Source organism: Aerococcaceae bacterium zg-252 (assembly GCA_016237705.1).
Classification (GTDB): Bacteria; Bacillota; Bacilli; order Lactobacillales; family Aerococcaceae; genus Globicatella; species Globicatella yangjingiae.
In genome coordinates, this window is the sequence record CP066204.1 from 1206713 (window position 1) to 1264383 (window position 57671).

40 protein-coding genes (2 of these 40 running past the window's edge) are annotated in these 57671 nt (G+C 36.6%); 7 read left to right on the forward strand and 33 right to left on the reverse strand.

Annotated features, from left to right (window positions below; translation table 11 throughout):
- The 6 genes from JDW14_05765 to JDW14_05790 form a co-directional block, all read right to left on the reverse strand.
- Positions 1-4004, reverse strand: the 5' portion of a protein-coding gene (locus JDW14_05765; GenBank protein QQD64844.1) for a putative Ig domain-containing protein. 1639 nt of this gene lie to the left of the window's left edge; the window shows 4004 of its 5643 coding nt (coding positions 1-4004); it begins with the start codon at positions 4002-4004; its stop codon lies beyond the left edge, outside the window.
- A gap of 283 nt (positions 4005-4287) precedes the next feature.
- Positions 4288-5415, reverse strand: coding sequence for an RNA polymerase sigma factor RpoD (rpoD, locus tag JDW14_05770; protein ID QQD64845.1), 1128 nt, complete (start codon positions 5413-5415; stop codon positions 4288-4290).
- 280 nt (positions 5416-5695) lie between these two features.
- Positions 5696-7534, reverse strand: coding sequence for a DNA primase (dnaG, locus tag JDW14_05775; GenBank protein QQD64846.1), 1839 nt, complete (start codon positions 7532-7534; stop codon positions 5696-5698).
- 257 nt (positions 7535-7791) lie between these two features.
- Entirely contained in the window at positions 7792-8385 is a 594-nt protein-coding gene (locus tag JDW14_05780; GenBank protein ID QQD64847.1) for a YihA family ribosome biogenesis GTP-binding protein, read from the reverse strand.
- 12 nt (positions 8386-8397) lie between these two features.
- A complete protein-coding gene (gene clpX, locus JDW14_05785) occupies positions 8398-9645 on the reverse strand; it encodes an ATP-dependent Clp protease ATP-binding subunit ClpX (GenBank protein ID QQD64848.1) in 1248 nt (415 codons plus the stop codon).
- A 151-nt stretch (positions 9646-9796) separates the two neighbouring features.
- Positions 9797-11077 carry a trigger factor gene (locus JDW14_05790; GenBank protein QQD64849.1) on the reverse strand — a complete coding sequence of 427 codons (1281 nt, stop codon included), beginning with the start codon at positions 11075-11077 and terminating at the stop codon, positions 9797-9799.
- A 259-nt stretch (positions 11078-11336) separates the two neighbouring features.
- Here JDW14_05790 and recU point away from each other — a divergent pair, with 259 nt between their 5' ends.
- The 4 genes from recU (at position 11337) to JDW14_05810 (ending at position 16737) form a co-directional block, all read left to right on the forward strand.
- The gene (gene recU / locus JDW14_05795) at positions 11337-11939 is read left to right on the forward strand and encodes a Holliday junction resolvase RecU (protein QQD64850.1); all 603 of its coding nucleotides are present in this window, start codon (positions 11337-11339) and stop codon (positions 11937-11939) included.
- Positions 11940-11960: 21 nt separating this feature from the next.
- A complete protein-coding gene (locus tag JDW14_05800; GenBank protein ID QQD64851.1) occupies positions 11961-14450 on the forward strand; it encodes a PBP1A family penicillin-binding protein in 2490 nt (829 codons plus the stop codon).
- A gap of 219 nt (positions 14451-14669) precedes the next feature.
- Positions 14670-14816, forward strand: coding sequence for a putative holin-like toxin (locus tag JDW14_05805; GenBank protein QQD64852.1), 147 nt, complete (start codon positions 14670-14672; stop codon positions 14814-14816).
- A 688-nt stretch (positions 14817-15504) separates the two neighbouring features.
- Positions 15505-16737, forward strand: a complete 1233-nt coding sequence (locus tag JDW14_05810; GenBank protein QQD64853.1) for an IS30 family transposase — start codon at positions 15505-15507, stop codon at positions 16735-16737.
- Between the two features lie 312 nt (positions 16738-17049).
- Here the strand turns inward: JDW14_05810 and lepB are convergent, their stop codons facing one another.
- The 19 genes from lepB to JDW14_05905 form a co-directional block, all read right to left on the reverse strand.
- A complete protein-coding gene (gene lepB, locus JDW14_05815; GenBank protein ID QQD64854.1) occupies positions 17050-17652 on the reverse strand; it encodes a signal peptidase I in 603 nt (200 codons plus the stop codon).
- Positions 17645-19102: a S41 family peptidase gene (locus JDW14_05820; protein QQD64855.1), complete on the reverse strand. Its 1458-nt coding sequence runs from the start codon at positions 19100-19102 to the stop codon at positions 17645-17647. The genes lepB and JDW14_05820 overlap by 8 nt, the downstream gene beginning before the upstream one ends.
- A gap of 12 nt (positions 19103-19114) precedes the next feature.
- A complete protein-coding gene (deoD, locus tag JDW14_05825) occupies positions 19115-19831 on the reverse strand; it encodes a purine-nucleoside phosphorylase (protein QQD64856.1) in 717 nt (238 codons plus the stop codon).
- 256 nt (positions 19832-20087) lie between these two features.
- Positions 20088-21254, reverse strand: coding sequence for a carbamoyl phosphate synthase large subunit (locus JDW14_05830; protein ID QQD64857.1), 1167 nt, complete (start codon positions 21252-21254; stop codon positions 20088-20090).
- Between the two features lie 12 nt (positions 21255-21266).
- Positions 21267-22007, reverse strand: coding sequence for an esterase family protein (locus JDW14_05835; protein ID QQD64858.1), 741 nt, complete (start codon positions 22005-22007; stop codon positions 21267-21269).
- A gap of 23 nt (positions 22008-22030) precedes the next feature.
- A complete protein-coding gene (locus tag JDW14_05840; GenBank protein ID QQD64859.1) occupies positions 22031-22852 on the reverse strand; it encodes an alpha/beta hydrolase in 822 nt (273 codons plus the stop codon).
- 232 nt (positions 22853-23084) lie between these two features.
- Positions 23085-23306, reverse strand: coding sequence for a sterile alpha motif-like domain-containing protein (locus JDW14_05845; protein ID QQD64860.1), 222 nt, complete (start codon positions 23304-23306; stop codon positions 23085-23087).
- A 261-nt stretch (positions 23307-23567) separates the two neighbouring features.
- Entirely contained in the window at positions 23568-26066 is a 2499-nt protein-coding gene (locus JDW14_05850; GenBank protein ID QQD66512.1) for an AAA family ATPase, read from the reverse strand.
- Positions 26067-26584: 518 nt separating this feature from the next.
- Positions 26585-27736 carry a molecular chaperone DnaJ gene (dnaJ, locus tag JDW14_05855; protein QQD64861.1) on the reverse strand — a complete coding sequence of 384 codons (1152 nt, stop codon included), beginning with the start codon at positions 27734-27736 and terminating at the stop codon, positions 26585-26587.
- Positions 27737-27839: 103 nt separating this feature from the next.
- Positions 27840-29666, reverse strand: a complete 1827-nt coding sequence (dnaK, locus tag JDW14_05860) for a molecular chaperone DnaK (protein ID QQD64862.1) — start codon at positions 29664-29666, stop codon at positions 27840-27842.
- 94 nt (positions 29667-29760) lie between these two features.
- Complete coding sequence (gene grpE / locus JDW14_05865) at positions 29761-30339, reverse strand: nucleotide exchange factor GrpE (GenBank protein ID QQD64863.1); 579 nt, start codon at positions 30337-30339, stop codon at positions 29761-29763.
- A gap of 26 nt (positions 30340-30365) precedes the next feature.
- Complete coding sequence (gene hrcA, locus JDW14_05870) at positions 30366-31379, reverse strand: heat-inducible transcription repressor HrcA (protein ID QQD64864.1); 1014 nt, start codon at positions 31377-31379, stop codon at positions 30366-30368.
- Positions 31380-31535: 156 nt separating this feature from the next.
- Complete coding sequence (locus tag JDW14_05875; GenBank protein ID QQD64865.1) at positions 31536-32432, reverse strand: YitT family protein; 897 nt, start codon at positions 32430-32432, stop codon at positions 31536-31538.
- Between the two features lie 101 nt (positions 32433-32533).
- Positions 32534-33685 (reverse strand): oxygen-independent coproporphyrinogen III oxidase, encoded by a 1152-nt coding sequence (locus tag JDW14_05880; GenBank protein ID QQD64866.1) that lies wholly within the window; start codon positions 33683-33685, stop codon positions 32534-32536.
- On the reverse strand, positions 33672-34634 hold the full coding sequence (ribF, locus tag JDW14_05885) for a riboflavin biosynthesis protein RibF (protein ID QQD64867.1): 963 nt from the start codon (positions 34632-34634) through the stop codon (positions 33672-33674). Before ribF ends, JDW14_05880 begins: the two co-directional genes overlap by 14 nt.
- A gap of 19 nt (positions 34635-34653) precedes the next feature.
- Complete coding sequence (truB, locus tag JDW14_05890; GenBank protein QQD64868.1) at positions 34654-35577, reverse strand: tRNA pseudouridine(55) synthase TruB; 924 nt, start codon at positions 35575-35577, stop codon at positions 34654-34656.
- A 290-nt stretch (positions 35578-35867) separates the two neighbouring features.
- Complete coding sequence (gene parC / locus JDW14_05895) at positions 35868-38345, reverse strand: DNA topoisomerase IV subunit A (protein ID QQD64869.1); 2478 nt, start codon at positions 38343-38345, stop codon at positions 35868-35870.
- Positions 38346-38426: 81 nt separating this feature from the next.
- Positions 38427-40472, reverse strand: coding sequence for a DNA topoisomerase IV subunit B (gene parE, locus JDW14_05900; GenBank protein ID QQD64870.1), 2046 nt, complete (start codon positions 40470-40472; stop codon positions 38427-38429).
- 97 nt (positions 40473-40569) lie between these two features.
- Positions 40570-40899, reverse strand: a complete 330-nt coding sequence (locus JDW14_05905) for an antibiotic biosynthesis monooxygenase (protein ID QQD64871.1) — start codon at positions 40897-40899, stop codon at positions 40570-40572.
- Between the two features lie 145 nt (positions 40900-41044).
- Between JDW14_05905 and plsY the strand changes: the two genes are divergently transcribed.
- Both plsY and JDW14_05915 read left to right on the forward strand, forming a co-directional pair.
- Positions 41045-41647, forward strand: coding sequence for a glycerol-3-phosphate 1-O-acyltransferase PlsY (gene plsY / locus JDW14_05910; GenBank protein QQD64872.1), 603 nt, complete (start codon positions 41045-41047; stop codon positions 41645-41647).
- A 111-nt stretch (positions 41648-41758) separates the two neighbouring features.
- The gene (locus JDW14_05915) at positions 41759-42226 is read left to right on the forward strand and encodes a DNA starvation/stationary phase protection protein (protein QQD64873.1); all 468 of its coding nucleotides are present in this window, start codon (positions 41759-41761) and stop codon (positions 42224-42226) included.
- Between the two features lie 121 nt (positions 42227-42347).
- On the opposite strand, the gene rpmG is transcribed toward JDW14_05915, so the two are convergent.
- Positions 42348-42500, reverse strand: coding sequence for a 50S ribosomal protein L33 (gene rpmG / locus JDW14_05920; GenBank protein QQD64874.1), 153 nt, complete (start codon positions 42498-42500; stop codon positions 42348-42350).
- A 255-nt stretch (positions 42501-42755) separates the two neighbouring features.
- Between rpmG and JDW14_05925 the strand changes: the two genes are divergently transcribed.
- Positions 42756-43532, forward strand: coding sequence for a DUF92 domain-containing protein (locus tag JDW14_05925; GenBank protein ID QQD64875.1), 777 nt, complete (start codon positions 42756-42758; stop codon positions 43530-43532).
- Between the two features lie 112 nt (positions 43533-43644).
- Here JDW14_05925 and JDW14_05930 read toward each other — a convergent pair whose 3' ends face one another.
- From JDW14_05930 to JDW14_05960, 7 genes are all read right to left on the reverse strand, one after another.
- Positions 43645-44364, reverse strand: coding sequence for an ABC transporter ATP-binding protein (locus JDW14_05930; GenBank protein ID QQD66513.1), 720 nt, complete (start codon positions 44362-44364; stop codon positions 43645-43647).
- Position 44365: 1 nt separating this feature from the next.
- Positions 44366-45916 (reverse strand): ABC transporter permease subunit, encoded by a 1551-nt coding sequence (locus JDW14_05935; protein QQD64876.1) that lies wholly within the window; start codon positions 45914-45916, stop codon positions 44366-44368.
- 305 nt (positions 45917-46221) lie between these two features.
- A complete protein-coding gene (locus JDW14_05940; GenBank protein QQD64877.1) occupies positions 46222-47571 on the reverse strand; it encodes a glycosyltransferase in 1350 nt (449 codons plus the stop codon).
- A gap of 113 nt (positions 47572-47684) precedes the next feature.
- Positions 47685-53420 carry a MucBP domain-containing protein gene (locus JDW14_05945; GenBank protein ID QQD64878.1) on the reverse strand — a complete coding sequence of 1912 codons (5736 nt, stop codon included), beginning with the start codon at positions 53418-53420 and terminating at the stop codon, positions 47685-47687.
- A 677-nt stretch (positions 53421-54097) separates the two neighbouring features.
- A complete protein-coding gene (locus tag JDW14_05950; GenBank protein ID QQD64879.1) occupies positions 54098-54733 on the reverse strand; it encodes an ABC transporter ATP-binding protein in 636 nt (211 codons plus the stop codon).
- A 13-nt stretch (positions 54734-54746) separates the two neighbouring features.
- Positions 54747-56135 carry an FtsX-like permease family protein gene (locus tag JDW14_05955; GenBank protein ID QQD64880.1) on the reverse strand — a complete coding sequence of 463 codons (1389 nt, stop codon included), beginning with the start codon at positions 56133-56135 and terminating at the stop codon, positions 54747-54749.
- Between the two features lie 172 nt (positions 56136-56307).
- Positions 56308-57671: the final stretch of a MucBP domain-containing protein gene (locus JDW14_05960; GenBank protein ID QQD64881.1), read on the reverse strand. It continues 4102 nt past the right edge of the window; 1364 of the gene's 5466 nt are visible here — the last part of the coding sequence; its start codon lies off the right edge, out of view; the stop codon is at positions 56308-56310.

The following is a 57671-nucleotide window of genomic DNA, read 5'->3' on the forward strand; positions in this document are numbered from 1 at the left end:
TTATCCGTTTCAGTTTGTTTAACTGTTACAGATTGTCCTTTTTCAAAGGCTGGCACATTTTCAATCAACCATGTACCGTCTTCACCTACTGTAACTGATTTAATTTCACCATTTGGTAAACGAACTTCAACCGTTGCATTCGGTTGACCTTTACCACTAACAGACGTTTCGCCCTCAATCACTTTATTGATACTTGGGTCTGCTGATTGAACACTATTCGTATTTTCAGGCAATTCAAGAACAGTCAAATCAAATATCACTGATTTTGTCTTCGTTCCACGAGCATTCGTAAGTGTTACTGGAATTTCAAATGTACCACTTACACCTGGTTTACCTGAAAATGTCTTCGTTGTTTCGTCATAAGTTATACCGTCTGGCAACATAGTTTTATCGACAGTTAACGTCGCACCTTCCGTATGCATGATAACAGCATCACGGATACTTGAACCTTTCCATACTGTTTGAATTGGACGACTTAAACTTAAATCAAGCGAATCATCCACAACACTAAAGCTTACGGTTGTTTTCGCTACTGCACCACCCAAATCTTCAGGATTCGCAGCTTGGAAAACAAGATTAAAGTTTCCTAATTTACTTGGTGTACCAAATAAAGTCTTAGTTTTTGGATCATAGTGAATACCATACTCACTAAAGACTGCCGCATCAATATTTTCTTCTGATACGTCACTATATGGTGTCCAAAGCGAAATATTCGCATGCTCACTTGGACTAATTACAATACTTTCCATTGCTGTACCTAAGTCCACTGTTTGCTCTTTAGGAGTAGCATCTACCGTAACCGGTAATGGTGTAACTTTAATGTTGATGTCCTTTGTTACTCTAGTCCCACTCTCAGCTCCTGGATAGTAAGCAACAATTTGAATTGTAGTACCATTTTCTCCATAAGTAATTCTTTCTGGTGTTCCTGAAATTGTTTGGGTTTCAGGGTCATACTGCAAGCCCTCTGGAAGATATGAACGAAGTTCAATTTTCGCTCCTTCTGTCGCAGTAATTTTAATATCTTGCATTTTATCCAATACTTGTACAGTACGGTCTTCAGCTGTCACTTCGAGTGGTCTTGGAGTAACAGTAATTTTAAATGTACTCGTCGCATCACGATTAATCTCTCGACCTAAGACCGTTTTCGTCTGACGGTAATTAATTTCAAAAGTTGACTCACCCGGTCGTTCCGGTGTTCCTGAAATAGTGTTAGTCTCACGATTGTAGGTCAACCCAGCTGGCAAGCGGTGAAATACCCAATCATTAGTAATCGTAACACCTTTCGGCAAATTGAACGTATAAGTATAATCGTCCAACTGTTGAACTGTTTCTTCAATCGGATCCATTGCAAACACACCTGGCGTAACAGTCAATTCAACAAACTTAACCTTTGTTTTATCGCCTAATTTCGCTACAACTGGAACAGTATATACACCTTCAATCAATCCTCTACCCGAAATAGTATTTGTGGTACTATCATAACGTGTTCCACGTGGTAATTTTGAAGTATCAACTTCCACAGTCGCTCCTTGTGTATAGGTGATAACCATATTTTCAAAGCTATCTCCTTCTTTTACCGTCTGCTTAGCATTGGATACTTCTAAATCCAACTCAATCTCTGGGCTTGGTTGTACTTCATAGGTAAAGGTAGTTGATGTTACCGATGTTGTCCCTTCTGCATTTTTATAAGTCACAATCACTTTAGCCGTTTGATTTTCTGCAGTTCGTAAAATACCCGAACCTTCTAAAGTTGAATTAGCATTATTTCCAGTGATATAGGCATAATCATTTCCTGTCTCAACCTTGATGTCCGTAATAGTACTGCCACCTTCAAGACTAACAGGTATTGGAGCGAATGTTTCTCCTTCTTTCCACACTTGGTGTTTAATAGGATTGATCACATCAGTTACTTCAAAGTTAAAACTACGTGTTGGAGCATTATCTCCAAAGTGCCCATCAATAGCCTTAACTTCAAACGTATAGATACCTGGAGCTAGTTTTTTACCTTCTTCTTTAACTACTTCTCCCGATTCAGTTACCGTAATTCCTTCTGGTAAAGAAACTAAACCAATTCTCGCATTATCCTTATTTTTAGCAACCGTTCCAATCACTTGACGTTCACTAGAAGTCGGTATTGAAACACGTTTTGCCCCTTCTGGAAGTGTATCCGCATTTCCGATAAAGCGAACATCAGCATTAGTTAACGCACCGTCTTGAGAACGCTCAATCGTCTTAAAGTCCAAACGGAAATTCTTTTCCAATCCTAGATTATCCACGACTTTAAAGGTTACAAAATAGTCTCCGGCAACGTCTGGTAACTCTGTAAATTGCACAATATATGGCGTATTATATGTACTCCAATAATGCTCTTGCCTAGTCTCTTCATGTGCTCCATTCTCATCATTAACAGTCTCAGTATAAGTTCTAGTCCCTGAATGCGGAGTATAATAAATATCAGAATTCAATTTAGATAAATCTTTAAGGGCTATTTTAACCTTATCTGACCCACCTGTTTGCTCAAATTTAGCAATTGACAGGTGATTCTTAGGGAATGTTTCTAAAGCATCTAAGGATTCTAATTGAAATAGAGCATCATATTGTCTTGTATTTTCAGTTGCTTCAGCAACTGTTCCGTCTGGAATATAGTAACCAAATGGAGTAACGGTAACTTCAATTCCCCCATAAGTTAAGTTAGTCGACGGCTTATTTTCTGCCTCAGAAAACTCAACAGGAAGACTACCATATCGCTTGTACTCAGCATCAGTTAGACTAGATCCAACATTTTTAACTGGAATTCTGTGAGTTCTATCGTTTGAAAAACCTACTCCTATCACAAGATCTCGTCGTGGTACGAAACCTTTATGAGACTGAATCTTCAAGTCAGCACTAGCTTTGACATTTGAATCTGCTTTTGATACTAATCCGATTTCATACGTCCCTATTTCTACCGACGCATCTAATGTAATCGTTCCTTTAATGTAGTTTGAGACTTTATCATACGTCAAACCAAGTTTCTTAGCGTCCTCAGTCAAATCAAGGTCATCTGGATTAATACGAGTCGTTCCCATTTTGTATAAAAGTTCAACTGTATCTCCATTTTTAGTGACAGTATAATCGGGATTTCCGTAATCGTTAAAACGATTATTTCCCCAATAACGCTCAATTGTAATATAAGGCCCATCATTAGTCGGTGTCATCAAGTGAGCACGGAAATCTGGTCCCTCATTCGGTCTAACTGCCTTTTCCTTATTTGCTACAACATTGAAATTTAAAATATTACGACGATTTTCAGCAACAGTAGCTGTAATTGTAGCTAATTGATCTTCAACCAAACGATAACCGATTACTTCAGCTGCAGTTTCCGTTACTTCGGTTGTTGCTGGTTTCTCAGTTGTACGAATAGCTACTGATTTAATTTCTGTATGAACAATCTTATTCGTTTCAACATCGGTATAAATAACTTTATATACGATACCTGTCGCACGCTCGTCAACACTCACTTCTGGGACAGTTGTTGTTTCAGAAACAATGGATTCTTCAGCGACAACTGGCTGGTTCTTATTCGAACTGTTTGTTTCAGTTTCCACTGACTCAGTTTCACTTGCTAATGTTTCTTCCGTTTTTTCTAACTCAGTTCCATTTGCTGATGTTTCTTCCGTTTTTTCTAACTCAGTTTCATTTACTAGCATTTCTTCCGTTTCCACAGCAGACACATCAGCTACAGTTTCTTCTGATGTTTCTTCATTTGAAATAGGTTCAGCCACTACTTCTGCTGCATCTTCTTCAGCGGCTACTTCGCTTGTTGGTATCTCTTCAACATACGCATTACTCTCTACAACCGTTTCGACATTAGACGGATTAAATTCTTCCGTTTCAGCAGATACAATTTGTGGTAAAATAACTGCCGAACCCACCACCCCAATGGCTGATGCTGCCACTACTGTCTGCAATTTTTTATTATACTTCTTTTGATAAGCATTCTTTCTCTTACGTTTATGTTTCATCTTATTCTCTCTTTCTTGATTCTCATTTCACGCTCTATGTAGTCAAAATGATACATAAAACTCACTACTTCTGCTACTATTTATAGCAAGGTAAATCGCTTTAAGAAATAACAGAATTCTATTTGATTGTATCAAATCTAATTTGATATTTCTACTGTAAAACGCATTTTTATAGACAAATAGCAGATTTTATATCACAATATCATAAAAAAGCCAAACCAAGAACTTTAAATTCTTGATTTGGCTTTTTTTGCTCTAGTGGCTCATCACTCACACTCTTTGATTACTCTAAAAAGTCTTTCAATTGATTTGAACGGCTTGGGTGGCGTAATTTTCTTAGTGCTTTAGCTTCAATTTGTCGAATACGTTCACGAGTCACACCGAATACTTTACCTACTTGTTCTAAGGTACGAATGTTTCCGTCATCTAAACCGAAACGTAAACGCAAAACATTTTCTTCTCGGTCAGTTAAGGTATCTAGGACATCTTCTAACTGCTCACGTAAAAGCGCTGATGAAGTAAACATTTCTGGACTCATTGCCCCCTCATCTTCGATAAAGTCACCTAAGTGAGAATCATCTTCTTCACCAATCGGTGTTTCCAAAGATACAGGTTCCTGAGCGATTTTTAAAATTTCACGAACTTTTTCAGTCGATAAATCCATTTCTGCTCCAATTTCTTCTGGAATTGGTTCACGCCCTAAATCCTGTAATAATTGACGTTGTACACGTACTAACTTATTAATCGTTTCAACCATGTGAACTGGAATACGGATTGTACGTGCTTGGTCAGCAATCGCACGTGTAATCGCTTGACGAATCCACCATGTTGCATACGTTGAAAATTTAAACCCTTTTGTATGGTCAAACTTTTCAACGGCTTTCATAAGTCCCATATTTCCCTCTTGGATTAAATCTAAAAATTGCATTCCACGCCCCACATAGCGTTTAGCAATTGACACTACTAAACGTAAGTTCGCTTCAGCTAGTTCTTGCTTAGCAATTTCATCACCTTGTTGAATACGGACAGCTAACTCAATTTCTTCATCGCCACTTAATAATGGTACACGTCCGATTTCCTTTAAATACATACGAACTGGATCGCTTACTTTCATACGAGCAGCTTCTGCACGTTCTTCAGCTGACTCCACTACTTCAACCACTTGAACTTCTTCAGCACGCATCATCTGTTGCTTAGTTGGGCCACCGTCTTCTCCCACAACGGCAATACCACTGTCTTCAATTTTTTGAATTAATTTGTCCATTTGGTCAGCATTTAATTCATAAGGGCTCGCAATTTTATCGGTCAATTCATCGAATAAAATTTGACCAACAATTTTTTTCTCTGCAATTAATTGTGTCACTGCTTGTTCATATTGAAGACTCAGTGCTTGTTGCTCTTTTTCAGTCATACTATCCACTCCTATTCTGGCTTCAATGGGCTGAAATGACGTCCACTTCAGAAATTCCCTCTGTGTGTTTTCAACACACTCCGGTAATTTCCTCCAGTGATTCATTTCAAAACGCCCATTGTCGCACTATTATTATTCTAGTTCGTTCAAGTTGGCTTGACGTCCACTTTACAAAACACTTAGAGTGCTTTTATAAAGTGGTTCAAGCTAAAACCCACTCACTCAAACTGCGATTGACATCTTTATTGATTTGATACTTGTTTATTTATATATTATCTTATTATTTTTTTAATAAGCGTGCAAGCCTTAAAATGTGATCCATTGCCTCTTTAGCATCGACCATACGTTGTTCTCTAGAATATTGCACAAAACGTTCTTTCCATTCTCGCATTTCTTGTTCTAAAAACTCTGTTTGAATCACATTGAAACAATCTCGCATCACTTGTTCATGGTATTCCAATAACTGAGCATCCCACATAATTGATAAATAGAGTTGTTGAACGGCACTATCTTCAATCAAATGAGCGACATCTAACAAAGGCAATGGCAAACTTTTATCATAATAATCTCTTTCTAACTCAAAAAATAAATTTTGAGCCACTTCATGATAAAAAATCGGTGTTGGATTATACATTGCTAAATAATCCCATGCATCTTGATGAAAAATCAGTAATTGAAAAATCAGTTTCTCTGCCTCATAAGCACGTTTGGATTGAACTTCAAAACCAAACGATTCCACTTCTGACGGCAAAGGAACTTGTGTATCCACATAATAATGTGGTGTATCGTGATGTTCATAATGCTCGTGCTTAACCCCACCACGCTGACGTGCTACTTGTTCCTTAATCAAATGCGGTGATAAACCAAATTCTTGACTTAAATCTTGAATCCTTAATTCTTGTTCAATCGGCGAATCAATCGTAGCAATCAGTTTGACAATTTGCTCAATATACTGTGCCACTTGATGATCGTCATTCAATTGATATTGTTGTTTTAAAAACTGCTTTTGAAATTCAAAACGATTGCTCGCTTGTTGAATGAGTTGTCGAAAGGCAGCTTCACCATGCAATTGCAACCACTCATCTGGATCTTTGCGATTCGGTATCATCACACTTTTAAATGTCTGCTGCTGAAACGCTGTACTCATTTCAAAAGCACGATTTGTCGCTTTCTGACCAGCTTCATCGCCGTCAAACACGAAAACAATTTCTTGTGCCATTTTACTTAATTGTGCCAAATGATTTTCAGTTAAACTCGTTCCCATTGTGGCAACTGCATGATGAAAGCCATATTGGTCAAGGCGAATCACATCCATAAAGCCCTCGCAAACCAATACTTGTTTTAATTGCCGAATCGGTAAGCGAGCTAGGTCAAGATTAAACAACAACTGATTTTTTTGAAACACGGCGGTATCCGGTGAATTTAGATATTTAGCATCACTGAATCCCTCTTGGTATACACGTCCTGAAAATCCAACAACTTTACCTTGTGCATTACGCAAAGGAAAAATCAAACGCTGATGAAATCGGTCGACCAATTCACCATTATCTCTTGCATAAAAGATTCCACTGTTGATTAACTGCTCATCATTAAATCCCTCATTATGCAAATATTGATACAATGTTTGCGAATTTTCCGGCGACAAGCCCACTTGAAATCGCTCTAAAACTTGATTATCTAATTGACGTTGGTGCAAATAATGTAATCCGGCTTCACCATTGGTGGTTTCCATTAAATAATAATGATAAAAATTCGTTGCTTTTTCATGAATAGCGAGTAAATCGTGTTGTGCCTGTTGCTTAGCATTGGATTGACTCGTCCATTTCTCATCAAGGGTAACATTCGCAAATTCAGCAGCTTTTTGAATCGCTTCTGGGAAACTAATCCCTTCAATTTCTTGTAGAAATGAGAAAACATTGCCCCCACGTCCACAACTAAAACATTTATAAATTTGCTTGCCACTATGGATTGAAAAAGACGGATTACGATCTTCGTGAAAAGGACAGGAACAGGTATAATTTTGTCCACGCTTGGTCAATTGAACATATTGACTAATGACATCGACAATATCCGTCTTCTCTCGTACTTCACGAATTACTTCTTCTGGAATATATCCCATGTCCTTTCCCCTCCTATTCTGGTTCCAATGGGCTGAAATGACATCCACTTCAGAAAATCCCTCTGTGTGTTTTCAACACACTGCGGGATTTTCTTCCAGTGATTCATTTCAAAACGCCCATTGTCACACTATTTTATTCTGGTTCGTTCGGGTTGGCTTGACGTCCACTTCAAAAATCTCCTCTGTGCGTTTCTCGCACGTCGTCGATTTTTTCCAGTGATTCAAGCCAGGATACCCTCTCTCTCACTATTTTATAATTACACTTCTTCATCTAAAATTGCTTCAATAACTTCCCAAATATCAGCTGCTCCTTCTCCTGTTTCAGCTGAGAATGGAAATAAGGCGTCCGTTGTCGGTAAATCTAATGCTTTCTTATATATTGATAAGTGCTTATTCCACTGACTTTTCTTAATTTTATCGGTCTTCGTTAAAATAATCGCATATGGAATATCAGCTTCTTCTGCGAAATCTTTCATTGCAATATCTAATGCCGTTGGTTCATGTCGAAAATCCATTAGTAAAAATAAGACTTTAACATTCTCTCGTTGCGTTAAATATTCTTCAATCATCGCACCCCAACGAGCACGATCTTTCTTAGACACTCGTGCATAACCATAACCTGGTACGTCCACAAAGCGAAAACTATCATTAATCGCATAAAAATTTAATGTCTGAGTTTTACCAGGCTGACTAGAAGTACGAGCTAAGCCTTTACGATTAATCATTTTATTGATAAAAGAAGATTTCCCCACATTTGACCGTCCTGCTAGTGCAATTTCAGGCAGATGATCTTGTGGATATTGCTTAGGGCCAACGGCACTCATCACAATTTCTGCTTTTGTTACCTTCATTTTATCACCTCACTACGCTAATTTTTTATTGCGTTTACCAAAATAAGCCGGCTCTTCGATACCTTCGATACTTGCTGCTGTAATCACAACTTTTTTAACATCTTCACGGCTCGCTGCATCGAACATCACGTCTAACATGACATTTTCAATAATTGAACGCAAACCACGTGCTCCTGTTTCACGCTCTATCGCTTTTTTCGCAATTAAACGTAATGCGTCCTCTTCAAACTCAAGTTTCACATCATCTAATTCCAATAATTTTTGATATTGCTTTACAAGTGCATTTTTCGGCTCAGTTAAAATTGACACCAAATCGTCTTCAGTTAATTTTTCTAACGCAGCCATAATTGGTAAACGACCGATAAATTCTGGAATTAAACCGAATTTCAATAAATCTTCCGGTGTAATTTGTTGCATCAAACTAGCGTTCGGATCAACTTTACCATTATTGCTACCGAAACCGATAACTTTACTTCCTAGACGTTCTTTTACCATGGTTTCGATACCGTCAAAAGCACCACCAACGATAAATAAGATTTGACTTGTATCCAATTTTAAAAACTCTTGGCTCGGATGTTTACGACCACCTTTTGGTGGAATATTCGCTTCAGTACCCTCTAAAATTTTAAGTAAAGCTTGTTGTACTCCCTCGCCACTTACATCACGAGTAATTGAAACATTTTCCGATTTGCGAGCAATTTTATCAATCTCGTCTACATATATAATTCCTTTTTCAGCACGTGCTAAATCATAATCGGCTGCTTGAACGAGTTTTAATAAAATATTTTCTACGTCTTCTCCGACATAACCTGCTTCTGTTAAAGTTGTAGCATCAGCAATCGCAAATGGTACATTTAATAATCTCGCTAAACTTTGTGCTAAAAACGTCTTTCCAGAACCTGTTGGTCCAATTAAACAAATATTGCTTTTTTGTAATTCTATTTCATCGTCCTTATCTTGATGATGATTAATTCGCTTGTAATGATTGTATACAGCCACTGCTAACGATTTTTTTGCTTCTTTTTGTCCAATAACATACTGATCCAAAACTTCCATAATTTGAGACGGTTTTAATACTTGAAATGACCCTACTTGTCCACGGTGTCCCATTTCTTCATCTATAATCGTTTGACATAATTCTACACATTCATCACAGATAAACACATCAGGCCCTGCGATAATTTTATTTACCTCATCTTGAGATTTCCCACAAAATGAGCAATAATAATCATTATTTCGACGATTTACTCGACTACTCAATTGATTTCCTCCTTGCTCAATAATCTATATATACTGGCGAAACAGGGTTGCATCATCTACTAGCCATTGACATAGTTGACTGACTGCAAGCCCTGTTTCTATTTTACCTTATTTATTGTATCAAACGCTAATATTTAGCTTATTGATACCCTTATTTTGCTACTGCTGTTGAAACGATTAACTCCATTGCTTTTTTCAATTTAATGTCAGAAGTTAACATTTCAGTTGAAACAAAATGTTTCACTTGTTCTGGTGTCATATTGTATTGTGTTGCTAATTCAGCGACTTCTTTTTCAATTTCTTCTTCTGAAACTTGTAAATCTTCTTTCGCTACAATTGCTTCTAATACTAAGTTAGTTTTCGTACGTAATTCAGCTTCTTCACCAAATTGGTCATGTAAATCAGCATGAGATGAACCTGTAATTTGGAAGTATAATTCTTCGTTAATACCTTGACGTTTCAAGTTATTTAAGAAGTGATCCATTTGACGGTGAATCTCTTCGTGAACCATTTCGTATGGCAATTCAACGATTTCAGCATTTTCAACTGCTTGACGAATCGCTGCATCTTCGATGATTTCTTTTGCTGCGGCTTCTTTAGATTCTGTTAATTGAACACGTACTTTGTTTTCTAACTCAGCTAATGTTTCAACTTCATCATCTACGTCTTTAGCAAATTCATCATCTAATTCAGGTAATTCTAATGCTTTTACTTCATGTACTTTTACTTTAAATGTTGCAGCTTGACCTTTCAAGTTTTCAGCATGGTACTCTTCTGGGAAAGTAACATTTACTTCTTTTTCATCGCCAGCTTTTACACCAATTAATTGATCTTCAAAACCTGGAATGAATGAATTAGAACCTAATTCTAATGAATGATTTTCACCTTTTCCACCTTCGAATGCTTCTTCACCTAAGAAACCTTCGAAGTCGATAACTACTGTGTCCCCTGTTTCAGCAGCCGCTTCTTTTACTACTAATTCAGCTAAACGTTTACGTTTTGCTTCGATGTCTGCTTTCACATCTTCATCAGTAACTGTTGTATCTTGTTTTTCAACTGTTAAGTTTTTGTATTCACCTAACTTAACTTCTGGTTTTAAGGTTACATTTGCTTTTAATACCCATGCTTGACCTTTTTCCATTGAATCAATATCAATTTTTGGTTGAGTTACAACATCTAAACCAGCTTCTTTTACTGCACGCTCATAAGCGACTGGTAATAAAGCATTTAAAGCATCTTCATATAAAGCTGCTTCACCGTAAACATTGTCAAATACTTTACGTGGCACTTTACCTTTACGGAAACCTGGTACTGAAATACGTTTTTGTACCTTTTTAAATGCTTTGTCTAATCCTGCTTTAACTTCTTCAACTGGAATTTCAAACGTTAATACGCCTTCATTCACAGATGTTTTTTCAAAATTTGTTGTCATTGTGTATTTAACCTCCAACACTATGAAATATTTAACATACCTCATCATTTTACTCTAAAACCCTTATAAAGTAAACAAAAAAACAACTTTCTCTCAGTATTCTATAAAAAAATTCATCAAACTAAATAGTAACGTTATCATTTGACACATTTATTGATTTTTATAACAATACGAAAAAGTGAAAATTCTGTGATTATCAAGAGTTTCACTACCCTATACACCATTTTTTTAGTATAATGTGAAATAAGGAGGCTTGTCCATGATTCAATATCCAAGTGGTACTAGACCAAAACGAAACGCTAAGTCGTCAACACAAACCTCCAATAAACAAACCCAATATGGCAGTCGTGGAATGTCACTCGAAGATAGAATCAATCAATCGAATGATTATTATAATACGCACCGTCTAGCTGTGATTCATAAGAAACCTACCCCCATTCAAGTGGTAAAAGTTGATTATCCCAAACGAAGTGCAGCCAGAATAACAGAAGCTTATTATCGCAATGCCTCTACTACCGATTATAATGGGGTTTATCAAGGATTGTATATTGACTTTGAAGCGAAAGAAACAAAAAATAAAACAAGTTTTCCACTGGCAAACTTACCTGAACATCAACGTCATCATATGTTGCAGTGTATTGAACAAGGTGGCATTGCCTTTTTAATTTTATCATTTGCCGTACACCAAGAAGTGTATGTTATTCCATACGAAAAAGTAGATGCTTTTATCAAAACAGAAAAACAGCAAAGTTTACCGTATGACTACGTTAAAGCAGTAGGATTTCAGTGCAAAACTGGAGTCTTTCCTCTCATCGATTATTTAGATGCTTTAGATGATTATTTGCAAAATCGACAAAGCTAAAAAGAAAGGATGATTTCTTCCATGGCAACAGGTAGCCGAGTTGAACGAAAAAAATACGAACAAAAATCAGGTCGAAAAAGCAGACCGAAAAAGAAAATGCGTCCAAAACGTCGGAAAAACTGGATTAAACGTTTCTTTATTCTATTAGTCGCTCTCTTCTTCCTTGCAGTAATCGGTGGTGCTAGTTTATTTGGCTATTATGCTATCAATGCACCTAAAATCACTGCCTCCGATTTACAAGGGCAAGTATCATCAAAAATTTATGACCAAGAGGGAACTTTAATTAAGGAACTCGGTGGTCAAAACAGAGATTTGATGAAAAAAGAAGATGTGCCACAAGTATTAAAAGATGCCGTACTTTCAATTGAAGATTCACGTTTTTACACGCATCATGGGATTGACCCAATCCGAATTGTCGGAGCATTGATTTCTAATCTTCGTTCCGGTGCTATTCGTGAAGGTGGTAGTACCATTACACAACAATTAGTCAAATTATCTGTTTTCTCAACTGATTTTACTGACCAAACATTAGAGCGAAAGGCACAAGAAGCATGGCTTTCCTTACAGATTGAGCAACAATACTCAAAAGACGAAATTTTAACTTTGTATTTAAACAAACTATTTTATTCAAACAATGTTTACGGTGCTAAAACAGCGACACGTGTATTTTTCAATAAAGATTTAGCTGATTTAACTTTAGCTGAAGCTGCCTTATTAGCTGGTATTCCACAAGCACCGTCGCTCTATGACCCATATACTTATCCTGAAGCTGCCAAAGAACGTCGTGATTTAGTATTAGAAGTCATGTTCAAACGTGGTTTAATTACACAATCCGAATATCAAACAGCTGTCAATACCACGATTGAATCGACACTTGTTCCATTAGACGATAAAACACTGGCTGAACAAGATTATATGGTTGACGCCTATATTGATGTTGTTGCTAAAGAAGTACAAGAAAAATCAAATATCAATATTTATACCGACGGAGTTGAAGTCTATACCAACTTAAACTTAGATGTTCAACGTCATCTTTATGAAACGGTCAATCAAAATAAAGCTGTTGTCTTCCCTGACAATTCAATGCAGACAGCGGTTTCCATAATTGATGTCACAACCGGTGCACTTCAAGCTATCAGTGGTGGGCGAAAACAAGATGTCGTCATGGGATTAAACCGAGCGAATACACTCAATCGCAGTATCGGCTCTACCATGAAACCATTAGCTGATTACGGTCCTGTTATCGAATATTTGAATTATTCAACTGGACAGTTAGTAGTCGATGAACCGATGACCTACTCTAACGGCTCTGAACTTTATAACTATGACTTTGAATATAAAGGTAAAATGACTTTGCGTGAAGCCCTAGCCGGTTCTCGTAATATCCCAGCATTAAAAATGCTTAAAGAAGTTGGCTTAGATAATGCTTATGCCTTTTTACAAAAATTAGACATTAACATTTTAAACGATAATAAACGTCAGCTTGTTGAAGCCAATGCGATTGGTGGTGAAGTCACGCCTATTCAATTATCGGGTGCTTACGCAGCGATTGCTAATTATGGAACTTATCATAAACCGTACACTGTTAGAAAGGTTATTACTGCAGCAGGAACAGAAGAAGTTTACGAAACAACGAAAACACAAGCGATGAAAGATTCTACTGCTTATATGTTGACGGATATCTTAAAAGGTGTTCCAGGTGTCTTTGCGACAAGTGCAGCCATTGACGGACTGCACCATGCTGGTAAAACTGGTACAACAAATTATACAAATGAACAATTAGCTCAACTTGGCTTAGATAGTAGCACATACGCTGCACCAGACGCTTGGTTTGTTGGTTTTTCACCTCAATATGCCATTGCTACATGGGTCGGCTATGATAATCCTTATGAATCAGGTAATTACTTGACTTTAGAGGAAACTCGTCTACCACAATTGATTTATAAAGAGATGATGACGTATTTGATGCGGAATGTTCCGATAACCGACTGGCAAAAACCAAATTCTGTGACGCAAATCGAAATCGAAAAATATACAGACCCAATTATGTTACCTGGTCCGTTTACACCAGTTGAAGCACGCTCAAAAGAATTATTTGTAGCAAGTAGTACATTACCGACACTTCAATCTTTAGCTTATGGACAATATGTAGATGCACCAACAAGTTTTAGTGCAACTTATAATCAAGAAAAAGAACAAATTGAAGCTAACTGGTCTGGCAACTTACCACAAAATGCTATCTATGAATTGGTGTTAAATGACAAAGTAGTCTACACAGGTACGGATACTCAATTTAATATCCCGACACCACCGACTGCTGGCAATTATACCTTGAGATTACGCATTATATTAGGTAATAGCACTTCTGATACATTGATTTACTCTATTAATTTGGTTGATGAAACAACGACAACAACCGAAAGTAGTGAAACAACTGAAAGTGGCGAAACAACACTCGATCCTGATACTATTGTAGAACCAGCATTGCCAGAGGAAACAACGGCACAGTAATAAAACAAAAGACAACTGAGAAATAACTCTCAGTTGTCTTTTGTTTTATTCGATGAAATGAATGAATCAGTTAGGAGTGCTTACAGTTTATATTTTTCCACAAAAAATTTTTCGCGCAATTAAAACGATTACATTGAAATTCTATGTATCTTTGATATACTAAAGACGTAGAAAAGTGAAGACGGTGGCTACCCCAATCTCAATAAGGAGGTGGTGCTTATGATTGTAAGTACTGAAATTCTTAAAGAAAGGAGTAGCAGTTTGGCTACATTTGAAACAGTACAAATAATCTTGTTGTTTAGCAGTGTTGTTATCAACTTGATTGCTTTGTGCTATCAAATATTTACAGACAAGCATAAAAAATAAGCCGTCCTTAACTTTGGCAGGTTAAACGGCTTATTGTTTAACATAAGTCGGTAGCCACCGTCTGAAGCGGTTCTACACAAGAGTCGAGTTGCTGCTCGGCTCTTTCTATTTATATTATACAGAACATCTTTTTGGTTAGCAACTAAAAAAATCCACTAATTTAAAACGATTACATTGAAATTCTATATATCTTTGATATACTGGATATGTAGAAAAGTGAAGACGGTGGCTACCCCAATCATAAAGGAGGTGGTGCTTATGATTGTAAGTACTGAAATCCGGAAGAAAGGAGTAGCATAGGTTGGCTCCTTTTGAAGTCGTACAAACAATCTTATTGTTTAGCAATTTCGCTATCAGTTTGATTGCTTTGTGCTATCAAATCTTCAATGACAACCACAAAAAATAAGCCGTTCTTAACTTTGGCGTTAAACGGCTTATAATTCCTTATAAGTAGTAGCCACCGTCTGAAGCGGTTCTACACAAGAGTCGAGTTCCAGCTCGGCTCTTTCTATTTCTATTATACAGAACATTTCTTCTATTATCAACAAAGAAAATCCTATCTCTTAATAATCAGTAAATTCCTAAAGTAAGTTCCACAGTGGAAAGACGATGTGGACGTTACCTTGGGAAGTGTTTTTTAGTAGAATTTAACTTGGGAATAAGATGAGTATTAGCCCAGAAAAATATTATGAAAAACAATGAATTAAATCATCAACCAAAAAAATATAAACATCTTACTGAAGATCAACGTCTCTTAATTCAAAATGGTCTTGACTTAGGAATGACTTTTAAACAAATCGCTAAAAGAATTAAGAAAGATCCCACAACTATTTCTAAAGAAGTTAAAAAGCATCTTCTCGTTAAAGAATCCGATGTTCAACATTTCGATAAACAGGGTGTCCCTACGAAAATAACCTGCCCCTACTTACTAAAAGCGCCATTTGTCTGTAACGCATGCCCTAAAAAGTCGCGTCAGTGTGGCTTTGATAAACATTTCTATTATGCTAAACGAGCTCAAAACGAATACTTAGAATTACTTTCTGAATCGAGAGAAAATGTTGCTCTTAATAAAGAATCCTTTTATGAAATGGATCACATCATTTCAAATGGCATCCATAATGGTCAACATCTCTATCACATTATCCAAACACATGACCTACCCATTTCAAAATCTACCGTCTATCGTCATCTCAAAAAAGGATTACTTACCGTTTCGGCAGTGAAATTTCCACGAGTCGTTAAATTTAAACGCCGTAAAGCCAAACCGATTTTAGATCCTATTAATCCAAAATCAAGAGAAAATCGTACCTATCTTGATTTTAAAAATCATCTCAATGAACATCATTATGATAGCTGGCTTGAAATGGATACTGTTTTAGGAAAAGTCGGTGGAAAGATCATCGTCACATTTTTACATTCAGCCTCCAATTTTATGTTCGCTATTCTTGTTGATAATAAAACTGCCCTATCGGTGACATATGGAGTTGAGGCATTAAAGCGTCGTTTGTTAGACAGTGGTTTTCTGTTTAGTACCTATTTCCCAACCATTTTAACGGATAATGGTGGCGAGTTTGCACTGGTAGACAGACTCGAACAGGATTGTAGTGGTGACACTAAATCCTCTTTATTCTTTTGTGACCCTAGACGTTCTGATCAAAAGGCTAGGATTGAAAAAAATCATACTTTATTTCGAGATATTGCACCAAAATCAACATCATTTGATCACTGGACTCAAGAAAAGTTAAATTGTATCTTCTCTCATATCAATTCCGTTAAACGAGAAAAATTTAATGGTAAATCTGCCTATGATATGTTTACCTTTATTTTTGATGAAACATTAACTAATGCTCTTGGGATTTCACGTGTTCCCTCTGAAGAGGTTGTACAATCCATTGCTTTACTTAAGCAAATAGGGTTATAATCTAAATATAAAAAGAAACCTGTTTCCCTTACAAAACAGGCATATCTATTACTGATAAAAACAAGGAGATATGAGGCTACATACTCAATCTTTTTTCCCAACCTAAGTTCCGTTACAGTGGATGTTACCATGAGAAATTGGCAATTTAGGTTATTTAGCATGCCTAATGATACTTTTTCTCGTTAAAACATTTCCTTGATTTTATCCATTTCTACTTGCATTCTAGCACTTTTTTTAGACTTTTCCCACCTTAAATTCCGTTATTTATAGCCTTTTTTCCTGAAGTAACGTCAGCCTTTCCAACTGTGGAACTTACTTTAGGAATTTACGTCTCTTAATAATCTGCGTAGCATCATGATTCAACTGATAGCGTTCAACGCTACCGAACGCTTTAATCGGAAAATAAGTCCACTCTGCAATCCCTTGAATCGAGTCAATCGGAACTAACCCAAATTGACGGCTATCCCCTGATTGTGGTCGATTATCTCCCATGACAAAATAATACCCTTCCGGAATCGTTATACTGCCGATTGTATCCCATAATGAAAAATCTTCTGTAAAAACTCCGTCAGTTTGCGACTTCAAAGGCTCCAAATACGGCTCTTCTAACGCAATCCCATTTAAAATCAATTGGTCATTTTTCACTTCGATCGTATCACCAGGTAAACCAATTAATCGTTTCACATAGTGATTGGTCGTTAAGCCAGTCGGATCCGGAAAGGTTATAATATCAAAACGCTGTTCTTTTATTACTTTATTTAGCACCATTTGATTTCCGCTAGCTAAAGTCAAATCCATGGAATGTCCTTCAACTTGAAATGGTTGCACAACATATTCTTTTAAACCCATGAAGATGACAATGGCTAGTGTTACTGAAAAAAGTAAATGGATAAACTCTTTAATAATTCTATTCATTTTTTCCTAGTGCTTTCTCGACAGTTTCTACTGCCTTATCGTACTGCACATCATGTGTTTGTAAATATTCACGTGAAGCTGTATTCAAAGCAGTTGCTGTATCGCCTGTAATCAGACCGTCCACTTTTAACTCATGGTCAGCTTGAAAGGCTTCAACAGCTGCTTTTACTGATTCATCATAAATATAATCAGATTCGATTTCATATCCAAATGCACGCAACATGACAATCGCTGATTTAACATAATCATTTGAATCGCCCTCTTTCAGCGTTTCTTTATAATTTAACAAAATCGCTTCAGATAATGGTTCAGCTGCTACTTCAATATCCGGATTAATTCCTGTTTTATGAATCCAAGCACCAGTTGGCGTCAACCATTTCGCAACGGTTAATTTTAACTCCCCTAATTCCGTTTTACTTGTAATATTTTGGGCAGTCCCTTTACCAAATGTTTTCGTTCCGATTAATGGGTAGTCAGTATTTTCACCGATTGCTGCTGCTAAAATTTCACTGGCACTGGCACTACCACCATTAATTAGCACAGCATAAGGCTCTGTAATTTTAAATTTACCATACAAAACAGTATTCGCAATAATTGGAACTGGGTCAGCATGTGGTTCTTGCATTTGCAACACATTTTGTCCGTCTTTTAAGAACATATTTCCCATTTTTATCGCTTGGTCTAATAATCCACCTGGGTTATTACGCAAGTCAATAATAAATGCTTTAGCCCCCTCTTTACGCAATGCTGTTACAGCGTCTTCTAATTCTTTAGCCGTAGTCGTGCCAAATTGCGCAATTTTAATATGTCCAATCTCTTTATTATTCTTATCCATTTCACCGGTAACTGAATTAACTGGAATTTCTGCACGTTCAACCGTTACATCAAAGGTAGTCGAACCACGTTGAATTTTTAAGTCAACTTTTGTTCCGACTTCACCACGAATTAATTTGACGATTTCAGATGTATTTTTATCTAATAATTTCTCGCCACCAGCCTCTAAAATAATATCATTCGGTTGCAAACCGGCTCGTTCAGCCGGTGTATCAGCAATCGCACTAATAATCACCACTTGACCATTCTGCTGCGTAAATTGCACCCCAATACCAGAAAATGACCCCTCAATCGATTCGTCAAAAGCATCTGCTTTTTCAGCGTCTAAATATTCAGAATAAGGGTCGCCTAATGATGACACCATTCCCTCTAATGCACCTTGCAGTAAACGTTCTTTATCAATATCTTCAATGTAATTATCGATAATCGAATTATAGACATCAACAATTTTTTTAATATCCTTATCTTCTAATGGCGATTCAACGACAGGCTCCGTATTTTGTTGAGTCGTCTGTTCTGTTTCCGTAGTCGTTTCTTGTGCAAACAATGACGGTGCATAAGACAATACCACTGCTGAACATAGCAAGGTACCAAAAATACGTTTCATATCTTTCATGTTATCCCCTTCTTATTTCTGTAATTGAACAGCAGTTTCTAATGCAATTTCCATCATTTGTGTAAAGGTTTGTTCACGTTCTTGTGCTGTTGTTTCTTCTCCTGTTAATAAATGGTCACTAATCGTACACATTGCTAAGGCACGACGATTATGTTTAGCTGCAACCGCATAGATACCAGCAGCTTCCATTTCAACGGCTAACACACCGTAGCGAGCTAATTTTGCTTTGTCCATTTCTTCATTGTAAAAACGATCGCTCGATAAAATATTACCTACATGAATCCCTTCAATATTAACTTCTTTAGCAATATGATACGCCGTATCTAATACATCAAATGACGCAATCGCTGAATAATGTACTTGACCGTCAAAAATATGATGTAATGCACTTGAATCAGTTGTAGCACCCATACCAAAGACAATATCACGCACTTTTACTTCTTCTTTCATACCACCAGCTGAACCGATACGAATAATCGTGTCGACATCAAATTCCTGATACAATTCTTCAGCATAAATCATAGCGGACGGCATTCCCATACCTGAACCTTGAACTGAAATACGAACGCCTTTATACGTTCCAGTAAAACCAAACATATTACGAACTGTATTATATTGAACCACATCTTCTAAAAATGTTTCAGCAATAAATTTTGCACGCAATGGGTCTCCTGGAAATAAAACAACTTTCGCAATATCACCTTTATTTGCATTAATATGTACACTCATGTTAAAACTCCTTATTATTATTCATCTATAAATAAGATTTTTAGCCACTTCTTTTCCGCATAAAAAAATCTCATTATGATTATCATACCACAGTAAGTAGCAAAAAGTCATTAAACTAATAACAAGCCTATATGACGATACCGTTACAAATTTTTTCAGCTGCGACTAATTCTTTTTTAACTAAAAAATGCTGACTGAACTCCCCAAAATACCAACAAGTAGCAGCATTCCGTTAACAGTCAACATTTAATTTTATCTAATTCACTCGCTCAGTAAAGTCATGAATAATCGACGTTAATTCATCGTCTGTACATCCTTTGACCATGAATGTCCAATGCCCTTGTAAACTTGAAAAGGCTTCTGGATTATCGTATCGAGCTACAATATATTGCCCAAAACGCTCATATAAAGTAGCTTCATCATAACGATAATGTACACCTGCACGACGTGTAATCGCTGCAGTCGCTACCTTATCTTCTTTTTGAGTCACCGTTTCCCCAGCAACCAATCCAGCATAGTCAGCATATAAATTAGTATCATACGCTAAACTGTATAAATCCATTGAAAATGAACCAGGTGGGCGATTATTATACTCAATGGTAATATATTCTTGCTCACCTGTACAGAAAAATTCAATATGGAAAAATCGTTCTTTCATACCAATCTCTTTAATAATCTTTTGCGAAATTTTTCTTAATACAGGGTCAATCTCTTTCGTTACATAGTAAGAAATATCTACCGTTTGCGATAATAATTCAATTGGTGTGTAGGTATATTCAAAACCTGTTTCAAATACAATATTGCCCTCTTTATCCAATAGACCGTCATATGTCACAATCGGAGCATCATCGACAAATTCTTCAAAGAAATAATCTGTATGTCCGTCCCAGTTTTGTTTAAATATTTCAACATCTTCTGCTGTTTTTAAGGCATAAGTAGCAGCAGCCCCCACTCCAATATCAGGCTTAGCGATTAATGGCAAGCCTAATTGTTTCACCACTCGCTCAACATCTTCGCTATTTGATACTACTTCACCGGATACAACTGGTGCACCAGCTGCGATAAATTTCTTCTTCATTTCTGATTTACGTTTAGTAAAATTCAATTCAGACGGCTTCACGCCTGGTACATTGAACTGCTCACGTAATTCAGCATCCATATTTAACCAATACTCATTTTGTGATTCAATGCGTTCAATCGGCCCATGCTTATAAAAAAGAAAAGCAACTGCACGTTTCACTTCATCAATATCTTCTAAATTATTAACACGGAAATACTCTGTTAATGCTCCTTGCAATTCACTACCCAACTGGTCATAAGGTTCTTGACCAATTCCTAATACATTGATACCTTTGTTTTTTAACTCAATTGAAAATTTTTGAAAATTATACGGATAATAAGGTGAAATCACAATATAGTTCATACAACTTTCCTCCTAACCAAATAAATGTCCCATATAATACGGCATTTGCTCACGCCACCAAACCCAATCATGTGCAACATCATGCCCCCATTCATCGAACCAAGCTGGAATATTTTTTTGTTCAAATGCTTGTTTCAACGAATAAAATGACGGCAATCCGTCCTGCTCCCATGCTCCTAGACCAGTACACACAATAATATCACCATTACGATAATGATTGATAAACCACTCATCATGTTGATTCCAAATGTAGTCGCTCGGTGAGTTTTGATAAACAAGTGGGTCATTACCATAATCACCTGTAAAGAAACTAGCATTATACACACCAGATAATGCTACAACCTTTTGAAACACATCGGGGTGCTGTAAATAAAAATTAAGTGCATGGTATGCTCCCATACTACAACCAGTTGTCATCATCGGGTCAAACCACCCTGTACGATGTTTAATAAAAGGAATTGCCTCTTCGATAACATAACGTTCATAATCAACATGGCGACGTGCCATATCATGTGCCGACTTTCCTTTTGCTTCCCATGTTTCAGCATCAGCACTTGAAAGGGTAAAAAATTGTACTCTCCCTGCTTCAATCCAATATCGACACGCTTCAATCATACCGAAGTCTGCATATTCAAAATGCGATCCACCCGATGACGGGAAAACAACAATCGGCATTCCAGAATGCCCATAACGATTCAATGACATCTCACGACCAAGATGTCCACTATAATGACTTAAAAATTCTACTTGCATCAGTACCTCCTGTTATTTGTTATTTACCATTTTTCACTTAATAAGCGAAAACAATTTAACATTTCATTTGCCCATGCTTCTTCCGTATGAAACGCATCGGCAACAATGCGTAATTGCAGATGCTCTAATGGAATGCCCGCTTTAATTAATTGTTGATAATACAATACCGAAGTATCTATGTATGCCTGCTTAATATTGCCTGCCATTAAGGTCGAATCTGTCTCATCGCCCTCTTGTGTTCCGACATAGATAAACACTCGTTGGTCAGGATTAAGTGGTTTTCGTTCGATTAAACGATTAAACGATTGCTGATTCAAAAAATTAGCCGATGAAAAAACACCTAAACCACCGATACTATCTTGATATTGAATCCCACAAAATTGAGTAATATTCCCCCCAAGAGAACTACCTACCATTGCCGTATGTGCTTTATCCGATTTCGTACGATAGTTAGCGTCAATAAAAGGTTTGACGACATTCATGACAAATTCTGCATATTCGACACCTTTACCACCAATACGGCTTTGTAAAATGCCCATTCCCTCAAACCACCAAGGAGCATATTCATTCATACGATTCTCATCGTCATTATCAATCGCAACGATAATCATCTTAGGTAAATCAGGATTTTTTTTAATTGTATGCACGACTTTCCAAGAATATCCACTAAAGGATTCTCTACTATGAAAGACATTTTGTCCATCATGAAAATAAACGACTGGATATGATACCTCTTCATTATGATAATCTTTCGGTAAAAGAATACGAACTCGCCGTTCTTTGTTCAGATACGGAACTAATAAATGATGTGTTTTCATTTCTAAATAATAATAGTTCTTATTCATTTTTCATCTCCCTCTCATTTTTTGTTATTCTAACATGTTTCGATACTTTTTGGAAAGCCTTTTATTAAAAATATTCTGCATTAGTAAAACATCGTTCGAATTTTTGACAATATAATGTAGATAAACTAACATTGTGCGAACTTAAAATCATTGGATAACCGTACAAACTTAGCTAAGACTGTCAAAACAAAAAGCGAGAACTCACTTATTCTCGCCTTGAACATTATTCAACTTAATCCATATCCCATTGATATTTCGACCAAGCCTCATCAAAAATACTCACTAATTTCGTATAATGACTGCTTGACTCTAAATAATCGGATATTTTGTCAAAATCAGTTGTATGTTTTGGAAACGCATGGTCTTGATGAATCGCATTCGCTAACCGGCTCATCGGATCATTTGCATCATAATCTGTAAATTTCTGTATATATTGATAAAATGTTAACCCCATAGTTCACCTTTCACTTAAACTGTTACCTATTGACTTGAACAGCTTATAACTTTTTACGTCCTAATAAATTTATCAACAAAACCGAACATGTAATCTTGTTTCAGATTATTATAGCATCTCCACTTATATAGGAAAAGCAGAAATCAAACTGAAACTCGGATTATATTACCGAATTCCAGTCTAGTTTTAATACTTTATTTCGTGGAATCACTTTATCATACAAAAACAAAATCACTTAATATATTTTGAAAACCATTTGTATTAATTCTCTGTTGCATTTTTAATATCTTCATTTGTGATGATATCAAAACTATCCTCATTTTGTTGAATTAGACGAGCTGATTGTATTCTTAATAACTTTTCATTAAAGTTGCGAATCCAGCGACCATTGCTACGATCAACTGTAGAATCATATGCAGCTTTTACGCTAGCTGCATAAAATTCTGTATCAATTTGATACTCTGTCAATCCTAGTAAACCGATTTGTACAATTTCTTCATGTGTATAATCTTCAAAATCAAAAGTAGTTGGAATCCGGCTTGTTAGTCCAGAGTTAATTTGTAAAAACTCTGTCATTTCTTTTGTATAACCGGCAAAAATAATTACGATATCTCGGCGGTGATCTTCCATGAATTTCAGAATTTCGTCGATTGCTTCTTTTCCAAAATCATTTCCGCTATTACTATTTAAAGTATAAGCCTCATCAATGAATAACACGCCACCTAAAGCTGATTCTAAGACTTCTCGTGTTTTGATAGCTGTTTGTCCAATATATCCAGCAACAAAATCACTTCGTGATGCTTCAATAAACTTATTCGTTGCAATAATGCCTTTTTGATAAAGAACCTTACCAATTATTCGAGCAACAGTCGTTTTTCCTGTTCCAGGATTCCCTAAGAATAAAGAATGCAGTGTGAAGTCTTCTACTTTCATTCCCAATTCTTCTTTTTTCCGATTAGCTTCTACTTGGTAGATAAATTCTTGCACTTGACGCTTAACTTTTTGAATACCAATCAAGGTATTTAGTTGTTCAAATGCATCTTCTGAATGAGCTATATTTTCGGGGTGATTCTTAGAAATAACTACGTCAATATCTAAATTAAGAATCGTTTCGACATCGTCACTATTTGTCTTCACAATACGATTTAACTGTTCTTTTATTAATGATTCATTAAAGTTTCGAATCCAGCGGCCATTAGAGCGATCTAAAGATTGATTGTAAGCCTTAGTTACTTTTTTAGCATAATATGAATTGTCTTCTAAGATAAATTGATCTTTCTCTAGTAAGAGTTCTCCTAATTGAATAATTTCTTCTGCAGTGTAGTCTTCAAATACAAATCGATTAGGTACGCGAGAAACTAATCCGGGATTTGTCTTTAAGAATTGATCCATTTCTTTTGTGTATCCCGCAAATATAACCATAATTTCATCACGATAATCTTCCATATATTTCATAATGGTATCAATTGCCTCTTGGCCAAAGTTAACAGAACTTTCTTTTTTATTTAGAGTATACGCTTCATCGATAAAAAGAATGCCACCTCGAGCCTGCTCTAAAAATTCTTTAGTTTGAATCGCTGTTTCACCAATGTGATTAGAAATAAGATCTGCTTCCGTAACTTCTATAAACTTAAATTCTTCTCCCGATAGAACACCATATTGAAACAAAACTTTTCCTAATAATCGTGCAACTGTTGTTTTTCCTGTTCCCGGATTACCGACAAAAACAGCATTTAAATTTTGTTGAAGTGATTTTAATCCTTTTTCAATACGTTTACGATTGGCAGCTACTTGATTGACCATGACTTCAATCGATTGTTTTACTTGATGTAAACCAACTAGATTAGATAATTCTTCCATGGCATCTATTTCTTCGGACTTTTCTACTTCAGTAACAGATGTGGCAGCACTAGAGTTTTTATTCACAACTCCTGTATGAAAATGGCTAGTGTCAGATTTTTCAATCACTATGTCTTCCACATTCCCACCAGGGAACTGTAAGGAATGAACATAGGCGATAGACTGTTCTTCTATGCGAATATTAGGATTACACACTCGATTAATTTCCAACTGATTCGCAATTAATGATGTGTCTTCCGATAATAATAAGTCAATTGTTTCATCCCATTTTCCTTTAATAACAATGCCTTCTTGGCTAATGATATGAGAGTTTTCATATGCAAAAATACCATATTCAACAGTTGTCCCGTTTAAATACGCAACTGTATCTTTCAGCTTAAATGAGTAAAATATGTCATTTGAACTTTGTAGAACAGACTTATTGATAACACATACAGCAGCATCATAATTTTCCTGTTTAATAATACAGTTTTCCGTTGTGAAAGTAGAATTATCAATAATAACAGCAGGCCAATTTTTTTCATTCGGAGTGGTACTTATAATTGTAGAATTTCGAATCGCAATCTCAGAATTATTTTCTACATTTATTACATTGTTTTTATGGGTAGAAATATTACAATTATCTATTTCAGCTTTAGAATGTTCGATAAAAATTGCACACCACAGATTTCGAGAATCAGAAACATTAAGTACAGATTCATTAACTACATTGATTACTTCACCTCTTTCTGAATATTTCACTTCAAAATCATTTAAATTCAAAGTAGATTTTTCACTATAGAAAATTACAAACTTCGAATAATCTTTTCTATCATTTTGTATTACCACTGTGCAGAGATTTAAGACAGATTCTTCATAAACTTTGAATATCTCTCGATCCCCACTAGGATAAAACCACATATTTTGAAAAGTCACATTAGCACCATTTTTGATAACAAAATGTCCTCTTAGAGTATTTGTAAATGTTCTGCCACCATTTTCATTCGTAGTATATTCTCCTACAAAAGTCAAACTTTTATCAATGATAAATGTATTTTCTTCAGTGATAGTATAGCTATAACCATTATCAAATTCTAGAATATCACCGTCATTGGCTGCTAAATATGCCTCATTAAAATCCCAAGTTTCGTCGCTTGAGCCAATTTTGTATCTTGCCATATATCTTCTGTCATCTCCTTATTATTAAATCCGTATAACTTTCCTATTATTCCTAAATCTAATTATAGACTAATATCCAATGCTCAAAATCTTAACTCAAATTATCAATGGCAATGTTTTAAGTTTTCTATATTGATTACTGCTTCAATTATATTCAACTATTATTTATTTTACAATAATGTATTAGTTGAAGAATTTAAGGTAAACAAAAAGCCTTAACAAGTAATTCTTGTTAAAGCTCTCTATTCTTGCTCGTACTATTATTTTCCGTCAAACATATCTTTCATTTTATCGAAAAAGCCACCCTCGTGTCCTTTAACAGATTCGCCACTTTCTTTGGCTAATTCTTTAAATAAGGTCCGTTCTTTTTCTGATAATTTAGTCGGTGTCACTACTTTTACCGTCACGTGTTGGTCACCATGTCCAACACCACGCAAACTTGGAGCACCCTTGCCACGTAATCGGAAAGTCGTATCCGTTTGTGTACCAGCAGGTACTTTTAACTTCACATTACCATGTACCGTTGGCACTTTAATTTCATCGCCTAAAGCTGCTTGTGCAAAACTAATCGGCAATTCATAGAAAATCTCTGTTCCTTGACGCTTAAACTTATCGCTCGGTTGCACTCTAAAGATGACATATAAATCACCATAAGGACCACCATTTTTACCAGCTTCACCTTGTCCAGATAAACGCATTTGTTGATCATCTTCGACACCAGCAGGCACATTAATTTTAACAGAATGCTCTTGATTTTCAGTACCATGACCATGACAAGTTGTACATTTTTCTTTAATTTCTTTACCTGTACCTTGACATACATCACATACAGATTGTGTCATGACACGACCAAATGGTGTATTACGCTCTACTTGCACTGCACCTGTTCCGTGACAGCGTGAGCATTTCACTGGCTCAGTGCCTTCTTTTGCACCTGACCCATGACAAGTATGACATTCTTCCTGACGTTTATAAGTAATCGTCGCTTCCTTACCAAAAATTGCCTCTTCAAAGGTTAATGTCACACGATATTGTAAATCATTTCCGCGTTGTGGTGCATTTGGACGGCGACTTGCGCCACCACCGCCACCAAAGAATGATTCAAAAATATCTTCAAAGCCACCGAAACCTCCAGCACCACCAAAGCCGCCACCGAAACCTCCGAAACCACCAGCACCAAAGTTTGGATCATTGGCTGCATGACCATACTGGTCGTAGGCTGCACGTTTTTGGCTATCACTTAGCATCTCGTATGCTTCGCTAATTTCTTTAAATTTATCATCAGCACCTGGTTCTTTATTAATGTCCGGATGATATTTTTTTGAAAGTTGACGGTATGCTTTTTTTATTTCAGCATCAGATGCATCACGAGAGACACCTAATACTTCATAATAATCTCGTTTACTAGCCATTTTCACCCTCCTTGCTTCACAAATTTTGACTATGAACGATTGATAGGAGCCGGAATTTCTTTCAGCTCCCTCATTATCGTATTAATGCTTGTTGAATGCCTGATTAGTCTACCTCTTCAAAATCTGCGTCAACAACACCGTCATTATTTGCTGAAGCATTGTCAGTAGCATCAGCACCTTGTGCTGCTTGTTGAGCTGCAGCTGCTTGTTCGTATAATTTAACGGTTAAGTTTTGAACAACTTCATTTAAAGCATCACGTTTAGATTTCATTGCTTCTAAATCATTCGCTTCTACTGCTGCTTTTAATTCATCACGAGCAGCTTCTGCTTGTTTCACTTCGTCTTCAGAAACTTTTCCTTCTAATTCTTTCAATGTTTTGTCAGTAGCGAAAATTAATTGGTCTACTTCATTGCGTAAATCAGCTTCTTCACGACGTGCTTTATCCGCTTCAGCATTTGCTTCTGCATCTTTTACCATACGTTCAATTTCTTCATCTGTTAAACCAGAAGATGATTTAATTGTAATAGTTTGTTCTTTTTGAGTACCTAAATCTTTGGCACTAACGTTTACGATACCATTTTTGTCAATATCGAATGTTACTTCGATTTGAGGAACACCACGTGGTGCTGGTGGAATATCAGTTAATTGGAAACGTCCTAATGTTTTGTTGTCTGCTGCCATTTGACGCTCACCTTGTAATACATGCACATCTACTGCTGGTTGGTTATCAGCTGCCGTAGAGAATACTTGTGATTTAGATGTAGGTATTGTTGTATTACGGTCGATTAATTTAGTAAATACGCCACCCATTGTTTCGATACCTAATGACAATGGTGTTACGTCTAATAACACGATGTCTTTTACATCACCAGAGATAACTCCACCTTGGATTGCTGCACCCATAGCTACTACTTCGTCAGGGTTTACTGATTTGTTTGGTTCTTTACCAGTTTCTTTACGAACTGCTTCTACTACTGCAGGAATACGTGTAGAACCACCTACTAAGATAACTTCATCAATATCTTTTTGTGTTAAACCAGCATCTTTTAATGCTTGACGAACAGGTTGTTTCGTACGCTCAACTAAATCATGTGTTAATTCATCGAATTTAGCACGAGTTAAAGTTAATTCCATGTGTAATGGGCCTTCAGCTGATGCAGTGATGAATGGTAAGCTAATTTGAGTTGTTGTTACACCTGATAAATCTTTTTTCGCTTTTTCAGCTGCATCTTTCAAACGTTGTAATGCCATTTTATCTTTTGATAAATCAACACCATGTTCTTTTTTGAATTCAGCTACTAAGAAATCAATAATTTTTTGGTCGAAGTCATCCCCACCTAAATGGTTATCACCCGCTGTTGATAATACATCGAATACACCGTCACCTAATTCTAAGATTGAAACGTCAAATGTACCCCCACCTAAGTCGAATACTAATACTTTTTCTTCTGCATCTGTTTTATCTAAACCATACGCTAATGCAGCTGCAGTTGGTTCGTTTACGATACGTTCAACTTCCAAACCAGCGATACGACCAGCATCTTTAGTTGCTTGACGTTGTGCATCGTTGAAGTAAGCTGGTACTGTAATAACTGCTTTTTCTACTTTTTCACCTAAATAATCTTCAGCAAAACCTTTTAAGTATTGTAAAATCATTGCAGAAATCTCTTGTGGTGTATACTCTTTGTCACCCATTTTTTCTTTGTGTGACTCACCCATATAACGTTTAATTGAGCTAATTGTATTTGGGTTTGTTACAGCTTGACGTTTCGCAACTTCCCCTACTTGAATTTCGTCATTTTTGAATGCAACCACTGACGGTGTTGTACGATTACCCTCTGGGTTTGGAATAATTTTTGCTTCGCCACCTTCTAATACGGCAACTGCTGAGTTTGTAGTTCCTAAGTCAATACCAATAATTTTAGCCATAATAATTTATCTCCTTTAGTCTTTTATTCTTATATTTTAATTCGCTCGAGTTAACTTGACGTTCATTTCATACCGCCCATTGTCGCACTATGTTTTACTCTGCGACGATGACCATTGCTGGTCTTAGCACTCGTTCGTGTAATTGATAACCTTTTTGTAATACCGTTAAGACGGTTTCGCTTGCTTGCCCTTCAGCAGCCGGCATTACACTAACTGCTTGGTGGAAATTCGGATTGAATGCCTCTCCAATTGGATCAATGACAACAATTTGTTCACGTTCAAACGTTGATTTCAACTGAGTCATCACCATTTCAACACCTTTTTTCAATGCTGCTGCATCTTCAGATACTGTTTCAGTTTGTAAAGCACGTTCAAGATTATCAACTACGTCTAACAATTCGCTAGCAAGTTTTTGTGAGCGGAACTTTGCTGCATCTTGACGCTCCTTAGCATTAATCCGTTGCATATTCGCAATTTCAGCTTGAAGTCGTAAAACACGTTCTTCTAATGCTTCTTTCTCAGCTTCTAATACTGCGATTGGATCAACTTCTACTTCATCTTGAGTACTATCTTCTGCCTCAATATCTGTCACTTCTTCAGTAGCAGTCGGCTCTGTTTGCACTTCCTCTACTGGTTCTTTTTGAACATTTGTGTCCTTTGTTTCTTCAGTCAACACAACCCCTCCTTCATCATAATTTGCTAATATCTTGATAATTCTACTAATAATTGATTCATATGCTGAATCACTACTGGATACGGCATCGTTGCTGGACCAATCAGTCCAAAACTCACAAGATGACTACCGATTTTTATTTTCGCCGTTATAATACTTAAATTCTTATAATGGTACGGTGCATATTGAAAATCAAAAATCACGTCTAAGCCATTTTTTGTATTGGATAAAAATTTAAACCAATCTTCATTGCCGTCAATTAAATCAAATAAATTTTTCCATGCCTGTATTGGCATTTGCGTATCGATGATGTCAAACAAATGATTTTTACCTACTGCATAATAATCACTGGAATCATAGGTTTCCAATGCTTGTTTAATTAGTGGTGCAAAATTCAACTGCATCGACACTGCTTGTTGCAATTTAAGTGGCAATGTTAACTGCATACGTGGATAAATTTCTGCCAATGTTAAATCACACAACTCATCTTGAATTATTGCTTCAATCTTACGAATGGCTACTTCATCAAGCGACTGTGGTGTCTGAAACAATTGACTTTCTACACGATTGTGATCCGTTATTATCGACGCTACTACTTGCGTATCGCTCACTTTTGATAATTTAAAATCACGCATTCTACGAAATTTTTCATTAGTAACATAAGCAACCGTTGTATAACCTGTTAATTTTGATAAACGCTCAGTCGCATAATTAACCAAATCATGAATATCATAAAATCGTTCTTTCATCATCGGTGCAATTAACGCATGACTCGATTCACGTTCTTCATTAAAGTGTTGAATGAGCTGATTAATATAGAAGCGATACCCTTCAAATGACGGGATTCTACCACTTGAACTATGTGCTTTCATTAAATAGCCCAATTGTTCTAATGCCACCATATCGTTTCGAATCGTTGCAGGACTCACATTTAAAACACTTTTTTGCAATAAGGTTCGTGAGCCAATCGGTTCTTCCGTTTCACCGTATAATTTTACGATTAAATGTAAAATCTGCTCTTGTCTTGGTGTTAAATTCATTTATTTGTTCACCTCACTTATTAGCACTTGAATAACTTGAGTGCTAATATGGTTATATCTTACACCCGATTATCTCACTTGTCAATACTTTAGATAAAAAAATTAGCACTCTTTAAAACAGAGTGCTAACTGAGTGTCTTTCAATTTTATTTCGTATCAAGGTTCACTAATACTCGTAGTAGTCAATGCTGGATTTTCAGCTTCAGTATCAATGAAGTAAGTAAATCCTTCACCTGTCACTTGATGAATATCCGCTACTGTCACGAATGCTTTAGGGTCAATTTCATGGATAACCTTCTGCAATGTCAATAATTGACGTTGATTAATCACAATATAAATAATGTGTTTTTCATGTTTCGTATAAAAACCATATCCATTCATAATCGTAACACCACGATCTAATGTCTTCGTCAAGCGTGTCGCAATTTCTTCGTGCTTATTGGAAATAATCGTCACTGCTTTTCTAGGATTAAACCCTTCAAGAATAAAGGAAAGTGTCTGACTAGCCACTAATAGCGTTCCAATCGTTAAAACACCTTTTTCTAAACCAATAACAAAAGTCAATGGAATCAAAATTAAAATATCTAAAATTAAGAAAGCTCGTGATACGCTAATGCCTAAATATTTATTCATAATTAAGGCAATAATATCCGTTCCAGCTGTCGTTCCATTTCCTAAAATAACAATACCGATACCCAACCCAATTAAAAATCCTGCTACCAATGGAGCAACAAGCGTATTTTCTGGCACAAACGTGCCAATATTGACGTATTGTAAAAACAATGACATCGCCACAATTGATAATAAAGTATAAATAATCGTGCGTTTCTCAAGATACGTCCAGCCAATAATTAATAAAATAACATTGGCAACGAAACTCACAATCGCATTATTCCAACCAAAAACGTAAAGGCAGAAGAGTGAGAACCCTGTTATGCCCCCCTCACCTAAATGATTTGGAATAACCACAGCATTAATGGCAATCGCAAAAATCAAATTACCTAATAAAACTAGTAAAATCGAAAAAATAATATCACGTAATTTTTTATTCATTTATACGCCTCCTTTTATTTACTTGAACGTTCTCGCTCACACTATAGGCATTCTGGTAATTTCTCTAGTAATTCATTACAAAGCACCCAATGTCACTTATGTCATCCCATTGTAATTGTTCCTAATAAATCACGAAATACGGTGTCTGCTAAAAATAGTCCTCGTGTTGTTAATCGAACATTGTCATTCTCGCAAATTAACAAACCAGCTGCCGCTTGTTCAGCAAAAAATGCACCAAACAATTGATTAGCATCTTTCTTGAATCGTTGTTCAAAATCAGATAGATAGAATCCTTTTGTCGTTCGCAATGCTAAAAACAAATATTCTTCCATTTGGTCTTCAAGTGATAGGCTCGTTTCATTGACAAGTGGTTTTTGATTCGCCTCAGTCGCTCGCAAATAATGATGAACTGGGCCACTATTATAATAGCGAACTCCGTCAACAAAACCATGTGCCCCAGCACCAAAACCATAATACGGTACATATTGCCAATACTTGAGATTATGACGAGACTCAAAACCAGGACGAGCAAAATTGCTGACTTCATATTGTTCAATCCCTGCTTCATGCAAACGGCGAATCGCTAACTCAAACATATCAGCGTCCACATCTTCTGACGGTAATGGTAATTTACCTTGCCGCTGCAATTGTTGAAATAATGTTTGATTTTCAATAATAAGCGAATAAAGCGAATAATGTGGCAAATCTAAGGACAGTGCCTTTGTCAAACTTTCATCAAAATCTTCCATAGTTTGCTCCGGTAAACGAAAAATCAAATCAATACTCAAATTAGTAATGCCAGCTTCACGCAACCATTCAATACATTGATAAATATGCTTTTCACGATGATTGCGTCCAATTTTACGCAATAGACGGTCATTGAACGATTGAACCCCCATACTCACTCGGTTCACACCAAATTGGGCTAGCAATTGACACTTTTCAAACGTTAACTCACCTGGATTGATTTCAAACGTATATTCTGTCTGCTCATCATACGGTAAATAACGTTGAATACTCGTCAATAACTGCGTCAATTCTTCTATATTCAAGCAACTCGGTGTCCCACCACCGACATAAATCGTATCAAATCGTTCTTGACGTCCGTTTAAGTACAGCGAAAACTCTTGCTCCAACCCTGTTAAATAACGTCCTACCGGTTGTCCGTCATAAAAATATTTATTGAATGCACAATAATGACAAATTTTCTTGCAAAAGGGAATATGAATATAGGCAGCCTTAACGCTCTCCATTTTGTTCACCTTTTCGTTCAAAAAATTGCTTTGTATGCACTAAATCAGAATCCAATTGTGCAATCAAACCGTCAATGCCAGAAAACTTCATTTCATTACGAATGTACGATAACCATTGTACACTAACATTTTTCCCATAAATATCTTGATTAAAATCTAAAATATAGACTTCACACGTTTTTTTACGATTCGCTTCAAAGGTAATATTATAACCAATCGATGCCATGCCATGATACCACTGTCCGTCAACGAATAGTTTAACAACATACACCCCAACACTTGGGAGCACTTCCTGTGGATTGATTTGAACATTGGCAGTCGGATAACCGATTGTGCGACCACGCTTATCGCCATGGACGACAACACCTGATGTCTGATACGCATATCCCAGTTCAATATTTGCTTGTTCAATTTGATTGGATTCAATCAACTCTTTAATATTACTTGAGCCGACTTTTTGCTCATCAACTGTCAGTTCTGGCACTTCAATTACATCAAAACGATTTTGAGCATGTGCCGGCAAAGTTGCCATATTGGCAATCTCTTTTTTTCCATAAGTGTAATCAAATCCTGCCACAACTGCTACAGCATTCAATCCTACAATATACTGGTCAACAAATTCTTGTGGCGATTGCGTACCGAATGACAAGGTATAATCTACCAAATATAAATAATCAATCGCTAAATCTTCAAGCAATTCAATTTTACGGTCAATTAGCGTTAAATATTGTACTTCTTCTGGCTTTAAGTTTTGATACACAATTTTAGGGTGCTGATTAAAGGTCATCACTGCCAGTGGCACATTGCGTTTTTCAGCTTCTTCTTTTGCTCGTAAAATAACAGCTTGATGCCCACGATGAACACCGTCAAAAAAGCCGAGTGCTAATACGATTTCACGATTTGGAATTTGATTTTTATTATATGGGTGCTGTAATCGAATAATTTCCACTACATAATCCCTACTTTCTTTATTCATTTTCAGATAAGACAAACATTCGTAATGGTTTAATTAAACCGTCCTTACTTGGATGTGGTTGATAGATAGCCTTCGCAATCCCCTTATAAAATAAACCAACAGGTTCTTCTATCGTAGTACCAAAAAAGTCAGCTGCTACAACACTACCATTTTTAATGATGTCAAATTGTTCAGATGTCAACTCAATTTTTGGAAAGGCGGATAAGGCTTGTTCAATCGAATAAATATGTTGATGAATCGTTTGATTTTCCACTGCTAATTCAACTTCACTCAGTGTGATAGCCATGTTACCGTCAAAGCCCCCAGTAGCATTACGAGTTAACTGCGACATATGGCTAGCATATCCTAATGCAGCACCTAAATCAACTGCTAAAGTACGCACATAAGTGCCTTTACCACACACAACACGAAATTGCCATGATTGAAGTTTAGTTTCAGCATTATATTGCGGCTCATTAATTCGTTCAAAAGAATGAATCATTGCTTGTCGCACAGGGCGTTCAACCGTTTCACCACGACGTGCGTATTCGTATAGTTTTCTGCCATTGACTTTTACAGCCGAATAATAAGGGGGGATTTGCTTAATTTCACCGATAAACTGTTGCATTGTTTCATCGATGAATTTTGTACCCAAAGGTGACAATACTGGTGTAGACTGAATTACTGCTCCACTACTATCTTCTGTTTCGGTCGCAAAGCCCAATGTTATTTCACCGACATATGCCTTTTGTCCGTCCATTAATAATTCAACTAATTTCGTTGCTTCACCTAGGCAAATTAATAACACACCTTCAACATCGGGGTCTAATGTGCCAGTATGCCCAATTTTTTTCATTTTTAATATTTTACGAAGACGAAACACGACATCATGACTCGTCATTCCCTTTTCTTTCCAAATCGGCAATAAACCACGCATATTATTCCCCTACCTTTTCATAGCATAGTCTGATAAATACTTCTGTAGATTCACAACAAACTATCTACACTCAAAAATCTTTTACAAATCCATATTATAACAAAAAATAACATAACTAACTAGCATTTTATCATGGTGTAAGTGAGGACGCTCTGCCTCGAACCACTGTAGTAGAGGTCGTAGAAGTGCATAAGTACTTCAAGAACTATTCGAAATAAACGTCAAGGCAACCCAAGTCAACACAAAAAGTAGCCAGTCACACCCAATGATATAACTGACTACTTTTATACTTATTCTTCGTCTAACATTTTCAAACGTGCTGGATACAGACTAATCACTTGTCCTAGCAGTTCTGCATCATGCAATAATGACCCATTAGATAAACGGTCACTGATTGGCGTATCAAATGCTTTTACCTCGAGTGTTTTGCCAGTATCCCCTAAAACTACAATCGGAATATTACCTTTAGTTAAGGCAATGACTTGGATAAAACGATGTGGATTCGCTTTTAATTCTTTCAGTAATAAATGTCCACGACTGCTACGATTTGATACTTTCGCAACGACTTCTACATCAAAACGTTTTAAATGTGCTCTTTGCGTCAAAGCTAATAATTGTGGACGCTCAATCGCTGTATCAATCAGCAAGGACGCCACTACTTTATCGTCATCTTTTAATTTAATCGCTACAACACCTTGTGCTTTCATACCACTAACTGGTACTCCACTTAAATCATAACGAACACCATAACTACGTTCAGTAATCACAATCACTTCATAAGTCACATCTGGTTTTGCCTTAGCAACTGTAATGACAGCATCTTGGTCATCTTTCAATTTCATCGCAGTTGCCGTTTTCGTTTTATAACTACGATACGTTGTAAATTGATCTAATGTTGTCTGTTTAATCATACCTTTACGTGTCGTCATTACTAAAGTAGGATTATCGTCACCTGATAAGGTAGATGCGTCCATAACGGACTTAAAGGCTGCAATTAATTGCTCGCCGTCTTCTAAGCGATAATTAGTGGATAGGTGCATTCCCATATCTTTCCAACGAATATCCGGTAATTCATGCACTGGTAAATGAATGTAATTCCCCTTATTCGTCACTAATACAATCGCATCATGCGTACTCATCTCTTGAACAAAGATTGGATAATCCAATTCACGACTACCTAAATCTTGTGCGTCTGATGCTGTAAAGGAACGAACACTCGTCCGCTTGATGTAACCCTCTTTCGTCACCGAAACATACACTTGTTCATCTGGAATTAAAATACTTGTTTCCACCGTAATCTCTTCCACTTCAGCTTGAACACGTGTGCGACGTGGTGTCTGATAACGTTTCTTAATATCTTTTAACTCATTTGCTAATACTTTTTTCAATGTTTCTTCATTGTTCAAAATATTTTGATACATTAAAATACGTTCATTCAACTCAAGTTTTTCATTTTGCAAGGCTTCAATATCTGTATTCGTTAAGCGATACAATTGCAAGTTCACAATCGACTCTGACTGCTCCGGTGAAAATTCAAATTCACGCTCCAAATTACGTTTGGCATCAGCTTTATTTTCACTAGCACGAATCAGTGCAATTACTTCATCTAAAATCGAAACAACACGAATCAAACCGTCCACAATATGCAGACGTTTCTTATCGGCTGCTAACATATGCTCTGTACGCTTCGTTAATACTTCTTTTTGATGAGCTAAGTATGCTTCAAGCATTTGCATTAAGCCAACAACCATTGGACGACGTTCATGAATCGCCACCATATTAAAATGATAGTTCACTTGTAAATCAGTATTCTTTAATAAATACTGTAAAATACCCTCAGCATTGACTTCACGTTTTAGTTCGATGACGACACGCACACCATTTCGGTCACTCTCATCACGAACATCAGCAATCCCCTCAATTTTACGTTGAATACGAATATCGTCCAAACGCTGAATTAACTTCGCTTTATTGACTTCGTAAGGCAATTCATGGATAACTATTTGTTGCTTGTTCCCTTTCAATTGCTCAATTTCGGTTACTGAACGCACAATAATTTTACCTTGCCCTGTTTCATAGGCTTTACGAATTTGGTCAGCACCTTGAATAATCGCACCAGTTGGAAAATCAGGTGCCTGAACAAATTGTAAAATATCCGATAATTGATAGCGTTTATGACTTAGCATATACACTAAAGCATCGATGACTTCTGCTAAATTATGCGGTGGAATTTCCGTTGCATATCCAGCCGAAATCCCTGTCGCCCCATTGACCAACAAATTTGGAATTCGTGCCGGTAACACTGTCGGTTCTTCCAATGTATCATCGAAGTTTAATAAATAATCAACCGTCTGATGTTGAATATCACGTAATAATTCATCAGCAATCGGCGATAAACGTGCCTCAGTATAACGCATCGCTGCTGCTGGGTCTCCGTCCATACTTCCGTTATTACCATGCATATCAATTAATGTTTCACGTAATTTCCAATCCTGGCTCATCCGTACCATTGCTTCATAAACCGATGAATCACCATGTGGGTGATAATTACCGATAACATTCCCTACCGTTTTCGCTGACTTACGATAAGGATTGGCAGCCGTATTACGATCCATATACATCGCATACAAAATACGGCGTTGCACCGGTTTTAATCCGTCACGAATATCTGGCAAGGCACGGTCTTGAATAATATACTTGGAGTAACGTCCGAAACGGTCTCCAATGACGTTGGCAAAATTAAGTTCTTGAATATTTTCTTGAACCATGTTACTCTCCTTACTTCATTTCTTTTATCAAGACAGATATTAGCGTCAATATTATATACCATATTCGCTACTTATCGACCCTTAAAATAATTCCATTTGCTCCATTGTATCTTCTTCGTTTACTTGAATTTGCTGAGAAACGATTTTTTCATGTTCTTCATTTGCTGAACCATGATGTTCATTCAATAAGGTATCTTCCGTTTCCAGTGTAAATTGAACATTCTTTTCAATCCATTTTCGTCGTGGCTCAACTTTATTTCCCATTAAAGTCGTTACACGACGCTCTACTTGTGCAGCATCATCAATCGTCACACGAATCAATATTCGTGTTTCTGGATTCATCGTTGTTTCCCATAATTGATCAGCGTTCATCTCACCTAAACCTTTATAACGTTGCAACATATAGCCTTTTCCGACTTTTTTAATCGCTGCATCAAGTTCTTCATCAGTCCATGCATATTCAATCACTTGCTTTTTACCCGAACCACGAGACACTTTAAACAATGGTGGCATTGCTAAGTAGACTTTCCCTGCCTCTAATAAAGGTTTCATATAACGATAGAAAAAGGTTAATAATAATACTTGAATATGTGCTCCGTCAGTATCGGCATCAGTCATGATAATAACTTTATCGTAATTGACTGACTCAATATCAAAATCAGCCCCAACACCAGCACCAATCGTATAAATCATCGTATTGATTTCTTCATTCTTCATAATATCTTGCATTGACGCTTTTTCGGTGTTGATAACTTTACCACGCAATGGCAAAATCGCTTGGTATTGACGGTCACGACCTAATTTTGCTGAACCACCGGCAGAGTCACCCTCCACTAAGTATAGTTCATTTTTGCTAGCGTCTTTGGATTGTGCTTTGGTTAATTTACCAGAAATCAGCTTTTCTTGCGCTGATTTTTTTGAACCACTTCTAGCAGCATCACGAGCTTTACGAGCTAATTCACGTGTTTCTCTGGCACGAATTGCCTTACGCAAAATCATTTGACTGAAATTCCCATTTTCATTTAAAAAGGACGCTAAACGTTCAACCACTAAATTCTCGACTAGGGCACGTGCTTTAGGAGTTCCTAATTTTTCTTTCGTTTGCCCCTCAAATTGTAAATACTGCTCTGGGATACGCAATGAAATAACGGCTGTTAAACCCTCACGAACATCGCTACCCTCCAAGTTTTTGTCTTTTTCTTTGATAAGGCCAACACGTCGTCCATATTCATTGAACGCTTTTGTAATACCAGTTTTCATTCCCACTTCATGCGTTCCACCTGACGCTGTTCGCACATTGTTTGCGAATGATAAAATCGTTTCAGAATAGCCGTCATTGTATTGCATCGCAAAATCAATTTCAAACTCTTCACTAGTAGCTGAAAAACTAAACGTATCGCCTAGTAAATCTTTTTCTTCATTTAAGTATTGAATGAAATCTTCTAACCCACGTTCATAATGAAAGACTTCATGATAGTCTTGTCGCTTATCTGTAATTTCAATCGTCAATCCTTTTAATAAAAAGGCAGACTCTCGTAAACGGTCAGCAATCACTTCGGAATTAATTTGTGCATTACCAAAAATAGTTTTATCCGGCATAAAATGCACTGTCGTACCATGACCTGTTTTTGTGGCTGCTTTACTTTTCTTCAATTTGGTAACAGGCTTACCACCGTCTTCAAAACGCATATCATAGTGGCTACCCTCACGTTCAACGTCAACTGTCAACCAACTCGATAAGGCATTTACCACGCTAGCACCAACCCCATGTAAACCACCCGATGATTTATAACCACCTTGACCGAATTTACCACCAGCATGTAAAACTGTAAAAATAACTTGAATTGTCGGTACTCCGGTCGCATGTTGCCCAACGGGCATTCCACGACCATTATCTTGAACACGCACACTGCCGTCTGTTTCAATCGTTACTGAAATATAATCTGCAAAACCTGATAAAGCCTCATCAACGGAATTGTCGACAATTTCATAAATTAAATGATGTAACCCACGTTGGTCGGTCGAACCGATATACATACCAGGACGCTTGCGAACTGCATCGAGGCCCTCCAAAATTTGAATGGCATCATCATTATATTGAATGGGTGTCGTCTGCTTTTTTGACATTAATTCACCTCTTTTATTTACTCTAACTGTTATATCATATCAAAAAAAGATTGATAGTTTCAAATAGTATTTCAGATAAAACAAGTCACTTTTACCTTTATTCTCTAATAAATTGACGGTCAGCATAGTCAGTTTGATTATCTCGGACAAAACGCTCTACGACCATTTTCACATCATACTTATCACGCAAGTTGATAATTTGTTGCATCGTCTCTGATTGATGATGTATATCTAATGCCTGCTGATTTTCCCATGCGTCCACTAAAAGAATTGTTTCAGGATTTTCAATAGATGAAAAATATTGATAACCTAAATTTCCTGATTTACTACGAATCGTATCAACAATGCCTGATTCAAGCATTTCTTGAGCAAATTGTCTTGCTGAACCATTTTGTCCAGTGTAATAAATATTGATATAGATTGCCATATAAATCCTCCATTCATCCTATTGTGTATCTATTGCCTAAGCTTAATGGTAGTTTTCATGAATGTCAACCATTTCACAAAAGTTCTACCGTTTTACGATAATTCATGATACACTGTTACCAAACTCATATACTTTGGAGGTTATTATGCATTATCTTTATCTTATATTCGCTTATTTAATTGGTTCTATTCCAACAGGAGTTTGGTATTCACGTTATAAACACAGAGTTGATGTTCGTGAATTAGGTAGTGGCAATAGCGGAGCAACGAATGTTGGCCGTAATTTTGGTATCAAAGCTGCTGTTTTTGTAACATTGATCGATATTTTTAAAGGAACATTAGTTGTCCTATTAGCAAAACATTTCTTCCCAAATGAACCGTACATTATTATGGGGTCTGCCATTGCAGCCGTTTTGGGTCATGCCTATCCACTCTATGCTAATTTTAAAGGAGGAAAAGTCGTAGCAACATCATTCGGCGTTACTGCTGGCTTTAGTTTGCCAATTGCCTTTTTTGGTGCTCTGTTTTTATTTTTACTTATTTATCTAACAAGCACTATCAGCCTATCCGCTATGGTCAGTTTTACAGCCACAGCACTCTATATTTATTTCACTCAAGCAAGTATTTATGGTTACGGCTTCTTACTCATCGCATTATTTCTAATGTACCGTCATCGTGCTAATATTCAGCGTTTGATGCAGGGAAATGAGAGCCACATTGGATTTGGGTTACGCAGTTCGAAAAAGTAATAAAGAAATCACATCCTTTTAACCACATCCATAAAAGTTATATAAGTTGAATGCTTTATAAATATATGTTATTCTTTATTTGTAACAATTATAAATAAAGGATGTGTTTAGATGAAATTTACTCAAACAAAAGTCGCACTCAATCAATTGGTAGCTGATTTAAGTCAAGCTTCGACTGCTATCCACCAAATTCATTGGTATTTAAGAGGTGCTAATTTCATAACTTGGCATGAACGTATGGACGACTACCGTAATCAAATTGAATCTCAATTAGATGAAGTAGCAGAACGACTGATTATTATTGATGGGACTCCATTTTCTACACTAGAAGAATTTGTTAAAGAAACTAAAATACAAAGTATTGAAGGACACTACAAACGTAACTTATCTGACCATTTAACACGTTTAATTGAAATATTTAGAACATTGATTGAAGACTATCACCATGTAATAGACGTTGCTGGTGATGAATCAGATAATGTCAGCGAAGACATGGCAATTGGGTTCAAAGGAGAACTAGAAAAATTGGTATGGATGTTGCAAGCTGAATTAGGCAATGCTCCTGAAATTGACGCATAATTAATTATATCAAAGCACGAATTGGATTTCCCCTATTCGTGTTTTTTCATGCAAAAAAGCACCCTTGTGCACTAATGCACCCGGATGCCTACTCATTTCATTACGCCATTATCGCACTATATTATTTTTTCACTTCACGGTGTAAAGTAGTTTTGCGATCTCTTGGACAATATTTTTTAACTTCTAAACGGTCTGGGTTATTACGTTTATTTTTTGCTGTTAAATAATTACGTTCTCCACATTCAGTACATTCTAAGTTAATGTTAACGCGCATCTTATTCCCTCCAAACTGTTCAAATTTTTCGTTTTCACGAAGAATACTATGATAGTATAACATTGTCCCATGCTAAACTCAAGCATTTTTGCAAAATAATGTTTCACAAAATAGGTACAAAATTTACAATAACTTATCATCGGCGTTGACATCAACAAGCACTTATTACTTATTAGCCAACTTTATCTTCTGACTAATCACATATTTTTGTGATATAATCCAACTAACATACTATTTCAATGAAAGGATAATTCAATGATTTACGGCATAACATTCATCGGTGCAGTCAGTGCTTACCTAACTAAACGGCTCACCTTTTCTGCTAGCATTATCGCAATGATGATTGGCAGTAGCTTTTATTATTTTGGTGATGCATTTAGTTGGTTAACACTGCTATTATTATTTATCAGCTCCAGTGCAATTCAATGGCTTAAAGAACAGCACCCTAATATACAACACTCATTATCAAAACGTGACCAACGAAAAGTTATACAAGTATTAGCAAATGCATTACCAGGTGTGATGTTCTTAATTATTGGAACTGCATTGAATACACCAACAGGATACTTTGCAGCGATTGCCACTATCGCAGCTGCAACAGCGGACACATGGGCTTCTGAGATTGGCGTTCTAAGTCGCTCTAAACCCATTCACTTGCTCACCTTTCGACCAATTAAAAACGGTGAATCAGGTAGTGTTAGTCTATTAGGTACATTAGCAAGTTTAGCAGGCAGCACCTTTATCATTATGACAAATCTCCTAACCCATGCTTTATGGAATACAACTCGCTTGCCATATTATTCACTCAAACTTGTTATGCTATTAATTATCAGTGGATTCGCTGGTTCTATTATCGACAGTCTTTTCGGTTATACAATACAAGTAAAATATCAATTGCCTCATTCCAATAACATTAGCGAAACGTATCAACAAGGCAGTATCAAAATACAAGGTTGGGCTTTTATCGATAATAGTATGGTAAATTTCATGTCTACATTAATTGCAGGCACAATAGTTTGGATGTTTTATTAAAAATAGGGCTGAGCAAAAAGTCAGATATTTAAACAAATTGAAAAAATGCTGATAACTCAGTATTTTTTATTAAATTTGCTAAAATTTATAGATTTTCTGCACAGCCCTTTTATCATCTTGTCATATCAATTAAACGTTTTACGAAACTATTGCTTGGTTGATGCCACACTTCTTCAGTCGTTCCAAATTGTTGCACCATTCCATTATCCATTACTAAAATATGGCTACCTAATTTAAATGCTTCTTGAATATCATGAGTAATAAAAATAATTGTACAATTTGTCTGTTCATGAATCGCTTTTAAATCTGTTTGCAATTGATAACGTGTAATCGAATCAACAGCTCCAAATGGTTCATCCATTAACAAAATCAAGGGCTTATTGGCATAGGCTCGTGCTATTCCAACTCGTTGTTGCTGACCTCCGGATAACTCATTTGGGTATTTTTCTTTTGTATTTAAAGGTAACCCAACAAGTTTCAACATATTATCAACAATCTCATCAATTTCTTTCTCATTCCTTTTTTCAAGTCGTGGTACATACCCGATATTTTCAGCCACAGTCAGATGAGGAAATAAACCATTTCCTTGAATCGCATATCCTATCTTTCTCCTTAAAGCAATTATATCTTCCTCTACAATATTATGGCCTGAAATCCATATTTCACCCTCGTCAGGTTTTATCAACCCATTTATCATTTTTAACAAGGTTGTTTTCCCAGAACCAGAAGTTCCCACAATGCAAACAAAATCACCCTCATGAATACTCAAATTAAAATCACGAACCACCCAATTATCATTGTAAGTTTTACCAATATTTTTATATTCGATTATTTTATCCATGTTGTCCCTCCAATAGCCCTTTTTCTTGTAAAAATTGCTTGGCTACATCCTTAGGATTTTCTTTTCCAATTTCAACTCGATAATTCAATTCGGCCATTGTTTTTTCATCCAGTATGCCATTAAGTTTATCAAATTCTTTGTCAAGTTCGGGATGCTTATTCAATATTGATTCACTAACTACCATTCCTGCTAAATACTTTGGATAAAAGTTTAAATCATCTTCAAGTACGACAATTCTTGAATCCGATAATTGTCCATCCGTTGTAAACACCGTCATCGCATCAATCTTTTTATCAAATAATGCCTGATATTTTAATCCATTATCCATGTCGACAGCCTTTTTAAAATGATAATTATAAGCTCCAGTCAAAGCTTTGTATCCATCTTCTCGTTCAAAAAAGTCATACTCTGCGCCAAAGATAAACTGATCGGAATATTTTGCTAAATCAGAAAAAGTCTTGATATGATATTGCATTGCTAAATCAGCACGAATCCCAATACTATAAGTATTATTAAAGCCAAACATACCTTTCCACAATAAATGATAATCATGTTGATACGCTTGATTCAATTGTTCAAAACGCTCTTTAGTGTATGGTTCTTCCTTTTTCAAAATAACTTGCCACGCAGTACCAGTATATTCCGGATACATATCAAATTCACCTTTTAATAATGCTGGATGAATATTTGAAGTTCCGCCACCTACTCCATGTGTAATATTCACTTTTAAGTTTGTATCATTTTCAATCAATTCAGCTACTAATTCAGCTAAGACATATCCTTCCGAAGTAGGCTTAGACGCTAATTCTACTGTTTCAATTTTTCTATTTGAGTACAAAAATACCGAGGATACAATGACAAGTATTGCCATACTGAATATTAGCAATGAATTTCTATAACTGACTTTCTTTAGCTTATGACTTGATACTAATTTACCTATATAGCTCAACAATCCATCAACAACTAATGCTAACAAAGCAATTAGAATACTTCCATTCAAAATAAGAAGTTCATTATTAGTCGTAATACCACGATAAATAGCTACTCCTAGCCCTCCAGCACCTACAAATGAAGCAATACCTGCTAAAGCAATTGTCATTGTCACCATGTTCATAATAGAAGAAAAAATTATAGGAAAGGCTAAAGGAAGTTTAATTTTATACAAAATTTGATATTCTTTACTCCCCATTGCTCTACTCGCTTCGATTATATTAGCATCAATCGTTGTTATTCCAATATAAGTACTTCGCACGATGGGCAATAACGCATAAATCGTTAAAGCGATGATAGCAGTTGTATTACCAATTCCTGTCCATGAAATTAAAAAACCTAACAATGCAATTGACGGAATAGTATAGACGATATTAACTATAGCAATAAAGTATCCAGCAAGTTTTGGTTTTTGCGAAATCCAAATACCAATACCTAGTCCAATGACGATTGCTATCATCACAGCTGTAAAGGTAATAATAATATGTTCCTTGAGTAAATTTAAATAAAACGATGAGTTGGTTATAAATTCATCTATAATATTGCTTATCATAAACATCCTCCAAATTGAATAATATTTTTATCAACTTAATAAAACATTGTGTATTCCAGTAGCAACATATATTTTCACAATTATCACTATATATTTACACGAAATAATATTATTATCATGCTACAATATGAAAGTGTTTACGTCAATTAAAACGGTTCAACTCTAAAAAAAGAACATCTACTTCAATTTTAATAGTTAAAAATTAAAGTGGATGTACTTAAAAATGAAAAAATGACTCTTGAAGTCCATGCCATTCAAGAGTCGTTCTATTTTTTTCAGCTTTAAAAGTTTATTTTAGATAACAATTACAATAATTCTAACCAGCGTTTTTGAACAACTGAAAAATCATATTTTTTAGCACCTTTAATGGCTCCCTCTCGGTATTGTGACCAATTTTTCTCTAAAAATAACTCAACCAACTCATCTGGTTCATCAAATAGCCTACCTGATACATCATCTTCCACAATTGCGGGCACACCATAACGACGATTCCAACCAATTACTGGTGTTCCTTGAGATAAAGATTCCAATAATGTATTACCAAAACCCTCCCCAAAGGATGTTGTTACAAATGCTTCATATTTATAGTACGGAATATCCTTAGAAGGTAAATATCCTTTTAATTGAATATAAGGTTTATCTTCAATCATTCTCTCTAACAATCCACGTACATCCTCACCGCCACCATAAATATCTAAAGTAATCGTGTCATCTTTGGCATGAGCCTGAGCTACTTTTTCAATCATCATCGGCAAATTCTTTTCAGTTGCCAAACGACTAGCCGTCATAAACCCTGACCTATTAGAATTAGTACTCATCGAATGTATATCCGGAGAACAGTTCATTTGAGCCACAAAGAGATTATTTGCAATGACATTTTCATTCTTTAATGATTCGTACAGTAATTCTTTTTGTAATTCAGTTTGTACAACAATTCCCGTGATTTTATTCGCTAAAAATGGTAATAATTTATATCCAGGGTTCCATTCACCGTCTACCATATGTTCACTCATGACATTAATATACGTTTTAATATTTTTTCGATAAGCAATAGTTGATAAAAATGGTAAGACTAAGCTTTCTATGCGGTCAAAAAATACCACATCGCCGTCATTCATTCCAATAGCATTATAGAAATTCACTACTAAATCATGATGATTTTTATAATGGATACCATTAAAATCGTAGCTAAAATTATATCTATCAACATATTGAATTAATCTTTCTTCACCATTTTCATCATAAAAAATACGCTGTACTACATTAAGATAATCCAATGTCCCTTCATATATTTCCTTATAAAAAAGCGTATCTTCATAAAAAGAAAGTTCATAATGATTATCAACAAATGCCAGCTCCCTATTTGTCATACGTTTCGGTATACGATTCGTAAAAAAATGGAACAATTCAATGTATTTTCCACTAAATCCTAAGTCTTCAAAATAATCTTGAATTGATTTAATTTGAGTCATTTCTGTAAATAAAAATATCACTTCATGTCCAGCTTCCGTAAACATTTTATGGCGTAATTGTTCTGAAATTTCAATTCCTGACGGATAGTCTGCTAATCGACTATTAACAATATATATCACTACTAATCCCTCGCTTTCAAATAGTTTAATCGCTTTAATTATATCATAATGTCCATGATACATCAGCCTTAGACCCCTTTAACAAAAACACAAAAACCCACCAATTGAGTTCGATCTCAAAAGGTGGGATTTAGTTAGATGACATTCATTAGCAAGTATTTGCCAGCGAATTTAAATTATGCTTCTTCTTTCTTGCGACCAGTTGCTACTAAACCTATACCAGTTAATACTGAAAGGGCAGCTGCACCCAAGAATATCATTGAATCAGCTTCACCTGTATTTGGAAGCATAGAAGATTTTTGAATGTCTTTATCATTAGAACCTGGTGTATTGGCTAGTTTATTTGGCATTTCACCTGGTTGTCCTGGTTGATTTTCTCCTGGGGTACCGCCATTTGGTTGTCCACCCTCTGGTGTACCATTGCCTGGTTGATTACCTCCTGGGGTACCACCATTTGGTTGTCCACCCTCTGGAGTGCCATTGCCTGGTTGATTTTCTCCTAGTGTACCACCATTTGGTTGTCCACCCTCTGGAGTGCCATTACCTGGTTGATTTTCTCCTGGGGTGCCGCCATTTGGTTGTCCACCCTCTGGAGTGCCATTACCTGGTTGATTTTCTCCTGGGGTACCGCCATTTGGTTGTCCACCCTCTGGTGTACCATTACCTGGTTGATTGCCTCCTGGGGTACCGCCATTTGGTTGTCCACCCTCTGGAGTGCCATTACCTGGTTGATTGCCTCCTGGGGTACCACCATTTGGTTGTCCACCCTCTGGAGTGCCATTACCTGGTTGATTTTCTCCTGGGGTACCGCCATTTGGTTGTCCGCCCTCTGGTGTACCATTACCTGGTTGATTGCCTCCTGGGGTACCGCCATTTGGTTGTCCACCCTCTGGAGTATCATTGCCTGGTTGATTGCCTCCTGGGGTACCGCCATTTGGTTGTCCACCCTCTGGTGTACCATTACCTGGTTGATTGCCTCCTGGGGTACCGCCATTTGGTTGTCCACCCTCTGGAGTGCCATTACCTGGTTGATTTTCTCCTGGTGTGCCGCCATTTGGTTGTCCACTCTCTGGTTTTTCATTCTCTGGATTTACTTTCAACTTGTAAATATAAGTTACATCAGTATTACCTTGTACCACTACACCAATTTCTTTGTCACCGTCTTTAACTTTCCACAATTCATAAACCATACCGTCTCTTCCAGTAAGTTTTTTCGGAATTTCTGTTCCGTTTTCGTTCGTATTGTACGCAGTACCTACTAGTGATTTCGGTGTGTCTACTGTTGGGTCTTTAATCACATTACCATTGTCATCCACATAGTGTACAGTTACCATTCCGGCTGGTAAATATGGAATATTTACACTCTCATTCGGATTTGTTGGTACTGGTGGCTCATATCCTTTTGTTGGGTCATTCGGATCTTTTGGTTTCAATGGTGTTGTTGGATCTTTCGGATCAACTGGAATATAGCCGTCCACATCTGGTAATGGTGGATTATCAGTTGGGTCTTCTGGTGTTTCATCGAAATCAATTGGTTTAATTGGATTACCATTTGAATCTGTCGGTGGTGTCAATGGATCATTTGGATTCACTGGGTTTGACGGATCTTCAGGAATATATGGAACATATTTTCCTGGTTTATCTTCCGGTATACTTGGTGGTTTAGGTTTATCTTCACTTGGCTTGCCACCTGAACCCTCTGGTTCTCCTTCAATAGGATTTCCTGTGCCTGGTTCTTCTGGACTACCTGTACCTGGTTCTTCTGGACTACCTGTACCTGGTTTTTCTGGACTACCTGTGCCTGGTTCTTCCGGTGTGCCTGTACCTGGTTCTTCTGGATTACCTGTGCCTGGCTCTTCCGGTGTGCCTATGCCTGGTTCTTCTGGGCTACCTGTACCTGGTTCTTCTGGACTACCTGTACCTGGTTCTTCTGGACTACCTGTGCCTGGTTCTTCTGGGCTGCCTGTTCCCGGATCTTCTGGGCTGCCTGTTCCCGGCTCTTCCGGTGTGCCTGTGCCTGGTTCTTCTGGACTACCTGTACCTGGCTCCTCTGGACTGCCTGTGCCTGGTTCTTCTGGGCTGCCTGTACCTGGCTCTTCCGGTGTGCCTGGTTCTTCTGAACCTGGGTCACCTTCAGTCGGATCACTTGGGCCGTCGACAACCGGTGGTCTTACCGGTTTCGGTTCCTCACCTTCTGGCGTACCTTCACCTGGGTTATCACTTGGATTTTCTGGTTTCACTAAGTAAACATACGTTACGTGAAGTGTTCCCTCAACATATTCAGCCTTAGGTTCTGCAAGTCCAACACCAGCTAACACATGACTATATTCATATGTAACACCTTTATAGGTAATTTCTTCAGGTTTCAATTCAGGTGTTGTTGCATCGTACATTACATGAGTCGGAATCATATCAGCTAATTGACCGTCTACATATATCTCAGTTCCAACTTTCATCGTCGGAATTTCTTGGTCAGCTTTTAATTCTTTACCTGTTCCGTCTACATAATGAACAAGTACTCTTCCCTCAACTTCTTGAGTTGTTATTTTAGCTTCTGGTTTGTTTACTGTTGGATACTCCCCTGGTACAGAAATTTTTTCGTCTGCCGGTTTTTCATTATACACGTAGACAATATGCGTTGTACCTGGAACCACTTCACCTGTTGCTTTAGGTGATAAATAAACTTTGTCCTCATTACTCACATCAACAATTGTCTTATTACCAACGGTTGCAGTTGCAGAAATTTCTTTAAATACGTACGTCTTACCACTATGAATAATTTCTTTTGGTTTTTCTAACTCAGTCGCTTCTGTATTAAACATTGTTCCTGGTTTCGCATTCATTGTGTCATAATAATCTGTATTAATCATTTCACCAGCTTCGTTTACATAGTGAACGACTACTGAACCTGGGATTTCCGGTGCAATTTCTTTATACACATAGATGACATGAGTTATTCCCTCTACTACAGTACCTGTTGGAGTTGGTGAGAAGAATACTTTATTAGCATTATCTTCAGTGACAATTTTCTTATCACCAACAGTTGCAGTTGCAGCCACTTCTTTAAATCCATAAGTCTTACCTGCAAACGAAATTGTAGCTGGTTTATCCTGAGTATTATCAACATTATACATCTCATTAGTGTTAACTGTATCAACTAATGTTTCTTTTTCATCTACCACTAAATACGTTTTAGTTTGTACTGTACGACTTGGTAAATCATGTTGATTTGCGATAACATTACCACTTTCATCAACATAATGAACGATAACTTTACCTTCTACCGTTTTATTCACTAACTCTGCTTCTGGAAGTGTAACAGTTGGATACTCTTCAGGCACATCATTTTTTGGTTTTGAGCGATAGTAGACATTAATTGTACGAATATGACGTGCTTCTTCTGCTACACGATATTCAGGGTCTTCACCACGACGAACAGCGTCTGCACGCTCATGCGTTGCCGCTTCAACAATCGCATAGTTATCATATGTCAATGCAAAACCAGCATCTTTACCAGCTGTCGCTGAGAAGAATGGTGGTGCTACTGTACCCATATGCTCATATGCAACAGTACTCAATTTTTGACGTATTATATTTACACCGTCTGTATAATATTTCGGATTTGTTGTTTTTACTGGTTTATAAATATATTCTTGCTCATCAATCGTAGAACGAACATAAGTATAATCTTTTAATATTTCAGGAGAACCGCCTTGATAATACGGGTCTAAAATTTCTGTTGCAGCTTTAACTTCTTTTTTAATTAACGTACCGTTTTCTGTGTAGTGATTAATCGTAACATTTGGTGTAATTGTAACATTACGATGAGAAGGCGCATTCTTATGATTAATTTTATAGTTCATCTCATTACGAACATCATCACGATATGGGCGATAGTTGACACCATACGTAAGTGTTCGGTCATCCATATCCGTACCACGACGTGTGTGTTCACCAATGAACACCTTCTCGTATTCATACTCACCTAGAACATTCGCAATTCTTCTAGCATCATAGACACCATAGTAATCTTGTAAAATAGACTGTTTATTAATGTTAAAATGGTGGTCATATACTACTTGTAGTAATGGTTTATTTGTTAAAACAACACGACCTTTTCCACTCTCTTTATCCCATTTAGGTAAGGCTAATGCTATACCCTCTGAAACAAAGTATGTACGAGTCGTATCGTCTGGTGCTTCCTCAACTGGAATAGTAGATGTATTCGTCACATATTTTTCACCTGTCATTTGATTGAAACCGTATTCTTTATAGACATAATGCTCTTTCCCGTCAATCATTTGACGTTCGGTCGTTGGTGAGATATCTACTAAAATTGCTTTTCGATACTCATTTTGAGCAAGCTTCATACTGTCATCCGAAGTAATATTCTCATTCCAATGATATAAGCCTACATTTTTTACTTCCGTATGATACTTCACATGTGGCTTCAATGAAATTGTCTTATTAAAGGACATCCAGTCAGATGAAACATAATTTTCAACTCTATTTCTATTACTTTCATCATCTCCATCAGCAAATGGACTCGCTGCATGCGAAGGAGTTGTTGTTTTCGTCGTACGATAAGAGATTTTATACGTTGCTTCCTTTTTCTCTTGATGATTATATAAGTATGCTTTATTATCACCAATACGTTTTTCGACATTATTAGCATCATTGATAACCATTAATAATGGCGTTCCAAAACGAGTATTTCGCTCTCCTTCAGAATCATTATCATAGTATGAAGCGAGATTATAAAGTCCACCCCATTTAGAAGGAAATCGTTCTAAATAAGCATGTGTCAACTGTGTCCAATTACGTCTAAAATGATTTTGAACATCCGTGGAAATTTGAAGATGTGCGCTAGCTGTACCATTTTCACTTTCTGTCGCTACTACTACCTTACTTGATCTAGGATCCGAGAAATCAGTAATCGGAACGGCATTAGAAGCCAACAGCATATCCGACTTATTCGTCGAAATCCAGTTACGTCCGTCAGCTCCTCTGAAGATTGCTAAATATGACTCAACACCATCAGCATCAACCAATTTAAATTCTGTCGCAACCGAATTATTTTCCGGTTTCGCCATCCATTCCAAAACTTTATTTAAATCAATGTATCCCTCTTCACCAAATTGTTGAACTTGGAACGTATCTTCTAATGAACGAATTTCTTTCACTTCAACAGTTTCATATCGTTTTAACAAATCCGTATATTGACCTTTTTCAATTTTTTCAATTCCATCATAATTTTCAACAACATGAGCAGGTGCAGTTGATGACGCCGCATCTTTGTACTTAGGATAAGCTTCCTTATCGTACAATAGACCACCGGCTTCATAACGAGTCGTCCGAACAGTATTACCCTCATCTACCACCACTGGCTTAACACCCAAAGTCAAAATATTTGTTTTCGGGTCAGCTGTCGTAGCCATATCTGAATAACCATATGCTTGTGATTCATCTTCATTAATACGGTATTTTGTAACCATTGTAGCTGAATCATCAGCTGGTCTTGTATTATCCGTTACGATTTCAGTCGGTGGCAACTCTGTTGCTGCTGGTACCATTTCAGCACTAGCTGGTGCTGGAGAGTCTACCATTGTTTCTTCAGCTGGCACATCTTCTTCTGGCATTGCTGCAGCTCTTTCTGCCACTGCAGGTATTGCTGTCTCAGCTGCTACTGGCTCTTCTACCACTGGTTCTACTGCCATCGGTAGTTCACTAGTTTCTACTTCATTTGATACAGTATTCGTATCTAAATTCTCTTCTTGTGCTAAAACTGCTTGTCCCCCAAAAAGAGAAACCCCAATTAAAGCAGAAGCAACACCCACTTTAAATTTTCGAATTGAAAAGATTTCACGCCGTTCAATCCGATACATATCATTTTTTAAATTTCTACGTTGCATATCTAAACCTCACTTTACATCAACATTTAAACTTCTTACATCGAATACTAGAATAGTATCTGTGACTCATATTTACCTAATTTAAGCAATTCAACCCATTTTTAGTATTGAATATATGATAAAAATTTGTTAACCGGTACCGTTTTTTTACTCGAAAAATATTCTTATCTCTGATAAAAGTAATCAAATTATTTAAGATAATTTCATTGACATTTTCCAAATGACAAAACAACAAATGATTAAGAAAACCTTTTCACACCGATGTGCCACCATCCTTATCATTAATTCAATATTACGAATCACATCCTAAATCATCAATTATCAATAAGCGACTAAACAACTTTCAAGAATATAGCACATATATTTTTATATGGCAAATAATTAGCCTTGTTAAATTTATATATTCTTTTAGGTCAGTTTAAAACAAAATAATATTCATTTTAATAAACTGCACCAGACTTCAACTTAACATAACAACTAGAAAGTGTCAATGAAGAATAATATCAACTTGTCATTTTTTCCTATATATATTATTTATAACAAATACAAATAGTAATTGTTATTTTTAACCTTACTTTTCTTAGTAGCTGCTGCAAAATAACCGAGAATCTATAACAAAAAAACTGGTATCATTTCGATTACATACCAGTTTTTCTATTCACGTTATTTTCTAACGACTACACTTGCGTCAATTTCATACCTTTCAAACGATAGACAACATCAGCTTGGTCTGACAATTGTTTACTATGCGTTACCACGATGACACATTTGTTTTCTTGATGAGCTGTTGCTTTCAATAATTGAATAATATCATCGGACGTGTTTTCATCTAAGTTACCGGTCGGCTCATCTGCCAAGACCAATGGTGCACCTGATACTAAGGCTCTCGCAATCGCTACCCTTTGTTGTTGCCCACCAGACAGATGCAAAACATTGCGATTAATTTGCTCCTCTTTTAGTCCCAAATTCAACAAAATACTTTTATCTGCCTCTTGTTTCACCAGTTGGATATTTTCTAATGGGGTCAAATAATCCAATAAATTGTAATTTTGGAACACAATGGTAATGTCATTTTTTCGATAATAGGTGTAGCCAATTTCTTTAATATCTTTATCTTCAAAAATAATTTGTCCCTCTGTCGGTTCATCAAGCCCAGCCAATAAAGATAGTAAAGTTGTTTTACCTGAACCAGATTCTCCAACAATTGCGTAAAACTTTCCACGTTCAAAGGCACAGCTAACATCACTTAATACTCGTGTACGTTCACTCTCTTTATACACATAACTTACATTTTTCAATTGAATAATACTCATTTCCAACACCCCCTTAGCTCATTTTTGACAGTATTTCTTTTGGTTTCAATTTGATGATATTCATTGAAGAAATACCGACAGATAAAATGATGATACCAATCCCCATAATCCATACCCACATAAATTCGTTTGCACCAATTGTGACATGGATTGAATCCAATGTTTTAGCAATTAAACTTGATTCAGCATCTGCTCCTAAATTCATACCACCTAAAGTATTTCCAAGGGCTAATCTACCAGCATCATTCGCTTGTTTTACTAAACTATCTCCTAATTTTTGAGCAATTAACATACCTGAACCAATAGATGCTCCAAAACTAAAGACCGCAATCATTAATAATTCAGCGATATATTGCAGCACAATATTCGATTTTGAGATACCAAGTGATAATAGAACACCCGTTTCATGAATTCGTCCGTTAATCCAAAAGGCTAATACGAGTGATAAGATAATTGAACTAATAATAATTGAACCTACAATCAATTGCTTAATTAAACGATCCATTGCATCTAATGAAGTTGTTAATGTTTTAAAGTTCTTATTAGAAGTGGTAACCGTATATTTTGACCAATCAATATCTAATTTCTTTACTTTTTCTAAAATCTCTGGCATTTTCGATGCATCTGAAACATAAAACTTCGCATCTTGATATGGTAATGTTTCTCTTGAACTTCCACTGATTTGAGTTGCTGTTGTAATATCCGACATTAAAATGTTTTCGATTAACTCTATTTCATGTGTTGCACGATCTTGATTACTACCTGTAAATAAGCCCACTACTTCAAGTTCGATTTCATCGTTTAACACTTTATCTTTATTGACCGAGCGATAAGGACTCGCTTTCACTTTAAATTTACTACCAATTTGTAGATTATTTAATGCTGCAAATTCTTCATGAACTAATACTTTATTGACATCATCTTTTTTAATATGTCGACCTGAAGTGAGTTTTAATGAGCCAGCTACAAATTTGTTGTCTAATTCAGTATTTTCATTTCCTTGCAAGTCACCCATTGTTTTTAATATAGCCTCTTGATTCGGTGAATAAGAAAAATGTTCTGTCTTTAATGGTACTTTCTTCAGTCCCATTAAATCTACTTCCGATAACGTTCGTAAATCGTTAGAAGTAATACCTTCGATACTTTTCACTTTATCAACAATTGAGCCTGGTACATTTCCTAATCCTCTATCACCTATCCCAAAATTATTTTGTAAATTGACTCCAATTTCAAAACTGGCACCAATGGCACTATTGATTGTTTTTCGAGTTTCTTTAGTTGCTGATTGAATCGCAAAACCGGCAATCATCGATGTTGCAATCCCAAATAAGATGAAAAACATAATCAACGATTTAGCTTTCTTTCTTGTAATATATAAAAATGCTCTTTTTAATACTGACATTTTCTTACCTCCTCTATGATGAAAGTTTATATCGCCAATATGAAATCTATATGAAATTGAAAAATTTTTTTGAAAGAAAGCAGCAAAAAGAACCGGCATTTGAGTGTTGGCTCAAATGCCGGTTCTTCATACTGTTAGGATTTAACTACAATCGTATTGCTGCGAATTGATGTTATACTTCTTCGTCTTCTTTACGGCTAGTTGCGACTAAGCCTAGACCAACTAAGATTGAAAGTGCTGCAGCACTCCAAGCTATCATTGAATCTGATTCCCCTGTATTTGGGAGCATAGAAGATTTTTGAACTTCATTACTTACTGGTTTTTCAGGTGTTGGTTGACTTGGCTGACTTGGTTGACCTGGTTCAGCCGGTTTGTTTGGTTCACTCGGCTTACCTGGTTCACTTGGTTCACTCGGCTCGCTTGGTTCACCTGGTTCGCTTGGCTCACTCGGCTCACTCGGCTTACTTGGTTCACTTGGTTCACTTGGTTTACCTGGTTCGCTTGGTTCACTTGGTTTACCTGGTTCGCTCGGTTCACTCGGCTCGCTTGGCTTACTTGGTTCACTTGGCTCACTTGGTTTACCTGGGTCACTTGGTTCACTCGGCTTACTTGGCTCACTCGGCTCGCTTGGCTCGCTTGGTTCACTCGGCTCGCTTGGTTCACTCGGTTTTTCTGGTTCACTTGGTTCTTCCGGTTTACATGGCTCAGTTGGTTCAGCTGGATCTGCCGGTGGTGTAGGTACTTCTTTCAACTTGTAAACATAAGTTACTTCGGTTGTACCTGGTACAACTGTTCCGTTTTCTTCACCTTTTGTCATGTTCGGAATCAATTCATAAGTCTTACCGTCTTTAGTCGTAATTGTTTTTGGTTTGTTATCTGTTGTATCGTATGATGTACCCGTTGAGCTTTCTGGTGTATCTGTCACATCTTCTGCGATTGGATTACCTGATTCGTCAACATAATGAACGATAACGTCACCTTTTACTTCTTTGTAGACATAAGTTACTTCGGTTGTACCTGGTACAACTGTTCCGTTTTCTTCACCTTTTGTCTTGTTCGGAATCAATTCATAAGTCTTACCGTCTTTAGTCGTAATTGTTTTTGGTTTGTTATCCGTTGTATCGTATGATGTACCAGTTGAACTTTCTGGTGTATCCGTCACATCTTCTGCGATTGGATTACCTGATTCATCAACATAATGGACGATAACGTCACCTTTTACTTCTTTGTAAACATAAGTTACTTCGGTTGTACCTGGTACAACTGTTCCGTTTTCTTCACCTTTTGTCTTGTTCGGAATCAATTCATAAGTCTTACCGTCTTTAGTCGTAATTGTTTTTGGTTTGTTATCTGTTGTATCGTATGATGTACCCGTTGAGCTTTCTGGTGTATCTGTCACATCTTCTGCGATTGGATTACCTGATTCGTCAACATAATGAACGATAACGTCACCTTTTACTTCTTTGTAGACATAAGTTACTTCGGTTGTACCTGGTACAACTGTTCCGTTTTCTTCACCTTTTGTCTTGTTCGGAA

Bases quoted from the DNA above. Each gene is read 5' to 3' on its own strand.
- rpmG (QQD64874.1), bottom strand. From the start codon at position 42,500: ATGCGCGTTAACATTAACTTAGAATGTACTGAATGTGGAGAACGTAAT.
- JDW14_05955 (QQD64880.1), bottom strand. From the start codon at position 56,135: ATGTCAGTATTAAAAAGAGCATTTTTATATATTACAAGAAAGAAAGCT.
- JDW14_05840 (QQD64859.1), bottom strand. From the start codon at position 22,852: ATGAATAAGAACTATTATTATTTAGAAATGAAAACACATCATTTATTA.
- JDW14_05925 (QQD64875.1), top strand. From the start codon at position 42,756: ATGATTTACGGCATAACATTCATCGGTGCAGTCAGTGCTTACCTAACT.
- JDW14_05800 (QQD64851.1), top strand. From the start codon at position 11,961: ATGGCAACAGGTAGCCGAGTTGAACGAAAAAAATACGAACAAAAATCA.
- deoD (QQD64856.1), bottom strand. From the start codon at position 19,831: ATGAGTGTACATATTAATGCAAATAAAGGTGATATTGCGAAAGTTGTT.
- parC (QQD64869.1), bottom strand. From the start codon at position 38,345: ATGGTTCAAGAAAATATTCAAGAACTTAATTTTGCCAACGTCATTGGA.
- JDW14_05945 (QQD64878.1), bottom strand. From the start codon at position 53,420: ATGCAACGTAGAAATTTAAAAAATGATATGTATCGGATTGAACGGCGT.
- hrcA (QQD64864.1), bottom strand. From the start codon at position 31,379: ATGAATTTAACACCAAGACAAGAGCAGATTTTACATTTAATCGTAAAA.
- JDW14_05850 (QQD66512.1), bottom strand. From the start codon at position 26,066: ATGTGGTTTTATCCTAGTGGGGATCGAGAGATATTCAAAGTTTATGAA.
- JDW14_05905 (QQD64871.1), bottom strand. From the start codon at position 40,899: ATGGCAATCTATATCAATATTTATTACACTGGACAAAATGGTTCAGCA.
- JDW14_05780 (QQD64847.1), bottom strand. From the start codon at position 8,385: ATGAAGGTAACAAAAGCAGAAATTGTGATGAGTGCCGTTGGCCCTAAG.
- parE (QQD64870.1), bottom strand. From the start codon at position 40,472: ATGTCAAAAAAGCAGACGACACCCATTCAATATAATGATGATGCCATT.
- JDW14_05940 (QQD64877.1), bottom strand. From the start codon at position 47,571: ATGTATCATGGACATTATGATATAATTAAAGCGATTAAACTATTTGAA.
- recU (QQD64850.1), top strand. From the start codon at position 11,337: ATGATTCAATATCCAAGTGGTACTAGACCAAAACGAAACGCTAAGTCG.
- lepB (QQD64854.1), bottom strand. From the start codon at position 17,652: ATGAATAGAATTATTAAAGAGTTTATCCATTTACTTTTTTCAGTAACA.
- JDW14_05835 (QQD64858.1), bottom strand. From the start codon at position 22,007: ATGCAAGTAGAATTTTTAAGTCATTATAGTGGACATCTTGGTCGTGAG.
- JDW14_05830 (QQD64857.1), bottom strand. From the start codon at position 21,254: ATGAACTATATTGTGATTTCACCTTATTATCCGTATAATTTTCAAAAA.
- JDW14_05845 (QQD64860.1), bottom strand. From the start codon at position 23,306: ATGGGGTTAACATTTTATCAATATATACAGAAATTTACAGATTATGAT.
- JDW14_05820 (QQD64855.1), bottom strand. From the start codon at position 19,102: ATGAAAGATATGAAACGTATTTTTGGTACCTTGCTATGTTCAGCAGTG.
- JDW14_05875 (QQD64865.1), bottom strand. From the start codon at position 32,432: ATGAATAAAAAATTACGTGATATTATTTTTTCGATTTTACTAGTTTTA.
- dnaJ (QQD64861.1), bottom strand. From the start codon at position 27,736: ATGGCTAGTAAACGAGATTATTATGAAGTATTAGGTGTCTCTCGTGAT.
- JDW14_05880 (QQD64866.1), bottom strand. From the start codon at position 33,685: ATGGAGAGCGTTAAGGCTGCCTATATTCATATTCCCTTTTGCAAGAAA.
- dnaG (QQD64846.1), bottom strand. From the start codon at position 7,534: ATGGGATATATTCCAGAAGAAGTAATTCGTGAAGTACGAGAGAAGACG.
- JDW14_05790 (QQD64849.1), bottom strand. From the start codon at position 11,077: ATGACAACAAATTTTGAAAAAACATCTGTGAATGAAGGCGTATTAACG.
- dnaK (QQD64862.1), bottom strand. From the start codon at position 29,666: ATGGCTAAAATTATTGGTATTGACTTAGGAACTACAAACTCAGCAGTT.
- rpoD (QQD64845.1), bottom strand. From the start codon at position 5,415: ATGACTGAAAAAGAGCAACAAGCACTGAGTCTTCAATATGAACAAGCA.
- JDW14_05915 (QQD64873.1), top strand. From the start codon at position 41,759: ATGAAATTTACTCAAACAAAAGTCGCACTCAATCAATTGGTAGCTGAT.
- JDW14_05810 (QQD64853.1), top strand. From the start codon at position 15,505: ATGAAAAACAATGAATTAAATCATCAACCAAAAAAATATAAACATCTT.
- plsY (QQD64872.1), top strand. From the start codon at position 41,045: ATGCATTATCTTTATCTTATATTCGCTTATTTAATTGGTTCTATTCCA.
- JDW14_05805 (QQD64852.1), top strand. From the start codon at position 14,670: ATGATTGTAAGTACTGAAATTCTTAAAGAAAGGAGTAGCAGTTTGGCT.
- JDW14_05935 (QQD64876.1), bottom strand. From the start codon at position 45,916: ATGATAAGCAATATTATAGATGAATTTATAACCAACTCATCGTTTTAT.
- JDW14_05950 (QQD64879.1), bottom strand. From the start codon at position 54,733: ATGAGTATTATTCAATTGAAAAATGTAAGTTATGTGTATAAAGAGAGT.
- truB (QQD64868.1), bottom strand. From the start codon at position 35,577: ATGCGTGGTTTATTGCCGATTTGGAAAGAAAAGGGAATGACGAGTCAT.